55 protein-coding genes and 5 pseudogenes (1 of these 60 running past the window's edge) are annotated in these 56,504 nt (G+C 61.3%); 35 read left to right on the top strand and 25 right to left on the bottom strand.

Annotated features, from left to right (window positions below; genetic code table 11):
* The first annotated feature begins 300 nt into the window (after positions 1–300).
* The 7 genes from R0V12_RS11530 to R0V12_RS05675 all read left to right on the top strand — a co-directional run bounded on the left by R0V12_RS11530 (position 301) and on the right by R0V12_RS05675 (position 6,251).
* A complete protein-coding gene (locus R0V12_RS11530) occupies positions 301–471 on the top strand; it encodes a helix-turn-helix domain-containing protein (protein WP_413774848.1) in 171 nt (56 codons plus the stop codon).
* Positions 468–1,655 (top strand): type II toxin-antitoxin system HipA family toxin, encoded by a 1,188-nt coding sequence (locus R0V12_RS05700; protein ID WP_320072259.1) that lies wholly within the window; start codon positions 468–470, stop codon positions 1,653–1,655. Before R0V12_RS11530 ends, R0V12_RS05700 begins: the two co-directional genes overlap by 4 nt.
* A gap of 153 nt (positions 1,656–1,808) precedes the next feature.
* The gene (locus R0V12_RS05695; protein ID WP_320072258.1) at positions 1,809–3,170 is read left to right on the top strand and encodes an amino acid permease; all 1,362 of its coding nucleotides are present in this window, start codon (positions 1,809–1,811) and stop codon (positions 3,168–3,170) included.
* Between the two features lie 70 nt (positions 3,171–3,240).
* Complete coding sequence (locus R0V12_RS05690; RefSeq protein WP_070361684.1) at positions 3,241–3,651, top strand: helix-turn-helix domain-containing protein; 411 nt, start codon at positions 3,241–3,243, stop codon at positions 3,649–3,651.
* On the top strand, positions 3,648–4,124 hold the full coding sequence (locus R0V12_RS05685; protein WP_320072257.1) for a PIN domain-containing protein: 477 nt from the start codon (positions 3,648–3,650) through the stop codon (positions 4,122–4,124). The genes R0V12_RS05690 and R0V12_RS05685 overlap by 4 nt, the downstream gene beginning before the upstream one ends.
* A gap of 466 nt (positions 4,125–4,590) precedes the next feature.
* On the top strand, positions 4,591–5,205 hold the full coding sequence (locus tag R0V12_RS05680; RefSeq protein WP_320072256.1) for an NADPH-dependent F420 reductase: 615 nt from the start codon (positions 4,591–4,593) through the stop codon (positions 5,203–5,205).
* A complete protein-coding gene (locus R0V12_RS05675) occupies positions 5,202–6,251 on the top strand; it encodes an LLM class flavin-dependent oxidoreductase (protein WP_320072255.1) in 1,050 nt (349 codons plus the stop codon). The genes R0V12_RS05680 and R0V12_RS05675 overlap by 4 nt, the downstream gene beginning before the upstream one ends.
* 141 nt (positions 6,252–6,392) lie before the next feature.
* On the opposite strand, the gene R0V12_RS11525 is transcribed toward R0V12_RS05675, so the two are convergent.
* Positions 6,393–6,602: a hypothetical protein gene (locus R0V12_RS11525; RefSeq protein ID WP_413774847.1), complete on the bottom strand. Its 210-nt coding sequence runs from the start codon at positions 6,600–6,602 to the stop codon at positions 6,393–6,395.
* Between the two features lie 398 nt (positions 6,603–7,000).
* Positions 7,001–8,545, bottom strand: coding sequence for an ATP-binding protein (locus R0V12_RS05665; RefSeq protein WP_320072254.1), 1,545 nt, complete (start codon positions 8,543–8,545; stop codon positions 7,001–7,003).
* 739 nt (positions 8,546–9,284) lie between these two features.
* Here R0V12_RS05665 and R0V12_RS05660 point away from each other — a divergent pair.
* Both R0V12_RS05660 and R0V12_RS05655 read left to right on the top strand, forming a co-directional pair.
* Positions 9,285–10,241 (top strand): diaminopimelate dehydrogenase, encoded by a 957-nt coding sequence (locus R0V12_RS05660; protein WP_070478719.1) that lies wholly within the window; start codon positions 9,285–9,287, stop codon positions 10,239–10,241.
* A gap of 129 nt (positions 10,242–10,370) precedes the next feature.
* Positions 10,371–11,168, top strand: coding sequence for a hypothetical protein (locus R0V12_RS05655; RefSeq protein WP_320072253.1), 798 nt, complete (start codon positions 10,371–10,373; stop codon positions 11,166–11,168).
* A gap of 170 nt (positions 11,169–11,338) precedes the next feature.
* Here R0V12_RS05655 and R0V12_RS05650 read toward each other — a convergent pair.
* Positions 11,339–13,057: pseudogene (locus tag R0V12_RS05650) on the bottom strand (DUF5635 domain-containing protein).
* Positions 13,058–13,188: 131 nt separating this feature from the next.
* The gene (locus tag R0V12_RS05645) at positions 13,189–13,773 is read right to left on the bottom strand and encodes a hypothetical protein (protein WP_320072252.1); all 585 of its coding nucleotides are present in this window, start codon (positions 13,771–13,773) and stop codon (positions 13,189–13,191) included.
* Between the two features lie 495 nt (positions 13,774–14,268).
* On the opposite strand from R0V12_RS05645, the gene R0V12_RS05640 reads away from it, so the two are divergent.
* Positions 14,269–16,023 carry an ATP-binding protein gene (locus R0V12_RS05640; protein WP_320072251.1) on the top strand — a complete coding sequence of 585 codons (1,755 nt, stop codon included), beginning with the start codon at positions 14,269–14,271 and terminating at the stop codon, positions 16,021–16,023.
* A gap of 319 nt (positions 16,024–16,342) precedes the next feature.
* Here the strand turns inward: R0V12_RS05640 and R0V12_RS05635 are convergent, their stop codons facing one another.
* The 3 genes and pseudogenes from R0V12_RS05635 to panB (R0V12_RS05625) form a co-directional block, all read right to left on the bottom strand.
* Positions 16,343–16,927, bottom strand: coding sequence for a hypothetical protein (locus tag R0V12_RS05635; RefSeq protein WP_320072250.1), 585 nt, complete (start codon positions 16,925–16,927; stop codon positions 16,343–16,345).
* Between the two features lie 184 nt (positions 16,928–17,111).
* A pseudogene (panC, locus tag R0V12_RS05630) lies at positions 17,112–17,936 on the bottom strand (pantoate--beta-alanine ligase).
* An 11-nt stretch (positions 17,937–17,947) separates the two neighbouring features.
* A pseudogene (gene panB / locus R0V12_RS05625) lies at positions 17,948–18,750 on the bottom strand (3-methyl-2-oxobutanoate hydroxymethyltransferase).
* A gap of 143 nt (positions 18,751–18,893) precedes the next feature.
* On the opposite strand from panB (R0V12_RS05625), the gene R0V12_RS05620 reads away from it, so the two are divergent.
* Genes R0V12_RS05620 through R0V12_RS05605 form a run of 4 tightly spaced genes read left to right on the top strand, consistent with a single transcriptional unit; the run spans position 18,894 to position 21,230 of the window.
* The gene (locus R0V12_RS05620) at positions 18,894–19,508 is read left to right on the top strand and encodes a DUF3558 family protein (protein WP_320072249.1); all 615 of its coding nucleotides are present in this window, start codon (positions 18,894–18,896) and stop codon (positions 19,506–19,508) included.
* Between the two features lie 12 nt (positions 19,509–19,520).
* The gene (locus tag R0V12_RS05615) at positions 19,521–19,733 is read left to right on the top strand and encodes a hypothetical protein (protein WP_320072248.1); all 213 of its coding nucleotides are present in this window, start codon (positions 19,521–19,523) and stop codon (positions 19,731–19,733) included.
* On the top strand, positions 19,730–21,106 hold the full coding sequence (locus R0V12_RS05610) for a hypothetical protein (RefSeq protein ID WP_320072247.1): 1,377 nt from the start codon (positions 19,730–19,732) through the stop codon (positions 21,104–21,106). The genes R0V12_RS05615 and R0V12_RS05610 overlap by 4 nt, the downstream gene beginning before the upstream one ends.
* The gene (locus R0V12_RS05605; RefSeq protein WP_320072246.1) at positions 21,069–21,230 is read left to right on the top strand and encodes a hypothetical protein; all 162 of its coding nucleotides are present in this window, start codon (positions 21,069–21,071) and stop codon (positions 21,228–21,230) included. The genes R0V12_RS05610 and R0V12_RS05605 overlap by 38 nt, the downstream gene beginning before the upstream one ends.
* Here the strand turns inward: R0V12_RS05605 and R0V12_RS05600 are convergent.
* Entirely contained in the window at positions 21,211–21,630 is a 420-nt protein-coding gene (locus R0V12_RS05600; protein ID WP_071573803.1) for a YbaN family protein, read from the bottom strand. The two genes, R0V12_RS05605 and R0V12_RS05600, sit on opposite strands and share 20 nt — an antisense overlap.
* Positions 21,631–21,669: 39 nt before the next feature.
* Here R0V12_RS05600 and R0V12_RS05595 point away from each other — a divergent pair, with 39 nt between their 5' ends.
* The gene (locus tag R0V12_RS05595; protein ID WP_256008674.1) at positions 21,670–22,191 is read left to right on the top strand and encodes a flavodoxin domain-containing protein; all 522 of its coding nucleotides are present in this window, start codon (positions 21,670–21,672) and stop codon (positions 22,189–22,191) included.
* Here the strand turns inward: R0V12_RS05595 and R0V12_RS05590 are convergent.
* Complete coding sequence (locus R0V12_RS05590) at positions 22,188–22,322, bottom strand: hypothetical protein (RefSeq protein WP_320072245.1); 135 nt, start codon at positions 22,320–22,322, stop codon at positions 22,188–22,190. The two genes, R0V12_RS05595 and R0V12_RS05590, sit on opposite strands and share 4 nt — an antisense overlap.
* On the opposite strand from R0V12_RS05590, the gene R0V12_RS05585 reads away from it, so the two are divergent.
* The 8 genes from R0V12_RS05585 (at position 22,314) to R0V12_RS05550 (ending at position 28,092) form a co-directional block, all read left to right on the top strand.
* Positions 22,314–23,501, top strand: coding sequence for a type II toxin-antitoxin system HipA family toxin (locus tag R0V12_RS05585; protein WP_320073002.1), 1,188 nt, complete (start codon positions 22,314–22,316; stop codon positions 23,499–23,501). The genes R0V12_RS05590 and R0V12_RS05585 overlap by 9 nt on opposite strands.
* Positions 23,502–23,654: 153 nt before the next feature.
* Positions 23,655–23,798, top strand: coding sequence for a hypothetical protein (locus R0V12_RS05580; RefSeq protein WP_320073001.1), 144 nt, complete (start codon positions 23,655–23,657; stop codon positions 23,796–23,798).
* A gap of 9 nt (positions 23,799–23,807) precedes the next feature.
* Positions 23,808–25,016: an amino acid permease gene (locus R0V12_RS05575; protein ID WP_320073000.1), complete on the top strand. Its 1,209-nt coding sequence runs from the start codon at positions 23,808–23,810 to the stop codon at positions 25,014–25,016.
* A gap of 70 nt (positions 25,017–25,086) precedes the next feature.
* Positions 25,087–25,497, top strand: coding sequence for a helix-turn-helix domain-containing protein (locus R0V12_RS05570; RefSeq protein WP_070361684.1), 411 nt, complete (start codon positions 25,087–25,089; stop codon positions 25,495–25,497).
* Positions 25,494–25,970 (top strand): PIN domain-containing protein, encoded by a 477-nt coding sequence (locus tag R0V12_RS05565; RefSeq protein ID WP_320072257.1) that lies wholly within the window; start codon positions 25,494–25,496, stop codon positions 25,968–25,970. Before R0V12_RS05570 ends, R0V12_RS05565 begins: the two co-directional genes overlap by 4 nt.
* Positions 25,971–26,420: 450 nt before the next feature.
* Entirely contained in the window at positions 26,421–26,549 is a 129-nt protein-coding gene (locus R0V12_RS05560) for a hypothetical protein (RefSeq protein ID WP_320072999.1), read from the top strand.
* A gap of 2 nt (positions 26,550–26,551) precedes the next feature.
* On the top strand, positions 26,552–27,046 hold the full coding sequence (locus R0V12_RS05555) for an NADPH-dependent F420 reductase (RefSeq protein ID WP_320072998.1): 495 nt from the start codon (positions 26,552–26,554) through the stop codon (positions 27,044–27,046).
* Positions 27,043–28,092, top strand: a complete 1,050-nt coding sequence (locus tag R0V12_RS05550) for an LLM class flavin-dependent oxidoreductase (protein WP_320072255.1) — start codon at positions 27,043–27,045, stop codon at positions 28,090–28,092. Before R0V12_RS05555 ends, R0V12_RS05550 begins: the two co-directional genes overlap by 4 nt.
* A gap of 141 nt (positions 28,093–28,233) precedes the next feature.
* Here the strand turns inward: R0V12_RS05550 and R0V12_RS11520 are convergent, their stop codons facing one another.
* Together R0V12_RS11520 and R0V12_RS05540 are read right to left on the bottom strand one after the other, a co-directional pair.
* Complete coding sequence (locus tag R0V12_RS11520) at positions 28,234–28,443, bottom strand: hypothetical protein (RefSeq protein ID WP_413774847.1); 210 nt, start codon at positions 28,441–28,443, stop codon at positions 28,234–28,236.
* Between the two features lie 396 nt (positions 28,444–28,839).
* Positions 28,840–30,573 (bottom strand): ATP-binding protein, encoded by a 1,734-nt coding sequence (locus R0V12_RS05540; RefSeq protein ID WP_320072997.1) that lies wholly within the window; start codon positions 30,571–30,573, stop codon positions 28,840–28,842.
* A 550-nt stretch (positions 30,574–31,123) separates the two neighbouring features.
* On the opposite strand from R0V12_RS05540, the gene R0V12_RS05535 reads away from it, so the two are divergent.
* Both R0V12_RS05535 and R0V12_RS05530 read left to right on the top strand, forming a co-directional pair.
* Positions 31,124–32,080, top strand: a complete 957-nt coding sequence (locus tag R0V12_RS05535; RefSeq protein WP_070478719.1) for a diaminopimelate dehydrogenase — start codon at positions 31,124–31,126, stop codon at positions 32,078–32,080.
* Between the two features lie 129 nt (positions 32,081–32,209).
* Complete coding sequence (locus R0V12_RS05530; protein WP_320072253.1) at positions 32,210–33,007, top strand: hypothetical protein; 798 nt, start codon at positions 32,210–32,212, stop codon at positions 33,005–33,007.
* 170 nt (positions 33,008–33,177) lie between these two features.
* Here R0V12_RS05530 and R0V12_RS05525 read toward each other — a convergent pair.
* Positions 33,178–34,896 (bottom strand): annotated as a pseudogene (locus R0V12_RS05525) (DUF5635 domain-containing protein).
* Between the two features lie 131 nt (positions 34,897–35,027).
* The gene (locus R0V12_RS05520; protein WP_320072252.1) at positions 35,028–35,612 is read right to left on the bottom strand and encodes a hypothetical protein; all 585 of its coding nucleotides are present in this window, start codon (positions 35,610–35,612) and stop codon (positions 35,028–35,030) included.
* Between the two features lie 495 nt (positions 35,613–36,107).
* Here R0V12_RS05520 and R0V12_RS05515 point away from each other — a divergent pair, with 495 nt between their 5' ends.
* The gene (locus R0V12_RS05515; RefSeq protein WP_320072996.1) at positions 36,108–37,862 is read left to right on the top strand and encodes an ATP-binding protein; all 1,755 of its coding nucleotides are present in this window, start codon (positions 36,108–36,110) and stop codon (positions 37,860–37,862) included.
* 319 nt (positions 37,863–38,181) lie between these two features.
* Here R0V12_RS05515 and R0V12_RS05510 read toward each other — a convergent pair whose 3' ends face one another.
* The 3 genes from R0V12_RS05510 to panB (R0V12_RS05500) form a co-directional block, all read right to left on the bottom strand.
* A complete protein-coding gene (locus tag R0V12_RS05510) occupies positions 38,182–38,766 on the bottom strand; it encodes a hypothetical protein (RefSeq protein ID WP_320072250.1) in 585 nt (194 codons plus the stop codon).
* Positions 38,767–38,950: 184 nt separating this feature from the next.
* Positions 38,951–39,775, bottom strand: coding sequence for a pantoate--beta-alanine ligase (gene panC, locus R0V12_RS05505; protein ID WP_252931393.1), 825 nt, complete (start codon positions 39,773–39,775; stop codon positions 38,951–38,953).
* 11 nt (positions 39,776–39,786) lie between these two features.
* Positions 39,787–40,590 carry a 3-methyl-2-oxobutanoate hydroxymethyltransferase gene (panB, locus tag R0V12_RS05500; protein WP_320072995.1) on the bottom strand — a complete coding sequence of 268 codons (804 nt, stop codon included), beginning with the start codon at positions 40,588–40,590 and terminating at the stop codon, positions 39,787–39,789.
* A 143-nt stretch (positions 40,591–40,733) separates the two neighbouring features.
* On the opposite strand from panB (R0V12_RS05500), the gene R0V12_RS05495 reads away from it, so the two are divergent.
* Together R0V12_RS05495 and R0V12_RS05490 are read left to right on the top strand one after the other, a co-directional pair.
* On the top strand, positions 40,734–41,348 hold the full coding sequence (locus tag R0V12_RS05495; RefSeq protein ID WP_320072994.1) for a DUF3558 family protein: 615 nt from the start codon (positions 40,734–40,736) through the stop codon (positions 41,346–41,348).
* 12 nt (positions 41,349–41,360) lie between these two features.
* Positions 41,361–43,073: a hypothetical protein gene (locus R0V12_RS05490; protein WP_320072993.1), complete on the top strand. Its 1,713-nt coding sequence runs from the start codon at positions 41,361–41,363 to the stop codon at positions 43,071–43,073.
* Here the strand turns inward: R0V12_RS05490 and R0V12_RS05485 are convergent.
* On the bottom strand, positions 43,054–43,473 hold the full coding sequence (locus tag R0V12_RS05485) for a YbaN family protein (RefSeq protein ID WP_071573803.1): 420 nt from the start codon (positions 43,471–43,473) through the stop codon (positions 43,054–43,056). The genes R0V12_RS05490 and R0V12_RS05485 overlap by 20 nt on opposite strands.
* Positions 43,474–43,512: 39 nt before the next feature.
* On the opposite strand from R0V12_RS05485, the gene R0V12_RS05480 reads away from it, so the two are divergent.
* Positions 43,513–44,034 (top strand): flavodoxin domain-containing protein, encoded by a 522-nt coding sequence (locus tag R0V12_RS05480; RefSeq protein WP_256008674.1) that lies wholly within the window; start codon positions 43,513–43,515, stop codon positions 44,032–44,034.
* Here R0V12_RS05480 and R0V12_RS05475 read toward each other — a convergent pair.
* Together R0V12_RS05475 and R0V12_RS05470 are read right to left on the bottom strand one after the other, a co-directional pair.
* A complete protein-coding gene (locus R0V12_RS05475; RefSeq protein WP_320072992.1) occupies positions 44,031–44,489 on the bottom strand; it encodes a hypothetical protein in 459 nt (152 codons plus the stop codon). The two genes, R0V12_RS05480 and R0V12_RS05475, sit on opposite strands and share 4 nt — an antisense overlap.
* 64 nt (positions 44,490–44,553) lie before the next feature.
* Positions 44,554–45,084 (bottom strand): hypothetical protein, encoded by a 531-nt coding sequence (locus R0V12_RS05470; RefSeq protein ID WP_284805511.1) that lies wholly within the window; start codon positions 45,082–45,084, stop codon positions 44,554–44,556.
* Positions 45,085–45,486: 402 nt separating this feature from the next.
* On the opposite strand from R0V12_RS05470, the gene leuS reads away from it, so the two are divergent.
* From leuS to R0V12_RS05445, 5 genes and pseudogenes are all read left to right on the top strand, one after another.
* Positions 45,487–48,312, top strand: coding sequence for a leucine--tRNA ligase (gene leuS, locus R0V12_RS05465; RefSeq protein ID WP_320072991.1), 2,826 nt, complete (start codon positions 45,487–45,489; stop codon positions 48,310–48,312).
* 54 nt (positions 48,313–48,366) lie between these two features.
* The gene (locus tag R0V12_RS05460; protein ID WP_320072990.1) at positions 48,367–49,473 is read left to right on the top strand and encodes a hypothetical protein; all 1,107 of its coding nucleotides are present in this window, start codon (positions 48,367–48,369) and stop codon (positions 49,471–49,473) included.
* Positions 49,474–49,495: 22 nt separating this feature from the next.
* Positions 49,496–49,801 (top strand): annotated as a pseudogene (locus R0V12_RS05455) (VanZ family protein); the annotation flags it as partial.
* A gap of 60 nt (positions 49,802–49,861) precedes the next feature.
* Positions 49,862–50,218, top strand: coding sequence for a YidH family protein (locus R0V12_RS05450; protein WP_070478725.1), 357 nt, complete (start codon positions 49,862–49,864; stop codon positions 50,216–50,218).
* On the top strand, positions 50,215–50,535 hold the full coding sequence (locus R0V12_RS05445) for a DUF202 domain-containing protein (protein ID WP_320072989.1): 321 nt from the start codon (positions 50,215–50,217) through the stop codon (positions 50,533–50,535). The genes R0V12_RS05450 and R0V12_RS05445 overlap by 4 nt, the downstream gene beginning before the upstream one ends.
* A gap of 193 nt (positions 50,536–50,728) precedes the next feature.
* Here R0V12_RS05445 and R0V12_RS05440 read toward each other — a convergent pair whose 3' ends face one another.
* The 4 genes from R0V12_RS05440 to R0V12_RS05425 are packed head-to-tail and all read right to left on the bottom strand — an operon-like array spanning position 50,729 to position 54,204.
* Entirely contained in the window at positions 50,729–51,925 is a 1,197-nt protein-coding gene (locus R0V12_RS05440; protein ID WP_320072988.1) for an IS1096 element passenger TnpR family protein, read from the bottom strand.
* A 27-nt stretch (positions 51,926–51,952) separates the two neighbouring features.
* On the bottom strand, positions 51,953–52,882 hold the full coding sequence (locus R0V12_RS05435; protein WP_246814931.1) for an SLAC1 family transporter: 930 nt from the start codon (positions 52,880–52,882) through the stop codon (positions 51,953–51,955).
* Positions 52,879–53,766: an SLAC1 family transporter gene (locus tag R0V12_RS05430; RefSeq protein ID WP_320072987.1), complete on the bottom strand. Its 888-nt coding sequence runs from the start codon at positions 53,764–53,766 to the stop codon at positions 52,879–52,881. The genes R0V12_RS05435 and R0V12_RS05430 overlap by 4 nt, the downstream gene beginning before the upstream one ends.
* 36 nt (positions 53,767–53,802) lie before the next feature.
* Entirely contained in the window at positions 53,803–54,204 is a 402-nt protein-coding gene (locus tag R0V12_RS05425; RefSeq protein ID WP_071573813.1) for a hypothetical protein, read from the bottom strand.
* Positions 54,205–54,221: 17 nt separating this feature from the next.
* Here R0V12_RS05425 and R0V12_RS05420 point away from each other — a divergent pair, with 17 nt between their 5' ends.
* Entirely contained in the window at positions 54,222–55,415 is a 1,194-nt protein-coding gene (locus tag R0V12_RS05420) for a multidrug effflux MFS transporter (RefSeq protein WP_320072986.1), read from the top strand.
* Positions 55,416–55,780: 365 nt separating this feature from the next.
* On the opposite strand, the gene R0V12_RS05415 is transcribed toward R0V12_RS05420, so the two are convergent.
* Both R0V12_RS05415 and R0V12_RS05410 read right to left on the bottom strand, forming a co-directional pair.
* Positions 55,781–56,182, bottom strand: coding sequence for a hypothetical protein (locus R0V12_RS05415; RefSeq protein WP_288857717.1), 402 nt, complete (start codon positions 56,180–56,182; stop codon positions 55,781–55,783).
* Positions 56,183–56,377: 195 nt separating this feature from the next.
* Positions 56,378–56,504 carry the 3' portion of a response regulator transcription factor gene (locus tag R0V12_RS05410; protein ID WP_320072985.1) on the bottom strand. 485 nt of this gene lie beyond the right edge of the window, so only the last 127 of its 612 coding nucleotides appear in the window; the start codon falls outside the window, past its right edge — the gene reads right to left on this strand; it ends in the stop codon at positions 56,378–56,380.

Raw genomic sequence — 56,504 nt, 5'->3', positions numbered from 1 at the left:
AAAATAGCCGAAAACGCCGTGACCTGCATTGGTCGACCGGAGCAGGTCGACGGGAACGAAACCAGCGCGAAACCGGCGCGAAAACAGTGTGAACCCACCACGCTACCAGCGCCCCAAACCGGCACGTTCATGCCGAAAACGCCTCTTGCGCACGCCAGAACTGCAAACTACACTCCAAAACGGCACGATCGTGCCGAAACTCCAAAAGGCCGAAACCCCTCCAGAACCGCAACACGAAAGGCCCCCATGTCCCTCACGCCCCGCAGTCTCGGCGAGCAGGCTCGCGAGCAACGCCGTGCCATGCGCCTGACACAGGCGGACGTGGCCGACCTGTCGATGGTGTCGGAACGGTTCATTCGCGAGTTTGAACAGGGGAAACGCTCGGTTCGCCTGGATAAGGTTGAAGCCGTGCTGGCGGTGCTTGGCTTGGATGTGGTGGCGGTGCAGCACGTTCCGGAGGCGCTGCGATGATCCAAAACCCGATGATTCACGCACCAACCCAAGTCCCGGCCGCTGGTGTGTGGGTGAATGACGTGCTTGCGGGACAGATTGTGAGTCGGGGTGGCGTCAATACGTTTAGTTACGTTGATGGGTACGCGGAGTCGGGTGGCGCTGTGGTCGCGACGACGTTGCCGTTCGGCAAGGTGGTGGAGACTTCGTCGGGCGCGCTGCCTCCGTTTTTTACGGGGCTGTTGCCGGAGGGTCGTCGGCTGAGTGCTTTGCGGAGGAGTGTGAAGGCATCACTGGATGATGAGCTGGCGATGCTGCTCGCCGTTGGCGGCAACACGGTCGGTAATGTGCGGGTGCTGCCGTGGGGTCAGCGGCCGTCTGAGGTTGCGCCGCTGGTGGACGTGCGGGATGGGTATGGCGATTTCGCTGATTTGCTGGATCCATCGACCGGGTTTGATGCGAATGCGTTGGCGGGGGTCCAGGAGAAGGCATCGGCGCGCACGCTTGCGCTTCCGGTGCGGGGGGATGCGATTTTGAAGGTCGCGCCGCCGGAGTTTCCGAGGGTCGTCGAGAATGAAAATGCCTGCTTGTCGGCGTATCGCATGATGCCGTCGGCGCGAGGCCGCGTGGTGGAGGCCCAAGTTGTTCACGATGCTTCGGGCAGGTCAGGCTTGGTCGTCTCGCGTTTCGACGGCCACTTCCCCCGCAAACGTCCCGTCGAAGATGCTGCTCAATTGCTGGGCATCTACCCGAGTGGGAAATACAACGTGAGCTACGAGGATGTGTGTGCTGCGGTGCTTGGTGTGGTTGCTGCGCCGTTGGTTGCGGCGCGCGGGTTGGCGCAGCAGTTGGCGTTTGCGTGGCTGTCGGGCAATGGGGATCTGCATGCGAAGAATGTGTCCGTAATGGATTCGGGTAGAGGCTTCGAGCTTGCCCCGGTGTATGACATCCCGAGCACCGTGCCTTACGGCGATACTTCCCTTGCGCTCCCCGTTCGCGACTCGACGTCTGGGTTGAGCTACAAGAAGTTCCTCGCCTTCGCGGAGGATATTGGATTGCCGGAGCAGGTGGTTCGCAAAGTCGCCGACGAAGCCCTTGCCGCCACGGAGGATTTAGCCGAGCGCCTCATTCGGGACTGTGATTTTGATCCACGCCGGGCCAGGGATCTGAGGCGGGTGCTTCGGGCTCGTCGTGCTCACTGGTAGCCCAGGCGCAATTCTGTTCACAAAATCGCTAAGGACAGTTTTCGACACCTTCCGCCCAACCCTCCGCGCAGCTGGCCGTCGATAAGTTAGCTCAATTTCATTCATCGGCTAAGGTGTGTGGGGTCACATTATTGTCGAGCGAGAGAGGATTTCATGAGCGAGCGTGCCACGGACCCCGTACCTTTCAGCAGCGAGCACCAGGAGGTTGCCGCTGACGAGTTCGAGCTGGAGAACCTCACGCCGGCGGACAAGCGCGAGATCCGCCGTACGCGCCGAGCCCCGTCTCCGGACGGTAGTACCTGGTCGTGGGCGATTACGCTGTTCGGTACCGCGGTCGGCGCCGGAATCCTCTTCCTTCCTATCGACGCCGGCTCCTTCGGCTTCTGGCCCCTCCTCCTTGCGACGATCCTGGTTGGGCCAATGGTGTTTTTCTCGCACCGGATGTATTCGAGGATTGTGTCGGCGTCGCCGGTGAAGGGCCTGGACGTGCTGCAGGTCATCACGTCCCTGGCCGGCCGGAAGCGCGGCCTGGCAACGGCGCTGATGTACTGGCTGGCGATCTACCCGATTGTGCTGATTTACGGCGTTTCGGTGACGAACACGATGGACAGTTTCATCGTGAACCAGATGGGCGGCCCGCACATTGACCGTTGGTTGCTGGCCACGATTTGCGTCGGCGTGATGACGGGCGCGTACGCCCTCGGCAAGAAGGCGACGCTGTGGTTCGCGAATCTGCTGGTGTATCCGCTGATCGTGGCGCTCGCTGCCGTCTCTCTGTACCTGATTCCGTACTGGGACTTGGAGAGTTTCATGGCGTACAAGTCGGATGTGCCGCTGTGGAAGGCGATGCTGTTTGTGCTGCCTGTGCTGGTGTTTTCCTTTTCGCATATGGCGGCGGTGTCGCAGTCGGCGTTGGATGTGCAGAAGTCGCATGACGGTGATGTGGCCGGTACGGAGAAGGAGGTGTCCAAGATTGAGTTGATTACTTGTACCCTCCTGGTCAGCTTCACGATGTTCTTCGTCTGGTCCTGCACGCTCGCCCTCGGCGCGGATGGCATGGCCGCCGTGCGCGAGGAGAACATTCCGGTCCTCTCCTACTTCGCCAACACGACGAATGCCCCGTTCATGGCGGTGGTGACTCCGGTGGTCGCGCTGTGTGCGATTGCGTCGTCGTACTTTGGGCACATGCTTGGCACGGAGGAGGGCACGCAGTATTTGCTGCGCGCGGTCGCGCCGAAGGCTTCGGAGAAGTGGAATCCGCGTGCGGTCCGCGCGGGCATCTACATCTTCGTCTTCGTATCGACGGTCGCTGTCGCCATCTTCAACCCGTCAATCCTGGACCTGATCTCGGTCGTCGGCGGTATTTTCATTACGCTGCTGGTCTACATCGTGCCGATGCTCCTGTTCCGCCACGCGACCGCCTTCCGCCACTACGCGAAGCAGCCTGAGGCCATCTTCGTGTTCGGCCTGGGCATCGTGATCATTTGCGTGACGGTGTGGCAGATGGTGGCGTAATACGGCGGGTTGCACGTTTATGGTGCGGAGGTTACAGTTATAAGTGTAAACCCTCTGGAGGTGAAGCGCTGTGACAACGAAAACTAATCCGGCAATTGAGGTCACTCAAGCTGTCGAGCAGCAGGCCAGCCAGGTCGTGGCTAACCCCGAAACGTTTCATGATGCCGTGCGCGGTACGTTTCCACCTGCATTAGCCTCATTTATCGAGTCCATCTTGGCCAGGGTCGCGCGCGGAGAGAGCGTCGCGCTTTCCCGCCCCTCCGAGATACTCACCACCACTGAGGCCGCTGAGTATCTTGGGATCTCTCGGCCGACTCTGATGAAACGGATTCGAGAAGGCGAAATCGATTACTTCAAAGCCGGGTCACACACGCGGCTTCGCAGGGAAGACGTCGTCGCATACTTGCAGCGGTGCCGTGCGCGCGCACGTCACGAGTTCGATGCGATTCGAGAGCTCGATAATGAGATCGAAGGCCTGTGAGTATTCCAGTCCTTTTTGACGCTAACGCCTGGTACTCGCGCACTCTCACCGACTGGTGCTTCCTTCTCTTCCTGGGCTCTGATAAAGATGTCGAGCCACCATTCTTTCCAGTGTGGACCGAGGATATTATCGCCGAAGCTCAGTATCATTTGCGTAGAAATAACCCACACGCTCCCGAGGGTGCTATTTCAAAACGCTTCAAGCGAATTCGCGGTGCGTTGGCGGAATGGGAAATCTCCGGTTTTGCTGTTGGCAATTATGGGTACGCGGACATTCATGATCATCACGTTCTCAGCGCTGCCGTCGCTGGCAACGTCCAGTACGTCGTCACCAGCGACAGGGGACTCGTTGACTATGTTGACTCACAGCAGTTTCTGTTTGACGTGCTGACTCCGGATGATTTCTTTTGCCACATTTTTGAGGCGTTCCCAGGGCTTTGTAAGAGGGTGGCGCAGGAAAACGAGGCTTATTGAGAGAAGGTGAAGGGCATCAAAGCAGCGGACCGGCCGATAACTGCTGTAATGCTAGAGCGCTCGGGCTGCCCGAATTTCGCAACGGTTGTTGATTCCATTTTAAGGTAGCGAGCGCAGTCGGCGTTTCGCGCACCACATTCCATTGCTGATTGTTCGCGAACTGGGGAAATGACATGCGACTCGGTCGAAAATAGAGATTGTGGTGCACAGGGAGTTCGCAGAGTGCCAAATCTGACATCGTGTAATATCTAGCACTTTTCTCACCTGGAATTATGAATGAACGGACCAAATAGGGTTGCGTCTTTTGGCACACGCACTCTCTGCTGGGCGCCAAATTTCCTCGTCGGAAGTTGGCGACCTGCGGAAACAGATTGCGGCTCGGCCAAACCGGCCGGAGCCCCGGGAATACTTTCAGCTCCGACGCGTTAGGGTAGTTGACACGTCACGTAAATGAGAGGGGCTAACGATGCATATCGGAATCCTGGGGGCGGGCAAGCTCGGCACCGTCCTGGGCAGGCACGCGATCGCCGCAGGCCACGAGGTCACGTTTGCGGGCTCGGGCGATCCTGCGGCGATTGACCTGATTGTGCGCGCGCTCGTACCGGGTGCGGTGACCGCTACCGCAGGGGACGTTGTCAAGGTTGCTGACGTCGTGATCCTCGCGCTGCCGCTGCGGAACTTCCGCCAACTGCCTGCTGATGCGTTGGCGGGAGCGCTGGTCGTCGACGCGATGAATTACTGGTGGGAGACGGACGGCCACCACCCGGAGCTCGCGGAGGCGAACTCCTCGCGGCTGGTGCAGGACCACCTGGCGCAATCCCGCGTGGTGAAGGCGTTCAACCACATGGGCTACCACGATCTTGATGAAGGCTCCGGGACTGGCAAGGCGATTGCGGTGGCGGGGGATGGCGAAGGGGACGTCGAAAAGGTGGCGGGGCTCGTCCGCGACTTTGGGTTCGATCCCCTGCCCCTGCACTCCCTCGATGCCGGGGTTGCGCTGCAGCCCGGGCACCCCGCGTTCGGCGCGAATGTTGACGTGCACACGCTACGCACACTGATCAACGACAAGGAGCAAGCATGACCACGCTAGATCCCGCAGCTATTGAGTTCGGCTTAGATACGTTCGGCGACATCCCGCGCAAGGAGGACGGCGCGCTGTTCACGCACGCCGAGGCGATCCGCGCGACACTCGAGGAAGCAAAACTCGCCGATGCCATAGGTGTCGACGCCTTCACCGTCGGCGAACACCACCGGCCCGACTACGCCATCTCCTCCCCACCGGCGATGCTCGCGGGCATCGCCACCGCCACGCAACGGCTCAAGCTGGCGTCCGGGGTGACGGTGTTGTCCTCCGACGACCCTGTCCGCGTCTTCGAGCAGTTTGCCACCCTCGACGCGTTGTCAAATGGCCGCGCGGAGGTGATCCTCGGGCGCGGATCCTTCACCGAGTCCTTCCCGCTCTTCGGCTACAACCTCGAGGACTACAACCGGCTCTTCGAGGAGAAACTCGGCCTGTGGGCCGAGGTGGTCAAGGAGGAGCCGGTGACCTGGTCCGGCCAGACTAGAGCCGCGCTCAACAACGCCGACCTCTACCCGAAGACCGAGCGCGGCCTGACCACATGGGTCGGCGTCGGCGGTTCGCCAGAGTCCGTCGTGCGCACCGCGAAGTACGGGTTCGGCCTCATGCTCGCGATCATCGGCGGCGCACCCGTCCGGTTCAAGCCGTACGTGGACCTGTACAAGCAGGCCTCGACGCAGTTCGGAACCACCGCGCACCCCGTGGGTGTGCACTCCCCCGGCTTCGTCGCCGACACTGATGAGGAAGCCAAGGAACTCATCTTTGAGGAGTACGCGGCGGCTCAGCATCGCATCGGGAAGACGCGTGGGTGGCCGCCGCTGACCCGCAGCCGCTTCGAGTCGGAGATCAGCCGCGGCGCGCTCACGGTGGGTTCGCCGGAGACGGTAGCAGCAAAGATCGCCAACACGGTTCGCACGCTTGACCTGGGTCGATACGACATGGTGTACTCCACCGTCGGGCACATCCCCCACGCCGCCCGCATGCGTTCGGTGGAGCTCTACGGGACCAAGGTCGTGCCCCTGGTACGCGACATGCTTGCCGACGCCTAGCACTCTAGCCCCGCGCCACCGGCCCCGGGTTGCGGCTCGGCTTCAACGTCGCGTACGGCAACTCCTGCGTGGGCAGCCAATCAGCCCTCGCCTGCTTGATCTTGCCAACGCCCATGTAGCCGATCGCGTGCTCCGGCAGCGCTACGTTCTCGAGGCGGACGACAAGTAGGCCGTGCTCGAACGAAACCTGAGCGCAAGCTCAACCTCAGCCCCCGAGGCGATGCGCAACTGCGCCCCAATCATCGGACGCTGCCGATGCGGAATCGTCCGATGCACCGGCATCGCCCTCGGGCCACCAAGCGGCACCTCCCGCGGGAGAAGCACCTCGACTGCGCTGTACTGGGAACTCATGGCGGCAATGGTATCCGGTGCGGGGTGAAGGGAGCTTGTGTGCTCGCGTGCCGCACCAAATTCCATTGCTGGCCAGTGACGACCTGGGCTTTTGCTGTCTCGGCACGCCGGAAACCCGGGTTCTGGTGCACAGCTAATTGCCAGAAACCCTTTCGTTAGTGGAGCCAGTGCCAAAGGACGCCTCCGAAAATTCACGACCTGGGAAAACACCCGTTTTCAAAACCGAAATTGCGTCCTTTGGCACTCGCTCCCTGTAACCACACCGAAAACCCCAGGTAATTCTTTTAGAGGCCTATTTCCACGCCAGAAAGATATCGGAAAGATATAGGGAGCCTGGAAGCCTCGCCGAAATGTTATTCGTGCAGGTCAGCGATTTGTTTCGATATCTTCTATCTCTTTTACGCCCGGATCCAACGGGTGCCGCGGCCGCGCGGAGGACCATCCGGGTCGATCTTCGCGCGCCCGAGGCTGCGCAAGTGTCGAAGGATCCGGCCTGCTTCGGCGACGCTGACACCGGTCTGGTCGGCGATGTCGGCGGATTGGAGTGCGGCACCGTCGTGGAGTTTGGCCTCGATCCATTCCTGGACGCTCACGGTGGCGAGGTCGCTGGGTTGTCCCAGGTTGAGGAGTTTCCGGGCTTCACCGCTGAGGGTCCACTCGTCGGCGTCGGTGACGGGGTCGAGAAGGCTGCGGGCGACGAGGTCGTCCATAAGCTCATGTACTTCGAGGGAGCTGAACTGGGTTTTCTGTGCAGCCGTTGTTGCTGTAATGAGTGGTGCGGAGTTGAGGTGCCAGAGCACAATCAGCGGCGCAACACTATCGACGACCTCCTCGCCGAAACGCTCCGAAAGCTTCCGCAAGCCCTTGATGAAGTTGGTATCTGGCTGCTGCGCTGCCAGAACCACCTGCACATTTGCCTCGGTGGCGGTTACCTCCGGGGCGCTGCGGCCGGTGCGGATCATGGTGGCCCACATGCGGTCGAAACCGCGCGAGCTTTCCTCGGCGAGGCCAAGGGTCCGCATCGCCGCCATGAGCCGGTTGTTCCGTGGCACTGAGGGCGTCGATAATAATGTGTCAACCGTTACGCCTGGTGGGAGAGGTCCCGGAGAAGTGATCTTGAGCGTGCGGTTCGTTTGCTCGACCACTACTGGGCCGGGCAGGCGCCAGTCGCGGTGAATGAATGCGTTCGAGACGGCCTCGTCGACTGCCTGCGACGGGAACCGACTGATGGCGACTTCCTCACCATCCTCAAACTGCACGCGCTCAATCTCGCGGTCACCATTTTCCGCAATCAGACGTCGCAGGCGTGGCAACGCGAGCAGCAGAGGGTCTGAAATGAGCGTGGCCTGCGGTTCTTGCCCTGGGATGCTGCGCCACAGGTGGCGGACCACCACGTCTGTCGGGTTTGGTTGGGCGAGAAGGATTTCGGCGGCGCGCTTGAGTTGGCCGTCGTCTCGCATGAGTCCGAGTTCCCGAAGCAGGCCAGTGGTGGTCTGAGGGATTGCCGCGTCCGAGCCCCGCGAGCGGCGATGCTCCCGCAGCATCCGCCGAGCCTCCTCGATGACGGGAAGTTGCAGGTCATCGATAGTGATATCGGCTGGGTCGTTCGAATAGTCAGGGTCTCGCCGCGCGGCATCGATCGCCCGGCGTAGCTCCTCTGTCATCGGCTGGCACGAGAACTGCGAGTCCGCCGTCCGCCTTTTCGCCGCACCATCACCCCGCGTGTACAGCGCACGAGCTTCCGGCACGTGAATCACTACAAGCCGAGCACCCCACGCATGCACCGCTGTCACCTGCACATTCATGTTCGGCTTCGTGCCATTGAAGATCCGCCGGGCAATGTCCTCCTCGCCCAGCTCAGTGCCAGTGAATGCGCCCGCGCCAGGAGTCCGGTCCGCAACGCCGACAACAATGTGTCCCGTCGCCGCCTCGCTGTTGGCCATACAAATAGCCTCATTCAACAGCTTCTCGACGAGCTTCGCCCTCCCGCCCTTCCCCTCACGAGCAGAGGGATCTCCTTGAATTCCAAAATCAGCGACTCTTGCGAGTCCGCCGTCGCTCCATCATGAATCGCCTCCAGCGCTAAACGAACATACGAGGGGAGCGCGTCCCAAGCTGATTCCGTGACCATGTGGCAGATTGTACATTCCCCAGGTAATTCTTTTCGGAGCCAATTTTGGGAGTTGAAGAATATCGGAAAGGTATCGGGTGCTGGGAAAGTGTAGTTCTGAACGTTCGTGCAGGTCAACGAATTGTTTCTATATCTTTCTATCTCTTTCTATATCTTTCGGCGTGAGGGCGCCGGGTGCACCAAATTCCACCTCGCGCAATCAGCGACCTGGCCTTTTACCCTCCCGCCCCGCCAAAAACCCGGGTTCTGGTGCACAGCTAATTGCCAGAAACCCTTTCGCCAGCGGAGCCAGTGCCAAAGGACGCACCCGAAAATTCACGACCTGGGAAAACAGCCGTTTCCAAAACCGAAATTGTGTCCTTTGGCACTCGCTCCCTGTGACCAAGCCACCAGCAAGCCACCAGCAAGCCACCAACCTGCCACCAACCTGCCACCAACCCGTCTTGCGCATTCCCTCACAACCGATGTGCGAGTAAAGTAGGCCCGTAATTTATGGGCAAACAGCCCAGAAGCCACGAGCCCAAAGGGCCACGAGGAAAGGGAGGCGCATTATGCGTGTTGGCATTGTCGGCTATGGAAACTTGGGCAAGAGCGTGGAGCAGCTGGTGAAGCTGCAGCCGGATATGGAGTTGTCGGCGATCTTCTCGCGCCGCAGCAAGCTGGACACGGACACCCGCGTGTTGCCGGTGGCGGAGTTTGGCCAGTACAAGGACGAGATTGACGTCGCGATTCTGTGCCTGGGCTCTGCGACGGATATTCCGGAGCAGGCGCCGGAGTTCGCGAAGTACGTGCCTACCGTGGACACCTACGATAATCACCGTGACATCCCTCGTCACCGCAAGGCGATGGACGAGGTCGCGCGCGAGCACAACACGGTGTCCATCGTTTCCACTGGTTGGGACCCGGGCATGTTCTCGTTGAACCGCGCGATGGCGGAGGCAATTCTGCCGAATGCGCAGCAGCACACGTTCTGGGGCCCGGGTTTGTCGCAGGGGCATTCGGATGCGGTGCGCAGGATTGAGGGCGTCGCGAAGGGTGTGCAGTACACGATTCCTGCGCCGGATGCGTTGGATCGCGCGCGCCGCGGCGAGACCGAGGGTCTCGACGGCAAGTCCGCCCACAAGCGCGTCGTTTACATCGTGCCGGAGGATGGCGCCGACACCGCCGCCATCGAGCACACCATCCGCACGATGCCTGATTATTTCGTCGGCTACGAGGTCGAGGTCAACTTTATTGACGACGCCACCTTCGTCCGCGAACATTCCGGCATGCCGCACGGCGGCCACGTGATCACCACTGGTGGCGTCGGCGAGAACCACCAGCTTGTCGAGTACACCCTGGAACTCTCCAGCAACCCCGACTTTACCGGCGCCGTCGCCGTCGCATACGCACGCGCGGCTGCCCGCCTCGCGGAGGACGGGAAGTCCGGCGCCTACACGGTGTTGGAGGTTCCGCCGTACTTGCTGTCCCCGGTCGCCCTCGACGACCTGATCGCCCGCGACGTCTAACCCACGGGTAGAGGGTGCCGCAAAAGGCCCTTAGAGATTTTGTGAACAGATTTGCATATGCAGATCTGTTCACATTTTTCTGACTCTTCTGGCTACACTTCCTGGAAATAGCATTTTCAGGAGGCCCCTGTGAAGAAGTTCATTGCCCTGTTTGTGGCGTTCGTGCTCGCAATCTTGGCAGCGCCGAGTGCTTCGGCGATCTCCGTGCGTGGCGACGCCGCTTCGCCCCGGTCCGCGGTGGCTGTGGTGCATGCGGGTGGGGGAGTGGAGGCGTCGAGAAATGGGTGGGAGGCGCGGCCGGCGCTGAGCCTGAGCAAGCTCTACCTGGGCTATTGGGTGCTGTACCACGGGGCGCCGCGGCATAAGGCGATGGTGGAGGAGATGGTGCGCACCTCGAACGATGGCATCGCGAGCGTTCTCGATGCGGCGTACCCACAGGCGATTGACGCGATCGCGCGCGACTTCAAATTGAGCGCTACTCAAAGGCGTGGCAATTGGGGAGTGGCGAGTACGTCGGCGGTGGACGTCGCGAGGTTTGTGCAGGCCATCCGGCATGATCCGGTGGCCGCGCCGCTGCTGCGCGGCATGGCGCACGCGGCACCCGTCGCCGCTGATGGCTTCCCGCAGAACTACGGCACATCGAGGCTACCCGGCGTTCAGGGCACGAAGTTCGGGTGGGCCGACGACCGCCGCAGCTCCACCGCGACGGTCAGTTATGGCAATGGGTTCGCGGTCGCGGTGCTCACGTACGGTGATGCGCATGCGAACACGGTTGATGCGCAGCGCGCCGTCGATACCTCGGTGATGCCGGGGCCGGGCGGTGGCCGACGAGTTGTTGATATGTTGCCGCCGCAGACGCCGAACGAGATCAGGAACCTGGTTCCGAAGCATTGGGAGGTCCCGGCGGGCTCGTCGGTGCCGTGGTAATACGTAGACCTGACCAGCCATTACGAGAATAGAGTGGTCTAATCTCCCAAGGTTTCGACGTTTCAGGAAAACCTTGGGAGATTAGGGGGTAGGCGCAATTCTGTTCACAAAATCCCGAGCAAGCTTGTCAGCACACCTTCCACCACAGAACTCCGAAACCCGCGCCACTACTACTCACCCTTGCGATACCTGCGGGAGCGCCCTCCGCCCACGGCGACGAGTAGGCCGTCGTCTTCCCATCCGCTGATGAGGTTGGTGGCCGTGGAGCGGGAGATGTCGCAAAGTTCGACGAGGTCCGCGGTCCGGATTTCGCCGAATGCGGAGAGCCATTGCATGACAACTTTGCGGGCGTTCTCCGGATCGGTGCCGAGGTACCAGGCGGGCCGCGCGGTGGGGGATTCGTGGTCGCGGAGTACGGCACGGCTTGTCTCGTTGAGGAGCCACGCGTCCCCATGCTTGCGGATCAGCGGTTCGCCATTGACCGTCGTTTGGTGCGCCGCGGTCAGGGCCAGTTCGGCGGCTTCCTCCGTGGACTGTAGTGCTTCGGCAACGCTTCGGCGGGTGATGAAAGGGTGGTTGAACAGGAGGTACAGGATGATGGCGATGCGTGTGTCGCGCTGGCGGGGCGTCGGCACGATGCGTGAAACGAGGTCCAGCACGGGCAGCTCAGGCTGGCCGCCCACGAGCGTCGTTTCGATGTATGGTCCTGGAACCTCGATGATCTCCGGAGACCGGTGGCCGAGCGTGATCATGGATTGGTACATGCGGTCAACGCCGACGCCCTGCTTGTCCACGAGGCCGATTGCGCGGTAGAGGTCGGCAAGGGCGGGGTAGCGGGCTTCCCGGTTGCTGAGCACGTTTGCCGCAGAGATGGCGGGCATGAATGGGCCGGGGCTGCGCACGATGAGGGTGCTGTCGAGTTCGATTCAGCGGACGTCGACTGGTTCTTGTCGGTTCCAGTCGCGGTGAATCATCGCGTTGAGCAGGGCTTCACGCACGGCGCTGTGTGGGATCTGTGGAATCGGTTGGTGCACGAACCCGGACACGATCGTGTTGTTCTTGTTCACGATGCGCAGTGCCTGCTCAATATCTTCAAGCTGTTCAAGTGTCGACGTCCCCGCGTTGCCACTGACACGATTCAGTATGTTGCCGCCGTGGACGTCGAAAATTGTCAGTTCGAGTACCGCGCGCGGGGTGGCGGCGAAGAGCGTGACGCCTGCTTGGGTGAGGTTGTTGTTCGCGTCGAGTGCTCCGAGGCCACGCAGTAGTTCTTCGTCGGTGAGCTCGCGGAAGGCTTCTTGTTGACGCCGAACAATCTCAAGCGCTCGCGGCCGAACGTCCCCAACACCCAGGTCGGAGGCCTGCGTCATCGGGTCGATGTTCATTTGCGAGCGCTGGTACTCCCACCATTCGGAGAGGTCCACCGGCTTGCACGAGTCGCCGACGCGCCAGCGCAACTGGTCGCTCGTGTTCGGGACGGGCTGTTGGGACGCTGCCACAAAGAGGATCAGCAGCCGTTGCCCTTCAACTACCCGCTCTTCGATGGAAGGGGCAACCTGCACACGCTGGTAAATCTCTTGCCGCAGCCAATCGACGTCCAACTCCGTCCCAATAATGCGGCCCGTTTTGTCCTCAACGCCGACGATGAGCGCGCCACCGCCGGGGGTGTTAGCCATGCAGGCGACTTCGTCAGCGAGTTTGGTGGCCGCCATCAGGTTCCGGGGTGCGCCCGGCTCGATCTCAGGCCCGTTGCGACGTCCGGCTTCCTCCTTAAAGTCGACATCCTGGGTTTCGGTCGTCCTATGGACGCGTCCGCCCGCTGCTGTCGCCAGAATTGCGCCGACTTGTTCAGCCAAATCTTGCCGAAGGGGGTGAAAGCCGGGCTGCATACGACCCCTCCCCTCCGACCTGCGATTGTTTGAATAGATGTGTCTAATCTACCAAGGTTTCCGCGTTTCCGGGAAACGTTGGACGATTAGGCAGTTGTATTCGGCTTGCGTCGATAGGCGCCGTGATGGTGTTACGGCAGCATCGCAGCGATGTTGGCTGGCAGCATCGGCTTGAGCGCTGGCAGCGCGACCGCGCCGAGGACGCCCGCGATCAGCAGCGCGACCGGCGTCCAGAATGCCGCGGCGCGTTCGGACTGTGTCATCTTCGAGGACTGCTGCAAGAGCTTATTGGTCTCGTACTCGTGGCCAGTAGCACAGGCTTCCAAGGCACGTCGATATTCGCGGTAAAACAGATGCTGCTTTGTGTTTGAAACGTCCCGGGTAAAGAGGACTACATCCGTCCTGGCATCGTCCGTGCCGGTAAGAAAGCGGAGAAGGTGTGCGGTTCCCGCGTAATATTCGTCCCCGTTTGCTTTATCTTCCTCGGCGCTTTCCTTCAGCTCACGCAGGTTGTCGGCGGCTTCAGCCGGGGTTCGAGGGCCACCGAAACCGTACATTTCACCGTCAAGTTGTGCCAGAATCCAGCACTTATTGTCCTCAAACTTGTTGACCGCATAGGCGCCAGGAATGTTTGAATACTCGTGGGCGCCAGCGGTCGGCGCGAGCGCCCCGACGGTCATGGTTGCGGCGAGGGCCGCGGCTGCCATTTTCTTCACAGTGAAAACTCCTTTGGGTGACAGGAAAAAAATAAGGTTCTTGTATATTCAAGCCCCCCCCCCTCGTGATTTGTCAAGGCTGCGGCCCAGGCGGGGAGGCAAGTGCAATTCTGTTCACAAAATCCCGAGCAAGCTTTTCATCGGCCAATCTCGACTCAGAACGTCGAATGGAGCAGCTAGATCAGGCCCCGGGCATCCGATGCGCATCGGCAAAGTGTCGTGGTGAATTACGGCAGCATTGCAGCGATGTTGGCTGGCAGCGCGATAGACGTCCAGAATGCTGCGGCGCGTTCATGCTGTGCCACCCTGGTAGTCAACCACGGCTCATCGTGGCTGTGTGTGGGTGCAGTGGAGAATGCGCAGTGGGTCTGAGTGTGATTTTGAGTGTTGTTCTTTAAAATCGCACTCAGAATCGCTCTCACACAGTGAGATATGCCTTTAACCTGCGGGTTTTGAGTGCGATTCTGATTTATATTTTGAGTTATACTTCTATACATGAGCGAAACCGCTATCAAAACCACCATCAACACACTGCGAGACATAGGCAACGACACCTACAAAATCGAAGCAAAAGATGCCTCGCACGGCTTGCCAAAGAGCATTGATGAAACTCTCTCTGCGTTTGGAAATATGCCAGAGGGCGGAGTCATCCTGCTCGGTGTGGCAGAAGAAGACGGCAGTTTCCCCGTGACAGGTATTTCCAGCCCAAAGCCCGTAGAGAGTCAGTTAGCAAATAAAGCACGACAGAAGATCGTGCCTCCCCTCCACCTCGGTGCTATCGAAACTGCAACAGTCGATGGCAAGACTGTGCTGCAGTGCATCGTTCCTCCGCAACCCTCGGACCGTAAGCCATTCCGGGTTGGGAAGGGCGGCCCCGCCTACATCCGGTCCGGTGACGGTGACTACGAGCTCGACCCAAACGAGGAACAGCTTCTTGTTTCGCAACGCGGAGTCCCAAAGCACGATTGGGCACCTGTGGAGGGCGCCAGCGTAGAACGAGACCTCGACCCGGATCTGCTTGAACAGTATCTGGAGCAAGAGCGCTCACAATCCAGGCGTCTTGCCCAACTACCGCGAGAAGACCAGCTGATTCGCACCAATGTCGTCGCACCCGATACGGGTGAGCCCACGGTGGCAGCAATCTATGCCCTCGGTATACACCCTCAGCAGTTTTTGCCTCTCAACGTCAAAGCACACGTTACCCGCGGACCGCATGACCCCAGGGCAATGCGAATGCGGGACAGGGAAGAATTCACCGGACCAGTCCCCGATTTGCTTGAAGCGGTAGTCGAGTGGGTCACCGACCACCTGCAAACAACCACCGTCTTTACTGATGGCCACGGCAAGGATGTGCCAGAGCTTCCCACGTTGGCCATTCGCGAGATTGTAGCCAACGCACTTGTCCACCGTGACCTGTCTCCGGCCAGCATGCTTGCCTACACACAAGTAGTAAAGCACTCAGACAAGCTCATCGTGGTCAACCCTGGCGGACTTTGGGGATTGACCGAAAGCGAACTTGGCAACACCGGACCGCGGGCACGCAATCCCGTCTTGTACCGCATGTGTACTGCAGTAAAGACGCCGAAAGGACACCGCGTCATTGAGGCGAGTGCGACGGGCATTCCCGCAGTACGTGAGGCTCTTCATGACGCTTTCCTCCCCGCCCCCTATTTCAAAGACAGAGTCATCGACTTCCAAGCGATCCTGACCTCTTCGACCATGCTTTCCGAAGCGGATCTCGCTTGGGCTACGAATCTTCCGGGTGGAGAGGTGTTTTCCACGGCGCAGCGCCATGCGCTCATCCGGATGCGCAATGGTGAGACGCTTACCAACGCGTCCTATCGCCAAGAATTCCCGATGGACTCCACCCAAGCACGCGCCGAGTTACAACAGCTTGTGGAATACGGCCTAGCGACCGCCCTTGGCCAAGCAGGTGGCACCGTTTATTCTTTCCTCCCGGAAGAAACATCTGCGCCGAAAGCGCCAGAGCCAGCAACTCCGACATCTTCACAATCACGGAGCCGCGCGTACCTACGGAGCGGGGAAAAAATCGACCTGATCCGCAAAACGCTCCACGCCGCCGGACAGCCACTGTCCAAACGCGAAATCGCCGAGCACACTGGCATGAGTTACGGTCAAATAACCCCGACCCTGAAGACAATGGAGCAGCAAGGCATCATTACGTTCACAGAAAAGCACTGGAACGCAAAGAACCAGCGCTACGCGCTTTCTGGTGAACAAGACGAGTAGATGCGGACAACGCGGCGTCGATAAGCATCATGCCTATCGCCAGCACGACGACCAGGGAGATCAAGAACTCGGTGTGGCTCCCCTCAGCGCGCGGCCACAAGTCAATCAAGCCCGGCACCGCAAGCGCAAGACCCGCGATCGCGATATAGCTTTGCGGCACTCCTGTAAATCTCTTGCCGCAGCTAATCGACGTCCAACTCCGTCCCAATAATGCGGCCCGTCTAGACGTGATTAATCGTCCAAGGGTTCCGTGTCTCCGGGAAACCATGGACGATTAGGCAGTTGTATTCGGCTTGCGTCGATAGGCGCCGTGATGGTGTTACGGCAGCATCGCAGCGATGTTGGCTGGCAACATCGGCTTGAGCGTTGGCAGCGCCACCGCGCCGAGGACGCCCGCGAACAGTAACGCAACCGGTGTCCAGAATGCTGCAGCGCGTTCGGACTGCGTCATCTTCGAGGATTGTTGCAGGAGCTTATTGGTCTCGTACTCGCGGCCAGTAGCACAGGCTTCCAAGGCACGTCGATATTCCCGCTCGAACAAATGCTGTTTTGTGTTTGCAACGTCCCGAACAAGGAGATCTACGTCCGTCCTGGTATCGTCCGTGCCGGTTATAAAGCGGAGAAGGTGTGCGGTTCCCGCGTAGTATTCGTACCCCTCTGCTTTATCTTCCTCGGCGCCTTCCTTCAGCTCACGCAGGTTGTCGGCGGCTTCAGCCGGGGTTCGAGGGCCACCGAAACCGTACATTTCACCGTCAAGTTGTGCCAGAATCCAGCACTTATTGTCCTCAAACTTGTTGACCGCATAGGCGCCAGGAATGTTTGAATACTCGTGGGCGCCCGCGGTCGGCGCGAGCGCTCCGACGGTCATGGTTGCGGCGAGGGCCACGGCTGCAATCTTCTTCACAGCGAAAACTCCTTTGAGTGACAGGGGAAAATAAGGTTCTTGTATATTCAAGCCCCCCCCCCCCTCATCATTTGTCAAGGTCGCAGCCCGGGAGCGAAGGCAGGCGCAATTCTGTTCACAAAATCCCGAGCAAACTTTTCAGCACACCTTCCACTCCAAAATCCCGGAACTCGCAGCGCCCGGCCTACCCCAACAGCGCGTTGTCGATGAGCCGCACGCCGTCCACCGTCGCCGCAACGAGCGCCAGGCCGGGCTCGGAACGTCGGCTGCAACGTATCCGGATCGACGACCACCAGGTAGTCCAGCGTCACGCCCTCCGACGCCGCGAGCTCCGCGCGCACCGCGTCGACGTCCAACGCGCCCGCGTCGACCTGTTCCTGCAGCGTCCGCAGTGAACGCGACAGCGCCAACGCCTGCGAACGTCCAGCCTCGGAGAGGCGCACGTTGCGCGAGGACTGCGCCAGGCCGTCCGCGGCGCGCGCGATAGGCAGGGTGCGGATCTCCACGTCGTGGTTCAGGTCGCGAACCATCCGGCGGAGCACCGCCACCTGCTGCGCGTCCTTCTGTCCGAAGTAGGCGACGTCCGGTTTGGCCAGGTTGAACAGCTTGTTGACGACGGTCGCGACACCGTCGAAGTGCCCCGGCCGCGACGCGCCTTCCAGGACGGTGCCCATCTCGCCGGTGCGGACCCAATCTGTGGAATCCCGCCGGGGTACATTTCCTCGACGCTGGGCGCGAACACGATGTCCACACCGAGGCCCTCGCAAAACGTTGAGTCAGCCTCAATATCGCGTGGGTAGTTGCGGTAATCGTCGGTGTCGCCGAGGTCGGTGAACTGCAGTGGGTTGAGGAACACGCTGGTAATCAGCGTATCGACCTCTCGCCGCGCACGCTCGATGAGCGTGCCGTGCCCCGAGTGCAGGGCGCCCATCGTCGGCACCAGCCCGACGGTCCCGGTTGCTTCGGCGCGTGCCGCGCGGAGCTCTTCAACAGTGGTAATGACTCGCATGGTGGCCTTCCTTAATCCTTGAACGATTCGGCAGCAGCAGGGAAGTCTCCCTTTTCGACGTCCTCCCGGTACCTCCGCGCGCCCTCCAGCAGCTGCGCGCCCAGGTCCGCATACTGACGTACAAACCGCGGCGTTTTTCCGCCGGCGCGGAACCCGAACGCGTCCTGCCACACGAGCACCTGCCCGTCAGTGCCGTTACCTGCGCCGATGCCGATGGTCGGGATCGGAACCTCGTTCGTTACCCGCGTCGCATCTCCGAAGGCACCATCTCCAGCACGACCGCGAAGGCGCCCGCAGTTGCGACGGCGGTGGCGTCGTCAAGTAGTTGCTGGGCCGCGTCACCACGACCCTGGACAACGTAGCCGCCGAGAGCGTGCTCGGATTGCGGCGTGAACCCGATGTGCCCGCAGACGGGAATCCCGGCGTCGACAAGCGTTTTGATCGTCGGCGCCATCTCGACGCCGCCCTCCAGCTTCACTGCCTGCGCCCCAGTCTCCTTCATGACGCGCACCGCCGCGGCGAGCGCCTGCGACGGCGACTCCTCATACGTGCCGAATGGCAGGTCAACCACCACAAACGTGCGCTGCGTCGAGCGCACGACCGCGGAGGCGAACGTGATCATCTCATCGAGCGTAATCGGCAGGGTAGTAGTGTGGCCGAGCACCACGTTGGCCGCCGAATCCCCGACGAGCAGGAAGTCGATCCCGGCTTCGTCGAAGATCTGGGCGGTCATGGTGTCGTAGCTGGTCAGCGCCGTAAATTTGCGGCCTTCTGCCTTCGCCTGCGCGAAGTAACGAGTACGGAGTCGTTTCATAGGGCCTTATATTAGGACGCTGGGTGGCGCCTCGCTGGCGGTTATTGAAAATCGGATGTCCACCATGGTGTACACAAAACCCTTTACAATCGCGCGAAATGCACTAGGTTGTGTAGAAACACTTTGAAAAACGGGGGGACACTTTGCGCACCTATACCTTGGCACCACTACTCGCCGCCACACTGCTCGCTGGCTGCTCCAGCACCACCCTTATCGACGCCCCCTCCGCCCCCTCCAACGCCCCTCCTGCGGATTCTGCTGTTCAGAGAGCTTTTGTCTTCGAATCCGGTACCGTCCCCATCGGCGACTTCGACCCATTCACGCTTGCCCCCGAGGACTACTTCAATCCCTGCAACGACATCACCGAGGACGAATTCCGCCGCGCGGGCTTCACCGGCGAAATCAAGCGGAGCACGGACGGGGAGATTGACTCGCCGCATGGTGCATCAGCGTGCACATTCAAGGATCCGCACACCAATTGGATCGTGGGGCTGGCGAATGTTGACGCTAACCGGGAAATGACTGAACAGACTCGGATCATTTCTTCTGACTATGCGTCGGATGCTTTGCCGAGTCTTTACGTTTATAACAAGGGCGATCTCGTTACTCCGAGCAATCCTTGTGTTGCACAGCTAGACACTGCTATCGGGGGCATTGGGGTCTTCGTTCAAACACCAAGTGATGAAGATGGCTTCGACATACTTTGTCCAGCAGCCGTTGAAAAACTTGAATCATTGTATTTGAATAATAAAAAATAATTGGGGGAAATAATGGTCCTTATACATATCGAGGTAGAAGACGTAAACAAGGCAATCGTTGATCTACTTGATCTTGGCGAAGCTGCTACTACCGCGTCAGGTATTTCAGGCATGGCGCCCGGCGGAACCTTCTCCGCCGTCTCCGGCCTCCGCGAGGCAGGGGAGAAACACGGCGATACTCGGAGCACGCTCCACTTGCGACGGACGCGTTCACAGGGAATGTGAAGTCGTCGGCAAAGGTGTTGAAGGTCTGCCTGGACAATACGGTGATGGCGGACGATTCGATTGCGGGCATTGTGAACGCGGTCGGGCTTAGTGGAACGCCTGGGTTGAGCGGGCTGGGTTCCAATCTGGGGATGTCGTCGGCGGCTGCGGTTGCGAAGAGTTACAAGACGCAGCCGTTCAATAACAGTGCGGTGTATGCGTCGACGGATGGGAGCTTCGAGTCGCTGGTGAGCAACATCCTGACCACGAACACAGCGATTCCGTCGGGGTTGGCGTCGAATTGGACGTCGAATGCGCAGCGTATTTACGAGATGGTGGAGGCCATCGCCCCAGCCATTGCGTCCCTCGAATCTTCGGCGGAGACCGAGTTCGTCGCCCAGGCGATTGCGCGTCTCCAGCTGATTCAGGCAGCGGGGTCCGAGTACGCAGCCAACTCGGCGGCGCTTGCGGGGAATAACACGGGGTTGGCGGCGTTGGCGTCGTCGTCGCAACTTATGGCAGCGGCAGCTCAGGCTGCGGCGATAGCAGCTGAGGCCGTATCGCCGGCCGCGGTGAAAGCTGTGAAGGAAGCCTTCGTCAGCTCCTGCCCGATGTATGTCAACTCGTACCTGCCGGCGACGAACCCGACCTTCGTCAAACTGCTTCCGGATCTCACCGATGTCACCGGCTCCGATTTCTCCATCAATGGCCCACCTGCGCCGACAGCACCCGAGTTCGCGGACGCACCGATGCCGGCGGGGCTTGCCAGCATCTTTGCGAACAACGGTTACACGAATCTCGCCAACGCGCGCGGCCCGCAGGACGTGTTGCAGCAGTTCGGGAAGCCGAACCCGGACATGCTCAACGCCATCGCGTCCGGCGCCACCCCGACCCAGGTCGCCTCAGCGCAGGCCCCGACGCTTCCTCCACCGGGCGCGCTGAACGCTCCGGGCCACGAATGTCGCGCCGGGCGCTGGCCTCCATGGCGGTCTCGCCTCCGGTGCAGGCGGGCTCAGCGGTGCGACGACCGGCGCCGCCTCCGCAGCAGGCTCCGGCGTAGGCGCAGGCCAAGGCGCATTCGGTGGCATGCCGATGGGCGGGACAGGCGGTGGTGGCCGCCATCGCGCCGGGTCGCTGCACCAGCAATCAGCAGGGTTCGGCTCGTCGGCAGGCGCAGGTGCAGGCTCAGCCACAGGCTTCGGCTCCAACGCTGGCCTCGCCGGCGGCGGCGCGGGAGGCTTCGCGGGTCGGCCGGGTACCGGGTCCACAGGTGGCTTCGGCGGCCAACCAGGCGCAGCGGGTGCCACAGGTTCTGCCGCCAACACCGCAGGTCAGCAAGGGCAGCGAGGCGGCTTCATGGGTGCGCCAATGTCGCAGGGCCGCGGCAAAGATGACAAGAAGCAACGCCCGAGAGCGGTCACCAGTGCCGTCGAGAGGGAGGGCAACATCCACGCCCTGCTTGGCGACGCCCCCTTGGTCAATCCCGGCGTCATCGGTTTCAACGTGCGTGGTCAGTAGGCAGTCCAGCACGCTGGCGTAGTTCGGCGGCGCGCTCGGGGCGTGGCCGCAGCCGCCAGATGTGCGCGCTCACCCCGGCACCGATCGCGGCGAGCAGCAACGCCACCGGCCACAGCCCGACCACCACTATCACCACCCATATGGAGGCGCCCATCCCCAACCACAGCAGCCCCAGAATCCGCAGCTTCTGCGCCCGCGTCAGCTGTCCTGAGTAGTAGTCAATAATGAACGGCCCGAACGTGTCATGGCGCAGCAGGTAGCGCTCCAACCGTGGCGAGCTCCGCGTGAAGCACACCAGCGCAAGTAGCAGAAACGGCGTCGTGGGCAGGATCGGCACCCACACGCCGACCGCTCCCAGGGCAAGCGCCACCAGCCCCACAATCATGTACACGTACCGCATCGTCGCCACATTCTAGCCGCAACATGCAACAATAGTTGTATGACTGCCTGCACTATCCTATACGCCTCGTTCTACGGATCCACCAAGGAATACGCCGATGAGCTGGCAAAACGCCTCGGAACTACCGCCGAACCAATCCCCGACGCCGACTTCACCCCCGAAGGCCCCATCGTGGTTCTCGCCCCCATCCACGGCCCGAACAACCCCGGCGCCAGCTTCATCCGCAAGCTCCCCGACCCACTTTTCGACGCCCACTCCGTCTCCCTCGTCACCGTCGGCATGAGCCTGGACGAAGTGGCCGTCGATAAGGACTTTTCCGCGAAACTTTTGGGCAGCCGCGCGGACAGCGTCACCCGCTTCTACCTGCCCGGGCGCATGAACTATTCCGAACTATCCGCTGCTCACGCCGCCACGATGGCGGGCGTCGTCGGCGCTTTGCGACTCAAACCGCGCAAGTCCGCGAACGACCGCATGATGATCGACACCTATAACAAGGACGTCGACCGCGTTGACTTCACCCGCCTCGCCCCCGTCGAGGCCTGGGTGCGCGACAACAGCTAGCGGATCAAACCGGCCTGCTTTGCCAGGCCTGCGATACCGGCCAGCACCGTGAACACGACGCCGATAATGATGCTGCTTGGCTTGGATGTGGTGGCGGTGCAGCACGTTCCGGAGGCGCTGCGATGATCCAAAACCCGATGATTCACGCACCAACCCAAGTCCCGGCCGCTGGTGTGTGGGTGAATGACGTGCTTGCGGGACAGATTGTGAGTCGGGGTGGCGTCAATACGTTTAGTTACGTTGATGGGTACGCGGAGTCGGGTGGCGCTGTGGTCGCGACGACGTTGCCGTTCGGCAAGGTGGTGGAGACTTCGTCGGGCGCGCTGCCTCCGTTTTTTACGGGGCTGTTGCCGGAGGGTCGTCGGCTGAGTGCTTTGCGGAGGAGTGTGAAGGCATCACTGGATGATGAGCTGGCGATGCTGCTCGCCGTTGGCGGCAACACGGTCGGTAATGTGCGGGTGCTGCCGTGGGGTCAGCGGCCGTCTGAGGTTGCGCCGCTGGTGGACGTGCGGGATGGGTATGGCGATTTCGCTGATTTGCTGGATCCATCGACCGGGTTTGATGCGAATGCGTTGGCGGGGGTCCAGGAGAAGGCATCGGCGCGCACGCTTGCGCTTCCGGTGCGGGGGGATGCGATTTTGAAGGTCGCGCCGCCGGAGTTTCCGAGGGTCGTCGAGAATGAAAATGCCTGCTTGTCGGCGTATCGCATGATGCCGTCGGCGCGAGGCCGCGTGGTGGAGGCCCAAGTTGTTCACGATGCTTCGGGCAGGTCAGGCTTGGTCGTCTCGCGTTTCGACGGCCACTTCCCCCGCAAACGTCCCGTCGAAGATGCTGCTCAATTGCTGGGCATCTACCCGAGTGGGAAATACAACGTGAGCTACGAGGATGTGTGTGCTGCGGTGCTTGGTGTGGTTGCTGCGCCGTTGGTTGCGGCGCGCGGGTTGGCGCAGCAGTTGGCGTTTGCGTGGCTGTCGGGCAATGGGGATTTGCATGCGAAGAATGTGTCCGTAATGGATTCGGGTAGAGGCTTCGAGCTTGCCCCGGTGTATGACATCCCGAGCACCGTGCCTTACGGCGATACTTCCCTTGCGCTCCCCGTTCGCGACTCGACGTCTGGGTTGAGCTACAAGAAGTTCCTCGCCTTCGCGGAGGATATTGGATTGCCGGAGCAGGTGGTTCGCAAAGTCGCCGACGAAGCCCTTGCCGCCACGGAGGATTTAGCCGAGCGCCTCATTCGGGACTGTGATTTTGATCCACGCCGGGCCAGGGATTCGAGGCGGGTGCTTCGGGCTCGTCGTGCTCACTGGTAGCCCAGGCGCAATTCTGTTCACAAAATCGCTAAGGACAGTTTTCGACACCTTCCGCCCAACCCTCCGCGCAGCTGGCCGTCGATAAGTTAGCTCAATTTCATTCATCGGCTAAGGTGTGTGGGGTCACATTATTGTCGAGCGAGAGAGGATTTCATGAGCGAGCGTGCCACGGACCCCGTACCTTTCAGCAGCGAGCACCAGGAGGTTGCCGCTGACGAGTTCGAGCTGGAGAACCTCACGCCGGCGGACAAGCGCGAGATTCCGCCGTACGCGCCGAGCCCCGTCTCCGGACGGTAGTACCTGGTCGTGGGCGATTACGCTGTTCGGTACCGCGGTCGGCGCCGGAATCCTCTTCCTTCCTATCGACGCCGGCTCTTCGGCTTCTGGCCCCTCCTCCTTGCGACGATCCTGGTTGGGCCAATGGTGTTTTTCTCGCACCGGATGTATTCGAGGATTGTGTCGGCGTCGCCGGTGAAGGGCCTGGACGTGCTGCAGGTCATCACGTCCCTGGCCGGCCGGAAGCGCGGCCTGGCAACGGCGCTGATGTACTGGCTGGCGATCTACCCGATTGTGCTGATTTACGGCGTTTCGGTGACGAACACGATGGACAGTTTCATCGTGAACCAGATGGGCGGCCCGCACATTGACCGTTGGTTGCTGGCCACGATTTGCGTCGGCGTGATGACGGGCGCGTACGCCCTCGGCAAGAAGGCGACGCTGTGGTTCGCGAATCTGCTGGTGTATCCGCTGATCGTGGCGCTCGCTGCCGTCTCTCTGTACCTGATTCCGTACTGGGACTTGGAGAGTTTCATGGCGTACAAGTCGGATGTGCCGCTGTGGAAGGCGATGCTGTTTGTGCTGCCTGTGCTGGTGTTTTCCTTTTCGCATATGGCGGCGGTGTCGCAGTCGGCGTTGGATGTGCAGAAGTCGCATGACGGTGATGTGGCCGGTACGGAGAAGGAGGTGTCCAAGATTGAGTTGATTACTTGTACCCTCCTGGTCAGCTTCACGATGTTCTTCGTCTGGTCCTGCACGCTCGCCCTCGGCGCGGATGGCATGGCCGCCGTGCGCGAGGAGAACATTCCGGTCCTCTCCTACTTCGCCAACACGACGAATGCCCCGTTCATGGCGGTGGTGACTCCGGTGGTCGCGCTGTGTGCGATTGCGTCGTCGTACTTTGGGCACATGCTTGGCACGGAGGAGGGCACGCAGTATTTGCTGCGCGCGGTCGCGCCGAAGGCTTCGGAGAAGTGGAATCCGCGTGCGGTCCGCGCGGGCATCTACATCTTCGTCTTCGTATCGACGGTCGCTGTCGCCATCTTCAACCCGTCAATCCTGGACCTGATCTCGGTCGTCGGCGGTATTTTCATTACGCTGCTGGTCTACATCGTGCCGATGCTCCTGTTCCGCCACGCGACCGCCTTCCGCCACTACGCGAAGCAGCCTGAGGCCATCTTCGTGTTCGGCCTGGGCATCGTGATCATTTGCGTGACGGTGTGGCAGATGGTGGCGTAATACGGCGGGTTGCACGTTTATGGTGCGGAGGTTACAGTTATAAGTGTAAACCCTCTGGAGGTGAAGCGCTGTGACAACGAAAACTAATCCGGCAATTGAGGTCACTCAAGCTGTCGAGCAGCAGGCCAGCCAGGTCGTGGCTAACCCCGAAACGTTTCATGATGCCGTGCGCGGTACGTTTCCACCTGCATTAGCCTCATTTATCGAGTCCATCTTGGCCAGGGTCGCGCGCGGAGAGAGCGTCGCGCTTTCCCGCCCCTCCGAGATACTCACCACCACTGAGGCCGCTGAGTATCTTGGGATTTCTCGGCCGACTCTGATGAAACGGATTCGAGAAGGCGAAATCGATTACTTCAAAGCCGGGTCACACACGCGGCTTCGCAGGGAAGACGTCGTCGCATACTTGCAGCGGTGCCGTGCGCGCGCACGTCACGAGTTCGATGCGATTCGAGAGCTCGATAATGAGATTGAAGGCCTGTGAGTATTCCAGTCCTTTTTGACGCTAACGCCTGGTACTCGCGCACTCTCACCGACTGGTGCTTCCTTCTCTTCCTGGGCTCTGATAAAGATGTCGAGCCACCATTCTTTCCAGTGTGGACCGAGGATATTATCGCCGAAGCTCAGTATCATTTGCGTAGAAATAACCCACACGCTCCCGAGGGTGCTATTTCAAAACGCTTCAAGCGAATTCGCGGTGCGTTGGCGGAATGGGAAATCTCCGGTTTTGCTGTTGGCAATTATGGGTACGCGGACATTCATGATCATCACGTTCTCAGCGCTGCCGTCGCTGGCAACGTCCAGTACGTCGTCACCAGCGACAGGGGACTCGTTGACTATGTTGACTCACAGCAGTTTCTGTTTGACGTGCTGACTCCGGATGATTTCTTTTGCCACATTTTTGAGGCGTTCCCAGGGCTTTGTAAGAGGGTGGCGCAGGAAAACGAGGCTTATTGAGAGAAGGTGAAGGGCATCAAAGCAGCGGACCGGCCGATAACTGCTGTAATGCTAGAGCGCTCGGGCTGCCCGAATTTCGCAACGGTTGTTGATTCCATTTTAAGGTAGCGAGCGCAGTCGGCGTTTCGCGCACCACATTCCATTGCTGATTGTTCGCGAACTGGGGAAATGACATGCGACTCGGTCGAAAATAGAGATTGTGGTGCACAGGGAGTTCGCAGAGTGCCAAATCTGACATCGTGTAATATCTAGCACTTTTCTCACCTGGAATTATGAATGAACGGACCAAATAGGGTTGCGTCTTTTGGCACACGCACTCTCTGCTGGGCGCCAAATTTCCTCGTCGGAAGTTGGCGACCTGCGGAAACAGATTGCGGCTCGGCCAAACCGGCCGGAGCCCCGGGAATACTTTCAGCTCCGACGCGTTAGGGTAGTTGACACGTCACGTAAATGAGAGGGGCTAACGATGCATATCGGAATCCTGGGGCGGGCAAGCTCGGCACCGTCCTGGGCAGGCACGCGATCGCCGCAGGCCACGAGGTCACGTTTGCGGGCTCGATCCTGCGGCGATTGACCTGATTGTGCGCGCGCTCGTACCGGGTGCGGTGACCGCTACCGCAGGGGACGTTGTCAAGGTTGCTGACGTCGTGATCCTCGCGCTGCCGCTGCGGAACTTCCGCCAACTGCCTGCTGATGCGTTGGCGGGAGCGCTGGTCGTCGACGCGATGAATTACTGGTGGGAGACGGACGGCCACCACCCGGAGCTCGCGGAGGCGAACTCCTCGCGGCTGGTGCAGGACCACCTGGCGCAATCCCGCGTGGTGAAGGCGTTCAACCACATGGGCTACCACGATCTTGATGAAGGCTCCGGGACTGGCAAGGCGATTGCGGTGGCGGGGGATGGCGAAGGGGACGTCGAAAAGGTGGCGGGGCTCGTCCGCGACTTTGGGTTCGATCCCCTGCCCCTGCACTCCCTCGATGCCGGGGTTGCGCTGCAGCCCGGGCACCCCGCGTTCGGCGCGAATGTTGACGTGCACACGCTACGCACACTGATCAACGACAAGGAGCAAGCATGACCACGCTAGATCCCGCAGCTATTGAGTTCGGCTTAGATACGTTCGGCGACATCCCGCGCAAGGAGGACGGCGCGCTGTTCACGCACGCCGAGGCGATCCGCGCGACACTCGAGGAAGCAAAACTCGCCGATGCCATAGGTGTCGACGCCTTCACCGTCGGCGAACACCACCGGCCCGACTACGCCATCTCCTCCCCACCGGCGATGCTCGCGGGCATCGCCACCGCCACGCAACGGCTCAAGCTGGCGTCCGGGGTGACGGTGTTGTCCTCCGACGACCCTGTCCGCGTCTTCGAGCAGTTTGCCACCCTCGACGCGTTGTCAAATGGCCGCGCGGAGGTGATCCTCGGGCGCGGATCCTTCACCGAGTCCTTCCCGCTCTTCGGCTACAACCTCGAGGACTACAACCGGCTCTTCGAGGAGAAACTCGGCCTGTGGGCCGAGGTGGTCAAGGAGGAGCCGGTGACCTGGTCCGGCCAGACTAGAGCCGCGCTCAACAACGCCGACCTCTACCCGAAGACCGAGCGCGGCCTGACCACATGGGTCGGCGTCGGCGGTTCGCCAGAGTCCGTCGTGCGCACCGCGAAGTACGGGTTCGGCCTCATGCTCGCGATCATCGGCGGCGCACCCGTCCGGTTCAAGCCGTACGTGGACCTGTACAAGCAGGCCTCGACGCAGTTCGGAACCACCGCGCACCCCGTGGGTGTGCACTCCCCCGGCTTCGTCGCCGACACTGATGAGGAAGCCAAGGAACTCATCTTTGAGGAGTACGCGGCGGCTCAGCATCGCATCGGGAAGACGCGTGGGTGGCCGCCGCTGACCCGCAGCCGCTTCGAGTCGGAGATCAGCCGCGGCGCGCTCACGGTGGGTTCGCCGGAGACGGTAGCAGCAAAGATCGCCAACACGGTTCGCACGCTTGACCTGGGTCGATACGACATGGTGTACTCCACCGTCGGGCACATCCCCCACGCCGCCCGCATGCGTTCGGTGGAGCTCTACGGGACCAAGGTCGTGCCCCTGGTACGCGACATGCTTGCCGACGCCTAGCACTCTAGCCCCGCGCCACCGGCCCCGGGTTGCGGCTCGGCTTCAACGTCGCGTACGGCAACTCCTGCGTGGGCAGCCAATCAGCCCTCGCCTGCTTGATCTTGCCAACGCCCATGTAGCCGATCGCGTGCTCCGGCAGCGCTACGTTCTCGAGGCGGACGACAAGTAGGCCGTGCTCGAACGAAACCTGAGCGCAAGCTCAACCTCAGCCCCCGAGGCGATGCGCAACTGCGCCCCAATCATCGGACGCTGCCGATGCGGAATCGTCCGATGCACCGGCATCGCCCTCGGGCCACCAAGCGGCACCTCCCGCGGGAGAAGCACCTCGACTGCGCTGTACTGGGAACTCATGGCGGCAATGGTATCCGGTGCGGGGTGAAGGGAGCTTGTGTGCTCGCGTGCCGCACCAAATTCCATTGCTGGCCAGTGACGACCTGGGCTTTTGCTGTCTCGGCACGCCGGAAACCCGGGTTCTGGTGCACAGCTAATTGCCAGAAACCCTTTCGTTAGTGGAGCCAGTGCCAAAGGACGCCTCCGAAAATTCACGACCTGGGAAAACACCCGTTTTCAAAACCGAAATTGCGTCCTTTGGCACTCGCTCCCTGTAACCACACCGAAAACCCCAGGTAATTCTTTTAGAGGCCTATTTCCACGCCAGAAAGATATTGGAAAGATATAGGGAGCCTGGAAGCCTCGCCGAAATGTTATTCGTGCAGGTCAGCGATTTGTTTCGATATTTTATCTCTTTTACGCCCGGATCCAACGGGTGCCGCGGCCGCGCGGAGGACCATCCGGGTCGATCTTCGCGCGCCCGAGGCTGCGCAAGTGTCGAAGGATCCGGCCTGCTTCGGCGACGCTGACACCGGTCTGGTCGGCGATGTCGGCGGATTGGAGTGCGGCACCGTCGTGGAGTTTGGCCTCGATCCATTCCTGGACGCTCACGGTGGCGAGGTCGCTGGGTTGTCCCAGGTTGAGGAGTTTCCGGGCTTCACCGCTGAGGGTCCACTCGTCGGCGTCGGTGACGGGGTCGAGAAGGCTGCGGGCGACGAGGTCGTCCATAAGCTCATGTACTTCGAGGGAGCTGAACTGGGTTTTCTGTGCAGCCGTTGTTGCTGTAATGAGTGGTGCGGAGTTGAGGTGCCAGAGCACAATCAGCGGCGCAACACTATCGACGACCTCCTCGCCGAAACGCTCCGAAAGCTTCCGCAAGCCCTTGATGAAGTTGGTATCTGGCTGCTGCGCTGCCAGAACCACCTGCACATTTGCCTCGGTGGCGGTTACCTCCGGGGCGCTGCGGCCGGTGCGGATCATGGTGGCCCACATGCGGTCGAAACCGCGCGAGCTTTCCTCGGCGAGGCCAAGGGTCCGCATCGCCGCCATGAGCCGGTTGTTCCGTGGCACTGAGGGCGTCGATAATAATGTGTCAACCGTTACGCCTGGTGGGAGAGGTCCCGGAGAAGTGATCTTGAGCGTGCGGTTCGTTTGCTCGACCACTACTGGGCCGGGCAGGCGCCAGTCGCGGTGAATGAATGCGTTCGAGACGGCCTCGTCGACTGCCTGCGACGGGAACCGACTGATGGCGACTTCCTCACCATCCTCAAACTGCACGCGCTCAATCTCGCGGTCACCATTTTCCGCAATCAGACGTCGCAGGCGTGGCAACGCGAGCAGCAGAGGGTCTGAAATGAGCGTGGCCTGCGGTTCTTGCCCTGGGATGCTGCGCCACAGGTGGCGGACCACCACGTCTGTCGGGTTTGGTTGGGCGAGAAGGATTTCGGCGGCGCGCTTGAGTTGGCCGTCGTCTCGCATGAGTCCGAGTTCCCGAAGCAGGCCAGTGGTGGTCTGAGGGATTGCCGCGTCCGAGCCCCGCGAGCGGCGATGCTCCCGCAGCATCCGCCGAGCCTCCTCGATGACGGGAAGTTGCAGGTCATCGATAGTGATATCGGCTGGGTCGTTCGAATAGTCAGGGTCTCGCCGCGCGGCATCGATCGCCCGGCGTAGCTCCTCTGTCATCGGCTGGCACGAGAACTGCGAGTCCGCCGTCCGCCTTTTCGCCGCACCATCACCCCGCGTGTACAGCGCACGAGCTTCCGGCACGTGAATCACTACAAGCCGAGCACCCCACGCATGCACCGCTGTCACCTGCACATTCATGTTCGGCTTCGTGCCATTGAAGATCCGCCGGGCAATGTCCTCCTCGCCCAGCTCAGTGCCAGTGAATGCGCCCGCGCCAGGAGTCCGGTCCGCAACGCCGACAACAATGTGTCCCGTCGCCGCCTCGCTGTTGGCCATACAAATAGCCTCATTCAACAGCTTCTCGACGAGCTTCGCCCTCCCGCCCTTCCCCTCACGAGCAGAGGGATCTTCCTTGAATTCCAAAATCAGCGACTCTTGCGAGTCCGCCGTCGCTCCATCATGAATCGCCTCCAGCGCTAAACGAACATACGAGGGGAGCGCGTCCCAAGCTGATTCCGTGACCATGTGGCAGATTGTACATTCCCCAGGTAATTCTTTTCGGAGCCAATTTTGGGAGTTGAAGATATTGGAAAGGTATCGGGTGCTGGGAAAGTGTAGTTCTGAACGTTCGTGCAGGTCAACGAATTGTTTCTATATCTTTCTATCTCTTTCTATATCTTTCGGCGTGAGGGCGCCGGGTGCACCAAATTCCACCTCGCGCAATCAGCGACCTGGCCTTTTACCCTCCCGCCCCGCCAAAAACCCGGGTTCTGGTGCACAGCTAATTGCCAGAAACCCTTTCGCCAGCGGAGCCAGTGCCAAAGGACGCACCCGAAAATTCACGACCTGGGAAAACAGCCGTTTCCAAAACCGAAATTGTGTCCTTTGGCACTCGCTCCCTGTGACCAAGCCACCAGCAAGCCACCAGCAAGCCACCAACCTGCCACCAACCTGCCACCAACCCGTCTTGCGCATTCCCTCACAACCGATGTGCGAGTAAAGTAGGCCCGTAATTTATGGGCAAACAGCCCAGAAGCCACGAGCCCAAAGGGCCACGAGGAAAGGGAGGCGCATTATGCGTGTTGGCATTGTCGGCTATGGAAACTTGGGCAAGAGCGTGGAGCAGCTGGTGAAGCTGCAGCCGGATATGGAGTTGTCGGCGATCTTCTCGCGCCGCAGCAAGCTGGACACGGACACCCGCGTGTTGCCGGTGGCGGAGTTTGGCCAGTACAAGGACGAGATTGACGTCGCGATTCTGTGCCTGGGCTCTGCGACGGATATTCCGGAGCAGGCGCCGGAGTTCGCGAAGTACGTGCCTACCGTGGACACCTACGATAATCACCGTGACATCCCTCGTCACCGCAAGGCGATGGACGAGGTCGCGCGCGAGCACAACACGGTGTCCATCGTTTCCACTGGTTGGGACCCGGGCATGTTCTCGTTGAACCGCGCGATGGCGGAGGCAATTCTGCCGAATGCGCAGCAGCACACGTTCTGGGGCCCGGGTTTGTCGCAGGGGCATTCGGATGCGGTGCGCAGGATTGAGGGCGTCGCGAAGGGTGTGCAGTACACGATTCCTGCGCCGGATGCGTTGGATCGCGCGCGCCGCGGCGAGACCGAGGGTCTCGACGGCAAGTCCGCCCACAAGCGCGTCGTTTACATCGTGCCGGAGGATGGCGCCGACACCGCCGCCATCGAGCACACCATCCGCACGATGCCTGATTATTTCGTCGGCTACGAGGTCGAGGTCAACTTTATTGACGACGCCACCTTCGTCCGCGAACATTCCGGCATGCCGCACGGCGGCCACGTGATCACCACTGGTGGCGTCGGCGAGAACCACCAGCTTGTCGAGTACACCCTGGAACTCTCCAGCAACCCCGACTTTACCGGCGCCGTCGCCGTCGCATACGCACGCGCGGCTGCCCGCCTCGCGGAGGACGGGAAGTCCGGCGCCTACACGGTGTTGGAGGTTCCGCCGTACTTGCTGTCCCCGGTCGCCCTCGACGACCTGATCGCCCGCGACGTCTAACCCACGGGTAGAGGGTGCCGCAAAAGGCCCTTAGAGATTTTGTGAACAGATTTGCATATGCAGATCTGTTCACATTTTTCTGACTCTTCTGGCTACACTTCCTGGAAATAGCATTTTCAGGAGGCCCCTGTGAAGAAGTTCATTGCCCTGTTTGTGGCGTTCGTGCTCGCAATCTTGGCAGCGCCGAGTGCTTCGGCGATCTCCGTGCGTGGCGACGCCGCTTCGCCCCGGTCCGCGGTGGCTGTGGTGCATGCGGGTGGGGGAGTGGAGGCGTCGAGAAATGGGTGGGAGGCGCGGCCGGCGCTGAGCCTGAGCAAGCTCTACCTGGGCTATTGGGTGCTGTACCACGGGGCGCCGCGGCATAAGGCGATGGTGGAGGAGATGGTGCGCACCTCGAACGATGGCATCGCGAGCGTTCTCGATGCGGCGTACCCACAGGCGATTGACGCGATCGCGCGCGACTTCAAATTGAGCGCTACTCAAAGGCGTGGCAATTGGGGAGTGGCGAGTACGTCGGCGGTGGACGTCGCGAGGTTTGTGCAGGCCATCCGGCATGATCCGGTGGCCGCGCCGCTGCTGCGCGGCATGGCGCACGCGGCACCCGTCGCCGCTGATGGCTTCCCGCAGAACTACGGCACATCGAGGCTACCCGGCGTTCAGGGCACGAAGTTCGGGTGGGCCGACGACCGCCGCAGCTCCACCGCGACGGTCAGTTATGGCAATGGGTTCGCGGTCGCGGTGCTCACGTACGGTGATGCGCATGCGAACACGGTTGATGCGCAGCGCGCCGTCGATACCTCGGTGATGCCGGGGCCGGGCGGTGGCCGACGAGTTGTTGATATGTTGCCGCCGCAGACGCCGAACGAGATCAGGAACCTGGTTCCGAAGCATTGGGAGGTCCCGGCGGGCTCGTCGGTGCCGTGGTAATACGTAGACCTGACCAGCCATTACGAGAATAGAGTGGTCTAATCTCCCAAGGTTTCGACGTTTCAGGAAAACCTTGGGAGATTAGGGGGTAGGCGCAATTCTGTTCACAAAATCCCGAGCAAGCTTGTCAGCACACCTTCCACCACAGAACTCCGAAACCCGCGCCACTACTACTCACCCTTGCGATACCTGCGGGAGCGCCCTCCGCCCACGGCGACGAGTAGGCCGTCGTCTTCCCATCCGCTGATGAGGTTGGTGGCCGTGGAGCGGGAGATGTCGCAAAGTTCGACGAGGTCCGCGGTCCGGATTTCGCCGAATGCGGAGAGCCATTGCATGACAACTTTGCGGGCGTTCTCCGGATCGGTGCCGAGGTACCAGGCGGGCCGCGCGGTGGGGGATTCGTGGTCGCGGAGTACGGCACGGCTTGTCTCGTTGAGGAGCCACGCGTCCCCATGCTTGCGGATCAGCGGTTCGCCATTGACCGTCGTTTGGTGCGCCGCGGTCAGGGCCAGTTCGGCGGCTTCCTCCGTGGACTGTAGTGCTTCGGCAACGCTTCGGCGGGTGATGAAAGGGTGGTTGAACAGGAGGTACAGGATGATGGCGATGCGTGTGTCGCGCTGGCGGGGCGTCGGCACGATGCGTGAAACGAGGTCCAGCACGGGCAGCTCAGGCTGGCCGCCCACGAGCGTCGTTTCGATGTATGGTCCTGGAACCTCGATGATCTCCGGAGACCGGTGGCCGAGCGTGATCATGGATTGGTACATGCGGTCAACGCCGACGCCCTGCTTGTCCACGAGGCCGATTGCGCGGTAGAGGTCGGCAAGGGCGGGGTAGCGGGCTTCCCGGTTGCTGAGCACGTTTGCCGCAGAGATGGCGGGCATGAATGGGCCGGGGCTGCGCACGATGAGGGTGCTGTCGAGTTCGATTCAGCGGACGTCGACTGGTTCTTGTCGGTTCCAGTCGCGGTGAATCATCGCGTTGAGCAGGGCTTCACGCACGGCGCTGTGTGGGATCTGTGGAATCGGTTGGTGCACGAACCCGGACACGATCGTGTTGTTCTTGTTCACGATGCGCAGTGCCTGCTCGATATCTTCAAGCTGTTCAAGTGTCGACGTCCCCGCGTTGCCACTGACACGATTCAGTATGTTGCCGCCGTGGACGTCGAAAATTGTCAGTTCGAGTACCGCGCGCGGGGTGGCGGCGAAGAGCGTGACGCCTGCTTGGGTGAGGTTGTTGTTCGCGTCGAGTGCTCCGAGGCCACGCAGTAGTTCTTCGTCGGTGAGCTCGCGGAAGGCTTCTTGTTGACGCCGAACAATCTCAAGCGCTCGCGGCCGAACGTCCCCAACACCCAGGTCGGAGGCCTGCGTCATCGGGTCGATGTTCATTTGCGAGCGCTGGTACTCCCACCATTCGGAGAGGTCCACCGGCTTGCACGAGTCGCCGACGCGCCAGCGCAACTGGTCGCTCGTGTTCGGGACGGGCTGTTGGGACGCTGCCACAAAGAGGATCAGCAGCCGTTGCCCTTCAACTACCCGCTCTTCGATGGAAGGGGCAACCTGCACACGCTGGTAAATCTCTTGCCGCAGCCAATCGACGTCCAACTCCGTCCCAATAATGCGGCCCGTTTTGTCCTCAACGCCGACGATGAGCGCGCCACCGCCGGGGGTGTTAGCCATGCAGGCGACTTCGTCAGCGAGTTTGGTGGCCGCCATCAGGTTCCGGGGTGCGCCCGGCTCGATCTCAGGCCCGTTGCGACGTCCGGCTTCCTCCTTAAAGTCGACATCCTGGGTTTCGGTCGTCCTATGGACGCGTCCGCCCGCTGCTGTCGCCAGAATTGCGCCGACTTGTTCAGCCAAATCTTGCCGAAGGGGGTGAAAGCCGGGCTGCATACGACCCCTCCCCTCCGACCTGCGATTGTTTGAATAGATGTGTCTAATCTACCAAGGTTTCCGCGTTTCCGGGAAACGTTGGACGATTAGGCAGTTGTATTCGGCTTGCGTCGATAGGCGCCGTGATGGTGTTACGGCAGCATCGCAGCGATGTTGGCTGGCAGCATCGGCTTGAGCGCTGGCAGCGCGACCGCGCCGAGGACGCCCGCGATCAGCAGCGCGACCGGCGTCCAGAATGCCGCGGCGCGTTCGGACTGTGTCATCTTCGAGGACTGCTGCAAGAGCTTATTGGTCTCGTACTCGTGGCCAGTAGCACAGGCTTCCAAGGCACGTCGATATTCGCGGTAAAACAGATGCTGCTTTGTGTTTGAAACGTCCCGGGTAAAGAGGACTACATCCGTCCTGGCATCGTCCGTGCCGGTAAGAAAGCGGAGAAGGTGTGCGGTTCCCGCGTAATATTCGTCCCCGTTTGCTTTATCTTCCTCGGCGCTTTCCTTCAGCTCACGCAGGTTGTCGGCGGCTTCAGCCGGGGTTCGAGGGCCACCGAAACCGTACATTTCACCGTCAAGTTGTGCCAGAATCCAGCACTTATTGTCCTCAAACTTGTTGACCGCATAGGCGCCAGGAATGTTTGAATACTCGTGGGCGCCAGCGGTCGGCGCGAGCGCCCCGACGGTCATGGTTGCGGCGAGGGCCGCGGCTGCCATTTTCTTCACAGTGAAAACTCCTTTGGGTGACAGGAAAAAAATAAGGTTCTTGTATATTCAAGCCCCCCCCCCTCGTGATTTGTCAAGGCTGCGGCCCAGGCGGGGAGGCAAGTGCAATTCTGTTCACAAAATCCCGAGCAAGCTTTTCATCGGCCAATCTCGACTCAGAACGTCGAATGGAGCAGCTAGATCAGGCCCCGGGCATCCGATGCGCATCGGCAAAGTGTCGTGGTGAATTACGGCAGCATTGCAGCGATGTTGGCTGGCAGCGCGATAGACGTCCAGAATGCTGCGGCGCGTTCATGCTGTGCCACCCTGGTAGTCAACCACGGCTCATCGTGGCTGTGTGTGGGTGCAGTGGAGAATGCGCAGTGGGTCTGAGTGTGATTTTGAGTGTTGTTCTTTAAAATCGCACTCAGAATCGCTCTCACACAGTGAGATATGCCTTTAACCTGCGGGTTTTGAGTGCGATTCTGATTTATATTTTGAGTTATACTTCTATACATGAGCGAAACCGCTATCAAAACCACCATCAACACACTGCGAGACATAGGCAACGACACCTACAAAATCGAAGCAAAAGATGCCTCGCACGGCTTGCCAAAGAGCATTGATGAAACTCTCTCTGCGTTTGGAAATATGCCAGAGGGCGGAGTCATCCTGCTCGGTGTGGCAGAAGAAGACGGCAGTTTCCCCGTGACAGGTATTTCCAGCCCAAAGCCCGTAGAGAGTCAGTTAGCAAATAAAGCACGACAGAAGATCGTGCCTCCCCTCCACCTCGGTGCTATCGAAACTGCAACAGTCGATGGCAAGACTGTGCTGCAGTGCATCGTTCCTCCGCAACCCTCGGACCGTAAGCCATTCCGGGTTGGGAAGGGCGGCCCCGCCTACATCCGGTCCGGTGACGGTGACTACGAGCTCGACCCAAACGAGGAACAGCTTCTTGTTTCGCAACGCGGAGTCCCAAAGCACGATCGGGCACCTGTGGAGGGCGCCAGCGTAGAACGAGACCTCGACCCGGATCTGCTTGAACAGTATCTGGAGCAAGAGCGCTCACAATCCAGGCGTCTTGCCCAACTACCGCGAGAAGACCAGCTGATTCGCACCAATGTCGTCGCACCCGATACGGGTGAGCCCACGGTGGCAGCAATCTATGCCCTCGGTATACACCCTCAGCAGTTTTTGCCTCTCAACGTCAAAGCACACGTTACCCGCGGACCGCATGACCCCAGGGCAATGCGAATGCGGGACAGGGAAGAATTCACCGGACCAGTCCCCGATTTGCTTGAAGCGGTAGTCGAGTGGGTCACCGACCACCTGCAAACAACCACCGTCTTTACTGATGGCCACGGCAAGGATGTGCCAGAGCTTCCCACGTTGGCCATTCGCGAGATTGTAGCCAACGCACTTGTCCACCGTGACCTGTCTCCGGCCAGCATGCTTGCCTACACACAAGTAGTAAAGCACTCAGACAAGCTCATCGTGGTCAACCCTGGCGGACTTTGGGGATTGACCGAAAGCGAACTTGGCAACACCGGACCGCGGGCACGCAATCCCGTCTTGTACCGCATGTGTACTGCAGTAAAGACGCCGAAAGGACACCGCGTCATTGAGGCGAGTGCGACGGGCATTCCCGCAGTACGTGAGGCTCTTCATGACGCTTTCCTCCCCGCCCCCTATTTCAAAGACAGAGTCATCGACTTCCAAGCGATCCTGACCTCTTCGACCATGCTTTCCGAAGCGGATCTCGCTTGGGCTACGAATCTTCCGGGTGGAGAGGTGTTTTCCACGGCGCAGCGCCATGCGCTCATCCGGATGCGCAATGGTGAGACGCTTACCAACGCGTCCTATCGCCAAGAATTCCCGATGGACTCCACCCAAGCACGCGCCGAGTTACAACAGCTTGTGGAATACGGCCTAGCGACCGCCCTTGGCCAAGCAGGTGGCACCGTTTATTCTTTCCTCCCGGAAGAAACATCTGCGCCGAAAGCGCCAGAGCCAGCAACTCCGACATCTTCACAATCACGGAGCCGCGCGTACCTACGGAGCGGGGAAAAAATCGACCTGATCCGCAAAACGCTCCACGCCGCCGGACAGCCACTGTCCAAACGCGAAATCGCCGAGCACACTGGCATGAGTTACGGTCAAATAACCCCGACCCTGAAGACAATGGAGCAGCAAGGCATCATTACGTTCACAGAAAAGCACTGGAACGCAAAGAACCAGCGCTACGCGCTTTCTGGTGAACAAGACGAGTAGATGCGGACAACGCGGCGTCGATAAGCATCATGCCTATCGCCAGCACGACGACCAGGGAGATCAAGAACTCGGTGTGGCTCCCCTCAGCGCGCGGCCACAAGTCGATCAAGCCCGGCACCGCAAGCGCAAGACCCGCGATCGCGATATAGCTTTGCGGCACTCCTGTAAATCTCTTGCCGCAGCTAATCGACGTCCAACTCCGTCCCAATAATGCGGCCCGTCTAGACGTGATTAATCGTCCAAGGGTTCCGTGTCTCCGGGAAACCATGGACGATTAGGCAGTTGTATTCGGCTTGCGTCGATAGGCGCCGTGATGGTGTTACGGCAGCATCGCAGCGATGTTGGCTGGCAACATCGGCTTGAGCGTTGGCAGCGCCACCGCGCCGAGGACGCCCGCGAACAGTAACGCAACCGGTGTCCAGAATGCTGCAGCGCGTTCGGACTGCGTCATCTTCGAGGATTGTTGCAGGAGCTTATTGGTCTCGTACTCGCGGCCAGTAGCACAGGCTTCCAAGGCACGTCGATATTCCCGCTCGAACAAATGCTGTTTTGTGTTTGCAACGTCCCGAACAAGGAGATCTACGTCCGTCCTGGTATCGTCCGTGCCGGTTATAAAGCGGAGAAGGTGTGCGGTTCCCGCGTAGTATTCGTACCCCTCTGCTTTATCTTCCTCGGCGCCTTCCTTCAGCTCACGCAGGTTGTCGGCGGCTTCAGCCGGGGTTCGAGGGCCACCGAAACCGTACATTTCACCGTCAAGTTGTGCCAGAATCCAGCACTTATTGTCCTCAAACTTGTTGACCGCATAGGCGCCAGGAATGTTTGAATACTCGTGGGCGCCCGCGGTCGGCGCGAGCGCTCCGACGGTCATGGTTGCGGCGAGGGCCACGGCTGCAATCTTCTTCACAGCGAAAACTCCTTTGAGTGACAGGGGAAAATAAGGTTCTTGTATATTCAAGCCCCCCCCCCCCTCATCATTTGTCAAGGTCGCAGCCCGGGAGCGAAGGCAGGCGCAATTCTGTTCACAAAATCCCGAGCAAACTTTTCAGCACACCTTCCACTCCAAAATCCCGGAACTCGCAGCGCCCGGCCTACCCCAACAGCGCGTTGTCGATGAGCCGCACGCCGTCCACCGTCGCCGCAACGAGCGCCAGGCCGGGCTCGGACGTCGGCTGCAACGTATCCGGATCGACGACCACCAGGTAGTCCAGCGTCACGCCCTCCGACGCCGCGAGCTCCGCGCGCACCGCGTCGACGTCCAACGCGCCCGCGTCGACCTGTTCCTGCAGCGTCCGCAGTGAACGCGACAGCGCCAACGCCTGCGAACGTCCAGCCTCGGAGAGGCGCACGTTGCGCGAGGACTGCGCCAGGCCGTCCGCGGCGCGCGCGATAGGCAGGGTGCGGATCTCCACGTCGTGGTTCAGGTCGCGAACCATCCGGCGGAGCACCGCCACCTGCTGCGCGTCCTTCTGTCCGAAGTAGGCGACGTCCGGTTTGGCCAGGTTGAACAGCTTGTTGACGACGGTCGCGACACCGTCGAAGTGCCCCGGCCGCGACGCGCCTTCCAGGACGGTGCCCATCTCGCCGGTGCGGACCCAGATCTGTGGAATCCCGCCGGGGTACATTTCCTCGACGCTGGGCGCGAACACGATGTCCACACCGAGGCCCTCGCAAAACGTTGAGTCAGCCTCAATATCGCGTGGGTAGTTGCGGTAATCGTCGGTGTCGCCGAGGTCGGTGAACTGCAGTGGGTTGAGGAACACGCTGGTAATCAGCGTATCGACCTCTCGCCGCGCACGCTCGATGAGCGTGCCGTGCCCCGAGTGCAGGGCGCCCATCGTCGGCACCAGCCCGACGGTCCCGGTTGCTTCGGCGCGTGCCGCGCGGAGCTCTTCAACAGTGGTAATGACTCGCATGGTGGCCTTCCTTAATCCTTGAACGATTCGGCAGCAGCAGGGAAGTCTCCCTTTTCGACGTCCTCCCGGTACCTCCGCGCGCCCTCCAGCAGCTGCGCGCCCAGGTCCGCATACTGACGTACAAACCGCGGCGTTTTTCCGCCGGCGCGGAACCCGAACGCGTCCTGCCACACGAGCACCTGCCCGTCAGTGCCGTTACCTGCGCCGATGCCGATGGTCGGGATCGGAACCTCGTTCGTTACCCGCGTCGCGATCTCCGAAGGCACCATCTCCAGCACGACCGCGAAGGCGCCCGCAGTTGCGACGGCGGTGGCGTCGTCAAGTAGTTGCTGGGCCGCGTCACCACGACCCTGGACAACGTAGCCGCCGAGAGCGTGCTCGGATTGCGGCGTGAACCCGATGTGCCCGCAGACGGGAATGCCGGCGTCGACAAGCGTTTTGATCGTCGGCGCCATCTCGACGCCGCCCTCCAGCTTCACTGCCTGCGCCCCAGTCTCCTTCATGACGCGCACCGCCGCGGCGAGCGCCTGCGACGGCGACTCCTCATACGTGCCGAATGGCAGGTCAACCACCACAAACGTGCGCTGCGTCGAGCGCACGACCGCGGAGGCGAACGTGATCATCTCATCGAGCGTAATCGGCAGGGTAGTAGTGTGGCCGAGCACCACGTTGGCCGCCGAATCCCCGACGAGCAGGAAGTCGATCCCGGCTTCGTCGAAGATCTGGGCGGTCATGGTGTCGTAGCTGGTCAGCGCCGTAAATTTGCGGCCTTCTGCCTTCGCCTGCGCGAAGTAACGAGTACGGAGTCGTTTCATAGGGCCTTATATTAGGACGCTGGGTGGCGCCTCGCTGGCGGTTATTGAAAATCGGATGTCCACCATGGTGTACACAAAACCCTTTACAATCGCGCGAAATGCACTAGGTTGTGTAGAAACACTTTGAAAAACGGGGGGACACTTTGCGCACCTATACCTTGGCACCACTACTCGCCGCCACACTGCTCGCTGGCTGCTCCAGCACCACCCTTATCGACGCCCCCTCCGCCCCCTCCAACGCCCCTCCTGCGGATTCTGCTGTTCAGAGAGCTTTTGTCTTCGAATCCGGTACCGTCCCCATCGGCGACTTCGACCCATTCACGCTTGCCCCCGAGGACTACTTCGATCCCTGCAACGACATCACCGAGGACGAATTCCGCCGCGCGGGCTTCACCGGCGAAATCAAGCGGAGCACGGACGGGGAGATTGACTCGCCGCATGGTGCATCAGCGTGCACATTCAAGGATCCGCACACCAATTGGATCGTGGGGCTGGCGAATGTTGACGCTAACCGGGAAATGACTGAACAGACTCGGATCATTTCTTCTGACTATGCGTCGGATGCTTTGCCGAGTCTTTACGTTTATAACAAGGGCGATCTCGTTACTCCGAGCAATCCTTGTGTTGCACAGCTAGACACTGCTATCGGGGGCATTGGGGTCTTCGTTCAAACACCAAGTGATGAAGATGGCTTCGACATACTTTGTCCAGCAGCCGTTGAAAAACTTGAATCATTGTATTTGAATAATAAAAAATAATTGGGGGAAATAATGGTCCTTATACATATCGAGGTAGAAGACGTAAACAAGGCAATCGTTGATCTACTTGATCTTGGCGAAGCTGCTACTACCGCGTCAGGTATTTCAGGCATGGCGCCCGGCGGAACCTTCTCCGCCGTCTCCGGCCTCCGCGAGGCAGGGGAGAAACACGGGGCGATCTACTCGGAGCACGCTCCACTTGCGACGGACGCGTTCACAGGGAATGTGAAGTCGTCGGCAAAGGTGTTGAAGGTCTGCCTGGACAATACGGTGATGGCGGACGATTCGATTGCGGGCATTGTGAACGCGGTCGGGCTTAGTGGAACGCCTGGGTTGAGCGGGCTGGGTTCCAATCTGGGGATGTCGTCGGCGGCTGCGGTTGCGAAGAGTTACAAGACGCAGCCGTTCAATAACAGTGCGGTGTATGCGTCGACGGATGGGAGCTTCGAGTCGCTGGTGAGCAACATCCTGACCACGAACACAGCGATTCCGTCGGGGTTGGCGTCGAATTGGACGTCGAATGCGCAGCGTATTTACGAGATGGTGGAGGCCATCGCCCCAGCCATTGCGTCCCTCGAATCTTCGGCGGAGACCGAGTTCGTCGCCCAGGCGATTGCGCGTCTCCAGCTGATTCAGGCAGCGGGGTCCGAGTACGCAGCCAACTCGGCGGCGCTTGCGGGGAATAACACGGGGTTGGCGGCGTTGGCGTCGTCGTCGCAACTTATGGCAGCGGCAGCTCAGGCTGCGGCGATAGCAGCTGAGGCCGTATCGCCGGCCGCGGTGAAAGCTGTGAAGGAAGCCTTCGTCAGCTCCTGCCCGATGTATGTCAACTCGTACCTGCCGGCGACGAACCCGACCTTCGTCAAACTGCTTCCGGATCTCACCGATGTCACCGGCTCCGATTTCTCCATCAATGGCCCACCTGCGCCGACAGCACCCGAGTTCGCGGACGCACCGATGCCGGCGGGGCTTGCCAGCATCTTTGCGAACAACGGTTACACAGATCTCGCCAACGCGCGCGGCCCGCAGGACGTGTTGCAGCAGTTCGGGAAGCCGAACCCGGACATGCTCAACGCCATCGCGTCCGGCGCCACCCCGACCCAGGTCGCCTCAGCGCAGGCCCCGACGCTTCCTCCACCGGGCGCGCTGAACGCTCCGGCAGCGAATGTCGCGCCGGGCGCTGGCCTCCATGGCGGTCTCGCCTCCGGTGCAGGCGGGCTCAGCGGTGCGACGACCGGCGCCGCCTCCGCAGCAGGCTCCGGCGTAGGCGCAGGCCAAGGCGCATTCGGTGGCATGCCGATGGGCGGGACAGGCGGTGGTGGCCGCCATCGCGCCGGGTCGCTGCACCAGCAATCAGCAGGGTTCGGCTCGTCGGCAGGCGCAGGTGCAGGCTCAGCCACAGGCTTCGGCTCCAACGCTGGCCTCGCCGGCGGCGGCGCGGGAGGCTTCGCGGGTCGGCCGGGTACCGGGTCCACAGGTGGCTTCGGCGGCCAACCAGGCGCAGCGGGTGCCACAGGTTCTGCCGCCAACACCGCAGGTCAGCAAGGGCAGCGAGGCGGCTTCATGGGTGCGCCAATGTCGCAGGGCCGCGGCAAAGATGACAAGAAGCAACGCCCGAGAGCGGTCACCAGTGCCGTCGAGAGGGAGGGCAACATCCACGCCCTGCTTGGCGACGCCCCCTTGGTCAATCCCGGCGTCATCGGTTTCAACGTGCGTGGTCAGTAGGCAGTCCAGCACGCTGGCGTAGTTCGGCGGCGCGCTCGGGGCGTGGCCGCAGCCGCCAGATGTGCGCGCTCACCCCGGCACCGATCGCGGCGAGCAGCAACGCCACCGGCCACAGCCCGACCACCACTATCACCACCCATATGGAGGCGCCCATCCCCAACCACAGCAGCCCCAGAATCCGCAGCTTCTGCGCCCGCGTCAGCTGTCCTGAGTAGTAGTCAATAATGAACGGCCCGAACGTGTCATGGCGCAGCAGGTAGCGCTCCAACCGTGGCGAGCTCCGCGTGAAGCACACCAGCGCAAGTAGCAGAAACGGCGTCGTGGGCAGGATCGGCACCCACACGCCGACCGCTCCCAGGGCAAGCGCCACCAGCCCCACAATCATGTACACGTACCGCATCGTCGCCACATTCTAGCCGCAACATGCAACAATAGTTGTATGACTGCCTGCACTATCCTATACGCCTCGTTCTACGGATCCACCAAGGAATACGCCGATGAGCTGGCAAAACGCCTCGGAACTACCGCCGAACCAATCCCCGACGCCGACTTCACCCCCGAAGGCCCCATCGTGGTTCTCGCCCCCATCCACGGCCCGAACAACCCCGGCGCCAGCTTCATCCGCAAGCTCCCCGACCCACTTTTCGACGCCCACTCCGTCTCCCTCGTCACCGTCGGCATGAGCCTGGACGAAGTGGCCGTCGATAAGGACTTTTCCGCGAAACTTTTGGGCAGCCGCGCGGACAGCGTCACCCGCTTCTACCTGCCCGGGCGCATGAACTATTCCGAACTATCCGCTGCTCACGCCGCCACGATGGCGGGCGTCGTCGGCGCTTTGCGACTCAAACCGCGCAAGTCCGCGAACGACCGCATGATGATCGACACCTATAACAAGGACGTCGACCGCGTTGACTTCACCCGCCTCGCCCCCGTCGAGGCCTGGGTGCGCGACAACAGCTAGCGGATCAAACCGGCCTGCTTTGCCAGGCCTGCGATACCGGCCAGCACCGTGAACACGACGCCGATAATGATGCCGGCTTTCGTGCCGTCATCCATCGGCTCAGCCTTGAAATCCTTGCCCTGCAGGCATGCCTGGAGCGCCATGCCATCGTTGATGGCTGCGGTGTCCGCTGCATTGGATGATCCGAACGCCTCGCTGAGCTGTGACGACTGCTGCAGCTTGGTCAGGTCTGCCTCCGCCAGCTTCTTGGCATCCGCTTGCTGTGCAACCCAAATCTTGACCTCGTTCTGGGTGTGCGTGCCGTTGTTCTTGGTCATGTTGGCGCTGTCGAACTTCAGCGTGCACTGCGGCTGGTAGTTCTTGTGGCTCATCGTGTTCGACGCAGCATCGGCAGTCGGCGCGAGCATGGAGGCAGCCATCGCAGTAGCGACGACGGTAGCGGTGATCTTCTTCATCGCGATGTCCTTATATAGAGAAGAAAGCTCCGCATGATGCGGAGCTTTAGAGGGGGAGGGGATACTACTTGAGGAGGTTGCCCAGGAACTGTGCAACAGGTACTGGAAGTGCGTTACGGAACTCAGGCGAGAACGCTGCACCAAGCGCCGCGATACCCAGGAGTGCAGGAACAATGACGGACAGCCAGTACGCGGCCGCGCGACCCTCATGCGGCTCGACGACGGAGGACAGCGAGTTCACGAAGTTGGTGGTGTAGTTCTCGCCGTTCGCGCAGGCCTGCAGCGCGAGCAGGTCTTCGCCCTTCATAAAGTCGTAAAAAGTTTGGTCACTGTCGCCCCGCAGGTAGGCCTGGTGGTTCATGAGGAAGGAATTAGCGGTAGTGGCATCTGGCATCTTCCGCCTCGCCTCTGCAGGGGTGAGTGTATCCGGCAGGCCGATTGCGTAGGTGATCGTGCACTTGTTGCCGGAGACGACGGTGGTCACCTTGTAGGCGTCGTCATAGCTGCTGCCTTTTTCTTCTGCGGCACCTGCCGTCGGGACGATCAGGCCGAGGGTCATGGTTGCAGCTACAGCTGCGGTCGCGAACTTCTTCACAGTGGGCACTCCTTGCGTTGACAGTGAACCATTAGATAGCGCTCATAATGTTCAGTGATCTGTACGTTTTTCTCAAGCTTTACCCCCGAAAGGTCCGTACTTAGTCCAGCAAAACTTCCGTCGACCTCTTCCGGTCGACCAACGCAGGTCACGGCATTCTTGGGCTTTTCGACGCCAATTCCTCCATCTCACGCCGACCTGCATTGGTCAACGCTAAGAGGTCGACCGGAACATGTCGACGGGAACAGGTCGACCGGAACGTCTCGCCGGCCGACAGGCAAATGGTCTGGACCCCATGCAATTCTGTTCACGAAATCTCGAGCAAAATCGAGAGGACATATCCCACCCGCCAACACCACCACGCACCCCACCTCCGGGCCCCACCCACTACACTGTGTATCCATGACTAACGCGAGCGAAACCCCAGCGCACCGTTACGGCGCTGGCCTGGCAAATCAGATTGAGCAGAAGTGGCAGACGTTCTGGAAGGACAACGGCACGTTTAACGCGCCGAACCCGGTCGGCGACCTCGCCACGGGCGGCCCACTGCCCGAGGACAAACTGAATGTGCAGGACATGTTCCCGTACCCGTCGGGCGCGGGGCTTCATGTGGGTCACCCGCTTGGCTACATCGCGACGGACGTGTTTGCCCGCTACAACCGCATGTTGGGCAAGAATGTGCTGCATACGTTGGGCTATGACGCGTTTGGTTTGCCGGCGGAGCAGTATGCGATCCAGACGGGTACGCATCCGCGCACCACGACTGAGGCGAATATCCAGAATATGAAGCGTCAGCTGGGCCAGTTGGGTCTGGGCCATGATCCGCGTCGTTCGGTGGCGACGACGGATCCGGAGTTTTATAAGTGGACGCAGTGGATTTTCCTGCAGATTTATAACGCTTGGTTTGATGAGGAGCTGCAGAAGGCTCGTCCGATCGAGGAGTTGGTCCGTGACCTGCTCACGGGCGCCCGCACAACCAAGGATGGCCGTAACTTCCGCGACTTGACGCACGCGGAGAAGCACAAGGCGATTGATGAGTTCCGCTTGGTCTACCTGTCCGATTCGATGGTGAACTGGTGCCCTGGTTTGGGCACGGTGCTGGCGAATGAGGAGGTCACGGCGGAGGGCCGTTCGGAGCGTGGGAACTTCCCGGTGTTCCGCAAGCGGCTGCGTCAGTGGATGATGCGCATTACTGACTACTCGGATCGTCTGCTCGATGACCTTGATCTGCTGGATTGGCCGGAGAAGGTCAAGGCGATGCAGCGTAATTGGATTGGTCGTTCGCGTGGTGCGCAGGTGGCGTTCGCGTCGGAGGCGGGCCCGCTCGAGGTGTTCACGACGCGCCCGGACACCCTGTTTGGCGCCACCTACATGGTGCTCGCGCCTGAGCACCCGCTTGTCGACGCCCTCACGGCCGATGCCTTCCCGGCCGACACGGATGAGCGTTGGATGAATGGGGCGGGGTCGCCGAAGGTGGCCGTCGAGAAGTATAGGGCGGCGATTGCTGCCAAGAGTGACTTGGAGCGGCAGGAGAATAAGGAGAAGACTGGCGTGTTCTTGGGTTCGTTTGCGACGAACCCGGTGAGCGGCAAGCAGGTGCCGATCTTTATTGCTGACTATGTGTTGACGGGCTACGGTACGGGCGCGATTATGGCTGTGCCAGCGCATGATGAGCGCGACTACGAGTTCGCGAGCGTCTTTGGCCTGCCGATTGTGCCGGTGCTTGACGGCGACATCGCAGAAACTGCCTTCACCGGCGACGCGCCGCACATTAACTCGGCGAACGAGCAGGGCCTGGACCTCAACGGCCTGGGTAAGGACGAGGGTATCGCGAAGGCGATCGAGTGGCTGGCCGCCAACGGTGCTGGTGAGGAGAAGATTCAGTACAAGCTTCGCGACTGGCTCTTTGCCCGCCAGCGCTACTGGGGCGAGCCGTTCCCGATCGTGTACGACGAGAACGGCCAGGCGCACGGCCTGCCGGAGGACATGCTGCCGGTCGAGTTGCCGCAGGTGGAGGACTACAACCCGGTGTCCTTCGACCCGGAGGACGCGGATTCTGAGCCGGCGCCGCCGCTGGCGAAGGCCACGGACTGGGTTGAGGTGGAGCTCGACTTGGGTGAGGGCACGAAGAAGTACTGGCGCGACACGAACGTGATGCCGCAGTGGGCGGGTTCCTCCTGGTACCAGCTGCGCTACATCGACCCGACGAACCAGGACGCGTTCTGCGACATCGAGAACGAGCGCTACTGGACCGGCCCGCGCAGCGAGAACGATCCGGGCGGCGTGGACCTCTACGTCGGCGGCGTGGAGCACGCGGTGCTGCACCTGCTCTACGCCCGTTTCTGGCACAAGGTGCTCTACGACCTGGGCTTTGTCTCCTCGAAGGAGCCGTACCGCCGCCTGTTCAACCAGGGCTACATCCAGGCGTACGCCTACACGGATTCGCGTGGCGTGTACGTCCCGGCCGCCGAGGTGGAGGAGAAGGACGGCAAGTTCTACCGCGACGGCGAGGAGGTCAACCGCGAGTACGGCAAGATGGGCAAGTCGTTGAAGAACGCTGTTGCTCCGGATGACATCTGCCGCGATTACGGCGCGGATACCCTGCGTGTGTACGAGATGTCGATGGGCCCGCTGGACACGTCGCGCCCGTGGGCGACGAAGGACGTCGTCGGCGCGCATCGTTTCCTGCAGCGCCTGTGGCGCCTGGTTGTGGACGAGGAGTCCGGCGAGGTCACCGTCACCGACGCCGCGCTCACCGAGGATGACAACAAGCAGCTGCACCGCACCATCGCCGGTGTCCGCGATGATTACGAGCACCTGCGGGATAATACGGTCGTCGCAAAGCTGATTGAGTTCACGAACTACCTGACCAAGACGTACCCGTCGGGCGCCCCGCGCGCGGCGGTCACTCCGCTGGTACAGATGGTTGCGCCGCTCGCCCCGCACATCGCCGAGGAACTCTGGGCAAAACTCGGCCACGCCGACACCATCACGTTCGAGCCGTTCCCGACCTTCGAGGAATCATTCCTTGTCGACGCCACCATCGAACTACCCGTCCAGATCAACGGCAAGGTGAAGGCCCGGATCAACGTCCCGACGGACGCCTCCAAGGAGGACACCGAGGCGGTTGCGCTGACGGATGCGCGTGTCAAGGAACTGACCGACGGCAAGAATGTGGTCAAGGTGATTGTGGTGCCGGGCCGGATGGTGAACCTGGTCGTTAAGTAAACGTTCAGGAAACGTGTAGGTGCTGCGGAGCGTTTGTGTGTACTGTTGGGCACCATGACTGAACCAAATACACCTAACAACGATCCGCAGAACCCGGGTGGCATCCCGTCCTACCCGGAATACGGCGCGTCGCCATACGGCCAGCCCTCGGGACAGCCCTACGGGGAGCAGGCCGATTTCGGTGCGTTTGACGTCAACTCGGCCGCCCAGGCGTCCGGGCAGAGCGCGTTGCGTTACCACGGCGCCCAGCTCGCCGTCCCGACGAGCCCCGCAGCCGCCATGCTCGCTAACGACGACGGCTTCGTCGGCATCACGCCCGCCCAGTACGGCGACGGCGTCACCCCGCACCCGATCAGCAACCCGGCCGTCAACGGCGTCGCCCACGGGCTGGGCACCGGGAAGCTGTCCGTCGGCGCCGCGCTGAAGTACGGCTTCAAAACCACCTACTCCAACCCGGGCACCTGGCTGGTGCTCGCGTTTGTGTACGCGCTGCTGAACAACATCGGGGCCGTCTTCCAGAGCGACACGGTCAGCGCCCTGGGCATGCTGGCCCTATTCTTCGTCACGCCGCTGTTCCTGGCCGCCGCGCTGCAGCAGACCCTGGTCGGCCCGAAGCAGTTCGTCCTGAAGGACATCAAGTCGGCTGCCTACGGCAAGACGCTGGGTATGTCGGTGGTCGTCGGCATCATCACGACTCTGATCTTCGCCCTGCTCATGGTGATCGGGTTCGTCGCTGGTTTCGCCGGCGCGGACCCGGAGGCGCTCCTGACCGCCTCGAGCGGTGATCTCAGCGCTATCGACCCATCCGCGTTCGTGACCCTATTCGTTGGGATCGGCATCGCGGTGCTGATCATGTTGATTATCTCGCCGTTCTTCATCTTCCAGTCGTTCTACGCAGCCGACAACAACGGCACTTTCGGCGACGCCTTCAAGGCCGGCTTCACCACAGCGAAGCGCAACTACGGTGGTCTGCTCGGCTTGATGATCGTCTGCGGGATCCTGATGGCCACCGTCTCCGGCAGTGGCGCCGCCTCCGGCGTGGCCGCTTTTGTCTCGCTGGTGTTGGGCACGCTGCTGGCCGCCCCAGCACTCCTGGCGATGGTATACGCCTACCGCCAGGTTTCCGGAGGCCCCGTCCCGCACGAGGTAGCCGTTGCCTAAGCGCAGCACCTACTACACGGCCGTGGCACTGACCGCCGCGGCCGTGCTCTTTTTTACCGTCGGCAAGGCGTACGTGGGCCTGCCCGGCGTGTGGGACACAACCTCCCACGAGGTCCGCCACCTGCGCCTCATCCCCTTCGGCTCCTTCATCTACTACCGGGTCTGGTGGGGGCCGTGGCTCAACCTCATCGGCAACATTGTCCTCTTCCTCCCGGTCGGCTACCTGGCCCGCCTCCGGCTCGGCAAGATCTGGAAGGCCACCCTCTTCTCGATGGTGGCGTCCCTAAGCATCGAAGTAGCCCAGTACGCGCTCGCCGCCGGCTACTCGAATATCGACGACCTCCTCATCAACACCGCCGGCGGCGCCCTGGGCGCTACACTTGCCCACATGCCCAGCTTCACCCGCACTGTCTTCCCCGACGGCGACGAACCCGACGCCCGCTTCACCCTCGCTAACGAGCGCACCTTCCTCGCCTGGACCCGCACTGCGCTGGCATTCCTGGCAGGCGGCATCGCCCTCGGTGCTTTCGACGTCACCGGCATCACCCCAGAGACTCAAACCTTCGCCGCCGCCACCGTGATCGTGATCGGCATGGCCATAGCTGCCGGCGCCGCCATCCGCTGGGTCCGCGTCGAGCGAGCCCTGCGCCACGGCCGTCCCCTGCCCGCCCCCGCGATCGCGCCGCTGCTCGGCGTCGGGATCCTGGTCGCCTCCATCGTCGTGCTGGTAGGCCTGCTCTCGTGACCATCCCCGTCCCGGACCCCGGCCTCCAGCCCGAGCGCACCGCCCTGAGCTGGACCCGCACCGCCCTGGCCATGCTCGTCTGCTCGATGGTGCTCCTGCGCTGGTCCTACGCCTACCCCGTGCCCGTCTTCGGCGCCATCGGGTTACTACTCACGCTCGCGACAGTGCTCATCGCCGAATATCGACGCCTCTACCGCACCGAAGCGCACAACCTCGCCCAGGAGCGCTCCCAACCAAACACGGTTTCCGTCTTCGCCACTGCGTGTGCGCTAGTCGGTCTGGGTGGGTTGGGTCTGTGCCTGGTCCTTGCGCAGTAGGTGTGCGCACCTTTTTCCTACCCGAGGAATCCGCGACCTGGGCAAACGCGCCGGGCCGTGGGCGAAAACAAGGAATTTGGTGTCTTGTGGCGGGGCGCAGTGCCAAATCACGCAGCTAGGAAAAACTAGCCCTTTTCTGACCAGTCACTATGAACATCTATACCAAAACGAAGTGCGTCCTTTGGCACCAGGCCTACGAAGAAAAGTCGATGGCGATGCACTTCAGCATGTCGTAGCCATCCCCGTTGAGGGCGAACCCGTCGCCGGTGTCCTCGCCGAATCCGAAGGCCTCCAACAGGGCGGTGCCTTCCTTGTAGATGGTTGAGTCGGGAAGGTGGGGGGAGTCGGAGATGAGGTTGAACATGAGTTGGTTCCAGTTTTCGCGGCCGAAGGTCGCGTAGAACCCGCGGGCGATGTTTTCGGCGAAGTCGAATGGGTTGTCGCCGCCGCTGAGCAGCTCGACGCCCTCGTTGGTGATGGTGTAGCGCCCGGTTTGTTCGGCGCGCATGAAGCCGGATTCGACGAAGAAGTTGTGGAGGTGCCTGCGCCAGATGGGGTCGTCGGGGAGGAGTCCGTCCATGAGGTTGTAGAGGGCTTCGGTGATGCCGGTGTAGACGGGGGAGTCGAAGGTTGGGTTGGGCCCGTAGTAGTCCTCGAGGAATTCGCCGATGGCGGCCATGACGGCGGGGTTGCTTTCGGGGTTGGGGTCGATGGCCATGATGTCTTTGAGGTCTTCGCGGTTGGCCAGGTATTCGCGGAGCGCTTCGCGAACGTCTTCGTCTTCTTCGGCGGCAGCCTCGGGGTTCATCATGTTGCGGGCGACCATGGTTTCGACGCTGTAGTACATGCGGTTCGAGATACTGACCGGGTCTGCCTTGGTAAGCCTGTCCACCATGTGGCCCGGCGACATGACGGGCATCGCGGAGAACAGGGTTGGCGTGATGTGCATGTCGGCGGGTTGGCCGGCTGCGAGGCGGACGGCTTCGTCATAGAGCTCGCTCATCATGGCGGGGCCTTTGAGGTGCTCGATGACGTCGGGGCCGAGTGTGGAGATGAGGACGGGGGTCGGGCCTGCGATGGTGGATGGCCCGAGTACTTGGACGTTGATGTTCCAGTTGGCGCCGGCGTCGTAGATGTAACTCATGGTTTCGGGCATGTCTTGGACGGTGAGGTCGTTTTCGTCGTATTCGCCGGCGGCTGGTTGGGCGGTGTAGACGCGTTGTTCGCCGTTGATGTTCCCCGAAAACATGTGTGTTGCTGCGCTCGAGAAGCCGAGGGTGGCGTCGATAATGAGTGCGAGTTCCCCCAGGTACATCGAGTGATCAACATTAATGCATCGTGAAATCTCGGGTCGGGAGTTTTCTACGGTGATTAATAGAGAGATGTTCATGTCGTTCACTCTATAGTTTTGTATCTTTTAGCGCTCGCGAACTACCCAGAATGTGCAGCGGGTGACGCAGAGGAGCCAGTGGAAGACGAGGAGGGCTGGCAGTGCGGTGGCGATGATGGTGAGCCATTCGAGGTTCCAGACTTCGGCGAGGTGGTGGCTGCCGACGCTGATGGTGCCGGTGGGGAAGGTGGAGGCCCACCAGGCGGGGGAGTATCGCACCCAGTGCGCGACGGCGGGGTAGAAGTGCCACATGGCGAAGGCGATCATGGGGATCGCGATGATGAGCAGCACGGTGCCAACGATAAGCTCGGCATCCTTGCCGAACAGCAGGTCCACGGCGGACACTGTCTGCCCGACGACGCCGAGGGGGATCCAGGCGGTCGCCGCGTTCGGCCCGCTCAGGTCCACTTTTCGACGCCACGCCGCCACATACACCCTGGCAAACAGCGGATACGCTGCGCCTATCGACGCCACCAAGCAGCACACGCCGAGTATCCAGTAGATGTCGCCGCCGCCTTTGGCGTGGGTCGTCCCGGCCGTGTTGGCCGCCATGATGGGGCCGACGAGCGCGAGCCCCCACGCGAAGTTCGGTTCCCCTTGGAAGCCGCGGAGCTGGTTGGCGTACACGGCGAGGCAGGCGGGCGCCCCGACCCAGAAGCCAACCAGGATGAAGGCGAGGTTGTCGGTGAGGTTGGTCCACGCGGTGCCGAGCGACATGATCCCGATGAACGTCATGGCCCACGGCGCCATCATGTCCTGGTGGAAGCGGGGCGTGCGGTAGATGATGAACCCGACGACGAGCGCCACCAGGATGGCCACCCCGATACAGGCCACGACCCACGCCAGAGGGTCGAGTCCGCTGATGACCAGCAGCGTCGCCACCAGCGAGGTCCCCATGAGGCTGCCGCCCCACGCCGGGCCCGCTGGCGGCAGGCTATAGCTGGTCCTGGTTTTCACACGCGCTCACGCTGCCAGGAACGGAATCGGAGTGCGCACGCGCACCAGTGGAACAGCAGCAGGAGCAGCAGCCCGAAGGAGAGGGCGTGCCAGCCCTCGGTCCAGGAGCCCAGGCACAGGGTGCCCACCGGGAATGTGGAGCCCCACCAGCCCGGGCCGTACGGCGCCCAGGTGAAGACCGCCTGGTAGAAGCAGTACATGCCGAAGAGGACGCACGGTACGCCGATGGCGAACATGATGATGCCGTAGAGGTGGGCGTCGAAAAGGAAGGTGGAGGCGGCCGTCGACTGGCCGACAACCCCGAGCGGAATCCAGGCTGTGCCGGCCGCCGCGCCGCGCGGGCGTTCGCGACGCCGCCACAGCGACCAGTAGCAATAGGCGAACAGTGGGATCGCCGGGATGAACGTGAAGAAGAAGCACACGATGCCCGCGTGGTGGTAGAACATGCCGTGCTCTGCGGCGAGCTGCCCGCCCGATGTCGCGGCGACCATCGGCGTGACCGGCGCCAGCCCCCACGGGAACGCCGGGGTGGTGTAGTGCTCCGAGACCTTCCAGAAGCCCCACAGCTGCCACAGGCACACCGCGATCGACAGCGGCGCGCCGATCCACCAACTGATCAGCTGGAAGATGTCGTTGCCGGTCAGCGCCGTCCACGCCGAGCCGCACGCCAAAAGCCCCATCGTGTACATGCCCCACGCCGCCATGTTCTGGTGCCGCGGCGGCTCGTTACGGATGCCCACCGTGAACACCGCCAGCAACACCGCCGCCACCAGTGCAAACGCAACCTGTCCGAGGCGGAACCCGTGCAACCCGGACAGTGTAGAGGCGATCGACGTCCCCATCAGGGACCCGGCCCACGCGGGGCCATACTTAGGCAATTGCATGCACCTACGCTAAGCCCGCCGGGCCCGTTTGGCCAACTACGTAACGCGGCCAAACAGCAGCGCTCGGCCGGTTTCCTCCCCCGTATTGCGCACCGTGACGGCCAGGTGCCCAGCCGCAATCCGCCCGACCTGGCCCGGCTTCAGCGCCACACCCTCCAGGCGCAGCCCCTCCGACTGGGCCAGCACGTGGTGCTCGTACTCGTCGTTGACCCACACGGTGACCTGCGCGCCGGGCGCCACCCGCAGCTCCGCGGCAAGCCTTCCCTTGGGCCCCGGCACCTCCTGCCCGGCCAGGCGCCCCGCGTGGACGCGCAGCTTCCCGCCCGGCGTGGTGTCCACCGCGCGCAGCGCCACCCACGCTGAGGGCTCGCGGTCTGTGAGCGCCTGCAGCGACTCCGGCACATCGTCGATCGAACAGATTTCTACAGTCGCACGCATGCAGCTATCCTACCGACGTGCAGAAACTTTCCGGTGGCCTCCTACTTGCGCTGGCCCTGCTCACCGCAGCGGGCCCGCTCGGCATCGACATGTACTTGCCCGGCATGCCCGAGCTCGCCACCCAATTATCGACGTCCCCCTCCTCCGCCCAACTGACCATCTCGGGGTTCATGCTCGGGATGGCACTCGGCAACCTGGTCTTCGGCGCGATCTCTGACGGCACGGGCCGCAAACCCGCCATCCTGGTCTCCTCGGTGGTGGCGCTCGCGGCGTCGGTGGCCTGCGCCCTCGCCCCCACAATCTCCTTCCTGATCGCCGTCCGGTTCCTGCAAGGCCTGGCCGGGGGCTGTGCCGTCGTCGTCACGAGGGCCGTCATCCCCGACATCGCCCACGGCCGCGAGGCCGCCCGTGGCCTGTCGGGCCTGATGGCGATCTCCGGCTTCATGCCCGCCATCGCACCCGTCCTCGGCGGCCTGATCATCCCCACCTTCACCTGGCGAGGCGTCTTCTGGACCATCGCCGCCGTCAACCTCGCCCAGATCCTCATCGCCTGGCGCTTCGTCCCCGAAACCCTCCCACCCGCCAAGCGGACTCGCGGCACACTGCGCACCATCTTCCCTCGCATGGTCCAGTGCCTGCGGCGCCCCGCCTTCCTCGGCTACATGTTCGCCGCAGGTCTCGGCTTTGGCACCCTGTTCTCGTACATCTCGGCATCACCGCTGGTCCTGCAGGTGCAGCTCGGCGTTACACCGACTACCTTCTCCCTCATCTTCGGCGGCATCGCCCTGCTCATCCCGTTGTCGAACTCCATCAACATGCGCCTGGTCAAGACCCACCAGCCACGCACCCTGCTCGTTGTGGCGTTATCTGTTGACATCCTCGCCGGGCTGATCCTGCTCGCTTACAGCCAGCTCGGTCCCAACCTCACGATGCTCCCCTTCATCGCCACGCTGTCCGCCATGGCCGGGTTCATCATGGCCAACGCCTCGGCGCTCGCCGTGGAGGAGATCCGGGACATCGGGATCGGCGCCGGCACCGGCGCGATGGGCTTCTTCCAATTCATCATCGGCGGCCTGGTCCCGCCCCTGGTGGCGCTCGGGTCCAACCCGACCGCATCGATGGCCACCGGCATCCTCACCTGCGCCGGCCTGGCCCTTCTGGGAGTGCTTTTGGGTAGCGCTGCACCACATTCCAGGCCTAAAAACATCTAGCACTTCTGTGGCGTGCAGGTGTCCTGGGGCCGCTTTTCAAATGCTGGAATTTGGTGCATGGAGTGGGGAGCGAGTGACAATGGACGCAATCCTGTCGGCTGAACCCGGTAAAAGCCCAGGTCGTGAAAAGTGGGTTGCGTCTTTTGTCACTCGGGTCGGCGAGGGTGACACCAAATTCCTTTGCGCAGAGATCGCGACCTGGGGAAATAGCCAGGCACCTTTCCGGAAAATCGGGAATTTGGTGCACGTTCTGCCGCGGTTAGCGCCAAATACCCACATTAACAATCAGCGACCTGGTCTTTTGCGTGCACGTCCAGCTCAACGCTCGAACTTAGAGAAAAAGAGCTATCGATTTCGATCCGGTTCTACTTATCCTCAGAGCGATTGTCCTTGAGAAAGCCCATGAAACTGAAGTATGGGACATCTTCTGTCGCTCGTTGAACGGCTTCGAAAACAGCATCACTAATAGGGTCAATTACCTGGTCACTTAGGTTTAAGATTTCCAAGAAGAAGTGCTGGGTAATCACGTATGGACGAAAGCTCTCCTGATTGCTACCAGGTTCTAATTCTTTAGCAAGTTCGTACTCGTCTTCATCGCATTCACTAACTGTGAAATCAGGAAGAGCGTCAATTTCGGAGAAGGAAAGTTTGAGTTCCTTCTGGAAACGCTCTGCAATGTGGTAAGAATCCTTTTCAGAGCAATACACGTAAAGCTCTTCGTAAAAGCCTTGCAGCTCACCATTTGACAAGGAAGAAAGACTGGTCATTCGAAAGCCGCTCCGTTCATGAGTAGTTGGGATAGTAAGTTTAGCTTTCACGGGGGCAGCAATTTCGGTTGCGCCGAGTGCTAGTGCCTATGCACCGAAGCCAGCATCGGAAGTCTTCCCAGCGCAGAAAAAGCCTCCACGAGGAAAAGGATTCAAGCTCAAGCACTGCCGAGCAATCTAGCGCCCAACCAACACCTAAATAATCTTGCGCTCCCTCGCCCGGTCCACGGCGGCGGTCCGGTTGTCCACGCCGAGTTTGTTATAGATGTGGATCAGGTGGGTTTTCACCGTGGCCTGCGAGATGAAGAGCCGGTCGGCGATG

It is taken from the genome of Corynebacterium sp. UMB2355A (assembly GCF_033877495.1).
GTDB lineage: Bacteria > Actinomycetota > Actinomycetes > Mycobacteriales > Mycobacteriaceae > Corynebacterium > Corynebacterium pseudogenitalium.
This window is presented reverse-complemented; position numbering and strand designations above follow the sequence as displayed.

Excerpts from the sequence above, each read along its gene's own strand:
- R0V12_RS05640 (WP_320072251.1), top strand. The coding sequence starts at position 14,269 with ATGAGCGAAACCGCTATCAAAACCACCATCAACACACTGCGAGACATA.
- leuS (WP_320072991.1), top strand. The coding sequence starts at position 45,487 with ATGACTAACGCGAGCGAAACCCCAGCGCACCGTTACGGCGCTGGCCTG.
- R0V12_RS05485 (WP_071573803.1), bottom strand. The coding sequence starts at position 43,473 with ATGCGGTACGTGTACATGATTGTGGGGCTGGTGGCGCTTGCCCTGGGA.
- R0V12_RS05550 (WP_320072255.1), top strand. The coding sequence starts at position 27,043 with ATGACCACGCTAGATCCCGCAGCTATTGAGTTCGGCTTAGATACGTTC.
- R0V12_RS05425 (WP_071573813.1), bottom strand. The coding sequence starts at position 54,204 with ATGCGTGCGACTGTAGAAATCTGTTCGATCGACGATGTGCCGGAGTCG.
- R0V12_RS05480 (WP_256008674.1), top strand. The coding sequence starts at position 43,513 with ATGACTGCCTGCACTATCCTATACGCCTCGTTCTACGGATCCACCAAG.
- R0V12_RS05430 (WP_320072987.1), bottom strand. The coding sequence starts at position 53,766 with ATGCAATTGCCTAAGTATGGCCCCGCGTGGGCCGGGTCCCTGATGGGG.
- R0V12_RS11530 (WP_413774848.1), top strand. The coding sequence starts at position 301 with ATGCGCCTGACACAGGCGGACGTGGCCGACCTGTCGATGGTGTCGGAA.
- R0V12_RS05600 (WP_071573803.1), bottom strand. The coding sequence starts at position 21,630 with ATGCGGTACGTGTACATGATTGTGGGGCTGGTGGCGCTTGCCCTGGGA.
- R0V12_RS05695 (WP_320072258.1), top strand. The coding sequence starts at position 1,809 with ATGAGCGAGCGTGCCACGGACCCCGTACCTTTCAGCAGCGAGCACCAG.
- R0V12_RS05450 (WP_070478725.1), top strand. The coding sequence starts at position 49,862 with ATGCCCAGCTTCACCCGCACTGTCTTCCCCGACGGCGACGAACCCGAC.
- R0V12_RS05535 (WP_070478719.1), top strand. The coding sequence starts at position 31,124 with ATGCGTGTTGGCATTGTCGGCTATGGAAACTTGGGCAAGAGCGTGGAG.
- R0V12_RS05595 (WP_256008674.1), top strand. The coding sequence starts at position 21,670 with ATGACTGCCTGCACTATCCTATACGCCTCGTTCTACGGATCCACCAAG.
- R0V12_RS05660 (WP_070478719.1), top strand. The coding sequence starts at position 9,285 with ATGCGTGTTGGCATTGTCGGCTATGGAAACTTGGGCAAGAGCGTGGAG.
- R0V12_RS05665 (WP_320072254.1), bottom strand. The coding sequence starts at position 8,545 with ATGGCCAACAGCGAGGCGGCGACGGGACACATTGTTGTCGGCGTTGCG.
- R0V12_RS05440 (WP_320072988.1), bottom strand. The coding sequence starts at position 51,925 with ATGAACATCTCTCTATTAATCACCGTAGAAAACTCCCGACCCGAGATT.
- R0V12_RS05585 (WP_320073002.1), top strand. The coding sequence starts at position 22,314 with ATGATCCAAAACCCGATGATTCACGCACCAACCCAAGTCCCGGCCGCT.
- panC (WP_252931393.1), bottom strand. The coding sequence starts at position 39,775 with ATGCGAGTCATTACCACTGTTGAAGAGCTCCGCGCGGCACGCGCCGAA.
- R0V12_RS05700 (WP_320072259.1), top strand. The coding sequence starts at position 468 with ATGATCCAAAACCCGATGATTCACGCACCAACCCAAGTCCCGGCCGCT.
- R0V12_RS05560 (WP_320072999.1), top strand. The coding sequence starts at position 26,421 with ATGAGAGGGGCTAACGATGCATATCGGAATCCTGGGGCGGGCAAGCTC.
- R0V12_RS11525 (WP_413774847.1), bottom strand. The coding sequence starts at position 6,602 with ATGAGTTCCCAGTACAGCGCAGTCGAGGTGCTTCTCCCGCGGGAGGTG.
- R0V12_RS05605 (WP_320072246.1), top strand. The coding sequence starts at position 21,069 with ATGGGTGCGCCAATGTCGCAGGGCCGCGGCAAAGATGACAAGAAGCAA.
- R0V12_RS05675 (WP_320072255.1), top strand. The coding sequence starts at position 5,202 with ATGACCACGCTAGATCCCGCAGCTATTGAGTTCGGCTTAGATACGTTC.
- R0V12_RS05515 (WP_320072996.1), top strand. The coding sequence starts at position 36,108 with ATGAGCGAAACCGCTATCAAAACCACCATCAACACACTGCGAGACATA.
- R0V12_RS05460 (WP_320072990.1), top strand. The coding sequence starts at position 48,367 with ATGACTGAACCAAATACACCTAACAACGATCCGCAGAACCCGGGTGGC.
- R0V12_RS05615 (WP_320072248.1), top strand. The coding sequence starts at position 19,521 with ATGGTCCTTATACATATCGAGGTAGAAGACGTAAACAAGGCAATCGTT.
- R0V12_RS05490 (WP_320072993.1), top strand. The coding sequence starts at position 41,361 with ATGGTCCTTATACATATCGAGGTAGAAGACGTAAACAAGGCAATCGTT.
- R0V12_RS05475 (WP_320072992.1), bottom strand. The coding sequence starts at position 44,489 with ATGAAGAAGATCACCGCTACCGTCGTCGCTACTGCGATGGCTGCCTCC.
- R0V12_RS11520 (WP_413774847.1), bottom strand. The coding sequence starts at position 28,443 with ATGAGTTCCCAGTACAGCGCAGTCGAGGTGCTTCTCCCGCGGGAGGTG.
- panB (WP_320072995.1), bottom strand. The coding sequence starts at position 40,590 with ATGAAACGACTCCGTACTCGTTACTTCGCGCAGGCGAAGGCAGAAGGC.
- R0V12_RS05415 (WP_288857717.1), bottom strand. The coding sequence starts at position 56,182 with ATGACCAGTCTTTCTTCCTTGTCAAATGGTGAGCTGCAAGGCTTTTAC.
- R0V12_RS05580 (WP_320073001.1), top strand. The coding sequence starts at position 23,655 with ATGAGCGAGCGTGCCACGGACCCCGTACCTTTCAGCAGCGAGCACCAG.
- R0V12_RS05540 (WP_320072997.1), bottom strand. The coding sequence starts at position 30,573 with ATGGTCACGGAATCAGCTTGGGACGCGCTCCCCTCGTATGTTCGTTTA.
- R0V12_RS05680 (WP_320072256.1), top strand. The coding sequence starts at position 4,591 with ATGCATATCGGAATCCTGGGGGCGGGCAAGCTCGGCACCGTCCTGGGC.